The organism is Collinsella aerofaciens, assembly GCF_028206795.1.
Classification (GTDB): Bacteria; Actinomycetota; Coriobacteriia; order Coriobacteriales; family Coriobacteriaceae; genus Collinsella; species Collinsella aerofaciens_AX.
In genome coordinates, this window is sequence record NZ_JAQLFJ010000012.1 from 1 (window position 1) to 57,671 (window position 57,671).

47 protein-coding genes and 1 pseudogene (1 of these 48 running past the window's edge) are annotated in these 57,671 nt (G+C 60.4%); 17 read left to right on the forward strand and 31 right to left on the reverse strand.

Annotation, left to right across the window (positions count from 1 at the left end; translation table 11 throughout):
- Window positions 1-251: hypothetical protein (locus PMX70_RS08255; RefSeq protein ID WP_271743339.1), on the reverse strand; the 251-nt coding region annotated here is incomplete at its 3' end.
- Between the two features lie 307 nt (window positions 252-558).
- Here PMX70_RS08255 and PMX70_RS08260 point away from each other — a divergent pair.
- Window positions 559-1,698, forward strand: a complete 1,140-nt coding sequence (locus PMX70_RS08260) for a DUF389 domain-containing protein (protein ID WP_271743340.1) — start codon at window positions 559-561, stop codon at window positions 1,696-1,698.
- 67 nt (window positions 1,699-1,765) lie between these two features.
- Here the strand turns inward: PMX70_RS08260 and PMX70_RS08265 are convergent, their stop codons facing one another.
- The 11 genes and pseudogenes from PMX70_RS08265 to PMX70_RS08310 all read right to left on the reverse strand — a co-directional run bounded on the left by PMX70_RS08265 (window position 1,766) and on the right by PMX70_RS08310 (window position 14,637).
- Window positions 1,766-1,888 carry a hypothetical protein gene (locus PMX70_RS08265; RefSeq protein WP_271743341.1) on the reverse strand — a complete coding sequence of 41 codons (123 nt, stop codon included), beginning with the start codon at window positions 1,886-1,888 and terminating at the stop codon, window positions 1,766-1,768.
- 23 nt (window positions 1,889-1,911) lie between these two features.
- Window positions 1,912-2,268 (reverse strand): annotated as a pseudogene (locus PMX70_RS10160) (aryl-sulfate sulfotransferase); the annotation flags it as partial.
- An 85-nt stretch (window positions 2,269-2,353) separates the two neighbouring features.
- A complete protein-coding gene (locus tag PMX70_RS08270; RefSeq protein WP_271743342.1) occupies window positions 2,354-7,135 on the reverse strand; it encodes a 2-hydroxyacyl-CoA dehydratase in 4,782 nt (1,593 codons plus the stop codon).
- Between the two features lie 11 nt (window positions 7,136-7,146).
- Window positions 7,147-7,857, reverse strand: coding sequence for a TetR/AcrR family transcriptional regulator (locus tag PMX70_RS08275; protein ID WP_040358972.1), 711 nt, complete (start codon window positions 7,855-7,857; stop codon window positions 7,147-7,149).
- A gap of 121 nt (window positions 7,858-7,978) precedes the next feature.
- Window positions 7,979-8,836: an HAD-IIB family hydrolase gene (locus PMX70_RS08280; protein ID WP_271743343.1), complete on the reverse strand. Its 858-nt coding sequence runs from the start codon at window positions 8,834-8,836 to the stop codon at window positions 7,979-7,981.
- 114 nt (window positions 8,837-8,950) lie between these two features.
- Window positions 8,951-10,213 carry an MFS transporter gene (locus PMX70_RS08285; protein ID WP_138339552.1) on the reverse strand — a complete coding sequence of 421 codons (1,263 nt, stop codon included), beginning with the start codon at window positions 10,211-10,213 and terminating at the stop codon, window positions 8,951-8,953.
- A 101-nt stretch (window positions 10,214-10,314) separates the two neighbouring features.
- A complete protein-coding gene (locus PMX70_RS08290) occupies window positions 10,315-10,977 on the reverse strand; it encodes a TetR/AcrR family transcriptional regulator (protein WP_035137606.1) in 663 nt (220 codons plus the stop codon).
- A 74-nt stretch (window positions 10,978-11,051) separates the two neighbouring features.
- Entirely contained in the window at window positions 11,052-11,390 is a 339-nt protein-coding gene (locus PMX70_RS08295) for a P-II family nitrogen regulator (protein ID WP_271743344.1), read from the reverse strand.
- Window positions 11,391-11,601: 211 nt separating this feature from the next.
- Window positions 11,602-12,879, reverse strand: coding sequence for an ammonium transporter (locus PMX70_RS08300; protein WP_271743345.1), 1,278 nt, complete (start codon window positions 12,877-12,879; stop codon window positions 11,602-11,604).
- Window positions 12,880-13,077: 198 nt separating this feature from the next.
- Window positions 13,078-14,097 (reverse strand): putative ABC transporter permease, encoded by a 1,020-nt coding sequence (locus PMX70_RS08305; protein ID WP_271743346.1) that lies wholly within the window; start codon window positions 14,095-14,097, stop codon window positions 13,078-13,080.
- 3 nt (window positions 14,098-14,100) lie between these two features.
- Window positions 14,101-14,637 (reverse strand): HD domain-containing protein, encoded by a 537-nt coding sequence (locus PMX70_RS08310; RefSeq protein WP_271743347.1) that lies wholly within the window; start codon window positions 14,635-14,637, stop codon window positions 14,101-14,103.
- A 228-nt stretch (window positions 14,638-14,865) separates the two neighbouring features.
- Between PMX70_RS08310 and PMX70_RS08315 the strand changes: the two genes are divergently transcribed.
- From PMX70_RS08315 to PMX70_RS08340, 6 genes are all read left to right on the forward strand, one after another.
- A complete protein-coding gene (locus tag PMX70_RS08315; RefSeq protein ID WP_271743348.1) occupies window positions 14,866-16,647 on the forward strand; it encodes a 1-deoxy-D-xylulose-5-phosphate synthase in 1,782 nt (593 codons plus the stop codon).
- 380 nt (window positions 16,648-17,027) lie between these two features.
- Entirely contained in the window at window positions 17,028-18,023 is a 996-nt protein-coding gene (locus tag PMX70_RS08320; RefSeq protein WP_271743349.1) for a glutamate ABC transporter substrate-binding protein, read from the forward strand.
- A 139-nt stretch (window positions 18,024-18,162) separates the two neighbouring features.
- Window positions 18,163-18,822, forward strand: a complete 660-nt coding sequence (locus tag PMX70_RS08325) for an amino acid ABC transporter permease (RefSeq protein WP_022094657.1) — start codon at window positions 18,163-18,165, stop codon at window positions 18,820-18,822.
- Entirely contained in the window at window positions 18,819-19,652 is an 834-nt protein-coding gene (locus PMX70_RS08330; protein ID WP_271743350.1) for an amino acid ABC transporter permease, read from the forward strand. Before PMX70_RS08325 ends, PMX70_RS08330 begins: the two co-directional genes overlap by 4 nt.
- 36 nt (window positions 19,653-19,688) lie before the next feature.
- Window positions 19,689-20,453 carry an amino acid ABC transporter ATP-binding protein gene (locus tag PMX70_RS08335; RefSeq protein WP_089572310.1) on the forward strand — a complete coding sequence of 255 codons (765 nt, stop codon included), beginning with the start codon at window positions 19,689-19,691 and terminating at the stop codon, window positions 20,451-20,453.
- Between the two features lie 87 nt (window positions 20,454-20,540).
- Entirely contained in the window at window positions 20,541-21,350 is an 810-nt protein-coding gene (locus tag PMX70_RS08340) for a gamma-glutamyl-gamma-aminobutyrate hydrolase family protein (RefSeq protein WP_271743351.1), read from the forward strand.
- A 249-nt stretch (window positions 21,351-21,599) separates the two neighbouring features.
- Here PMX70_RS08340 and PMX70_RS08345 read toward each other — a convergent pair whose 3' ends face one another.
- The 3 genes from PMX70_RS08345 to PMX70_RS08355 form a co-directional block, all read right to left on the reverse strand.
- Window positions 21,600-21,812, reverse strand: coding sequence for a hypothetical protein (locus tag PMX70_RS08345; RefSeq protein ID WP_271743352.1), 213 nt, complete (start codon window positions 21,810-21,812; stop codon window positions 21,600-21,602).
- A 23-nt stretch (window positions 21,813-21,835) separates the two neighbouring features.
- Complete coding sequence (locus tag PMX70_RS08350; RefSeq protein ID WP_271743353.1) at window positions 21,836-23,716, reverse strand: diguanylate cyclase; 1,881 nt, start codon at window positions 23,714-23,716, stop codon at window positions 21,836-21,838.
- A gap of 211 nt (window positions 23,717-23,927) precedes the next feature.
- A complete protein-coding gene (locus PMX70_RS08355) occupies window positions 23,928-24,725 on the reverse strand; it encodes an alpha/beta fold hydrolase (protein ID WP_271743354.1) in 798 nt (265 codons plus the stop codon).
- Window positions 24,726-24,950: 225 nt separating this feature from the next.
- Between PMX70_RS08355 and PMX70_RS08360 the strand changes: the two genes are divergently transcribed.
- From PMX70_RS08360 to PMX70_RS08370, 3 genes are all read left to right on the forward strand, one after another.
- The gene (locus PMX70_RS08360) at window positions 24,951-25,727 is read left to right on the forward strand and encodes a radical SAM protein (protein WP_138339539.1); all 777 of its coding nucleotides are present in this window, start codon (window positions 24,951-24,953) and stop codon (window positions 25,725-25,727) included.
- A gap of 160 nt (window positions 25,728-25,887) precedes the next feature.
- Window positions 25,888-26,775, forward strand: a complete 888-nt coding sequence (gene map / locus PMX70_RS08365; protein WP_138339538.1) for a type I methionyl aminopeptidase — start codon at window positions 25,888-25,890, stop codon at window positions 26,773-26,775.
- Window positions 26,776-26,904: 129 nt separating this feature from the next.
- Window positions 26,905-27,840, forward strand: a complete 936-nt coding sequence (locus PMX70_RS08370) for a D-2-hydroxyacid dehydrogenase (protein WP_271743355.1) — start codon at window positions 26,905-26,907, stop codon at window positions 27,838-27,840.
- A 257-nt stretch (window positions 27,841-28,097) separates the two neighbouring features.
- Here the strand turns inward: PMX70_RS08370 and PMX70_RS08375 are convergent, their stop codons facing one another.
- Window positions 28,098-29,483, reverse strand: a complete 1,386-nt coding sequence (locus tag PMX70_RS08375) for a M18 family aminopeptidase (RefSeq protein ID WP_271743356.1) — start codon at window positions 29,481-29,483, stop codon at window positions 28,098-28,100.
- A 161-nt stretch (window positions 29,484-29,644) separates the two neighbouring features.
- Between PMX70_RS08375 and PMX70_RS08380 the strand changes: the two genes are divergently transcribed.
- Together PMX70_RS08380 and PMX70_RS08385 are read left to right on the forward strand one after the other, a co-directional pair.
- Complete coding sequence (locus PMX70_RS08380; RefSeq protein ID WP_271743357.1) at window positions 29,645-30,730, forward strand: linear amide C-N hydrolase; 1,086 nt, start codon at window positions 29,645-29,647, stop codon at window positions 30,728-30,730.
- A 139-nt stretch (window positions 30,731-30,869) separates the two neighbouring features.
- Window positions 30,870-31,949, forward strand: coding sequence for a 6-phosphofructokinase (locus PMX70_RS08385; protein WP_117736125.1), 1,080 nt, complete (start codon window positions 30,870-30,872; stop codon window positions 31,947-31,949).
- Between the two features lie 686 nt (window positions 31,950-32,635).
- Here PMX70_RS08385 and PMX70_RS08390 read toward each other — a convergent pair.
- The 6 genes from PMX70_RS08390 to PMX70_RS08415 all read right to left on the reverse strand — a co-directional run bounded on the left by PMX70_RS08390 (window position 32,636) and on the right by PMX70_RS08415 (window position 40,569).
- Window positions 32,636-32,956 carry a hypothetical protein gene (locus PMX70_RS08390; protein ID WP_055286844.1) on the reverse strand — a complete coding sequence of 107 codons (321 nt, stop codon included), beginning with the start codon at window positions 32,954-32,956 and terminating at the stop codon, window positions 32,636-32,638.
- Between the two features lie 437 nt (window positions 32,957-33,393).
- A complete protein-coding gene (locus tag PMX70_RS08395) occupies window positions 33,394-34,314 on the reverse strand; it encodes a helix-turn-helix domain-containing protein (RefSeq protein ID WP_271743358.1) in 921 nt (306 codons plus the stop codon).
- Between the two features lie 640 nt (window positions 34,315-34,954).
- Window positions 34,955-37,720: an ABC transporter permease gene (locus PMX70_RS08400; RefSeq protein WP_271743359.1), complete on the reverse strand. Its 2,766-nt coding sequence runs from the start codon at window positions 37,718-37,720 to the stop codon at window positions 34,955-34,957.
- 5 nt (window positions 37,721-37,725) lie between these two features.
- A complete protein-coding gene (locus tag PMX70_RS08405; protein WP_271743360.1) occupies window positions 37,726-38,427 on the reverse strand; it encodes an ABC transporter ATP-binding protein in 702 nt (233 codons plus the stop codon).
- 85 nt (window positions 38,428-38,512) lie between these two features.
- Entirely contained in the window at window positions 38,513-39,892 is a 1,380-nt protein-coding gene (locus tag PMX70_RS08410; protein WP_271743361.1) for a sensor histidine kinase, read from the reverse strand.
- Window positions 39,893-39,894: 2 nt separating this feature from the next.
- Complete coding sequence (locus tag PMX70_RS08415; RefSeq protein ID WP_271743375.1) at window positions 39,895-40,569, reverse strand: response regulator transcription factor; 675 nt, start codon at window positions 40,567-40,569, stop codon at window positions 39,895-39,897.
- Window positions 40,570-40,876: 307 nt separating this feature from the next.
- Between PMX70_RS08415 and PMX70_RS08420 the strand changes: the two genes are divergently transcribed.
- From PMX70_RS08420 to PMX70_RS08430, 3 genes are read left to right on the forward strand one after another with little or no spacing between them, the layout of a single operon-like run.
- Window positions 40,877-41,497 (forward strand): hypothetical protein, encoded by a 621-nt coding sequence (locus PMX70_RS08420; RefSeq protein ID WP_271743362.1) that lies wholly within the window; start codon window positions 40,877-40,879, stop codon window positions 41,495-41,497.
- A 24-nt stretch (window positions 41,498-41,521) separates the two neighbouring features.
- The gene (locus tag PMX70_RS08425; RefSeq protein WP_271743363.1) at window positions 41,522-42,466 is read left to right on the forward strand and encodes a glycosyltransferase; all 945 of its coding nucleotides are present in this window, start codon (window positions 41,522-41,524) and stop codon (window positions 42,464-42,466) included.
- Window positions 42,466-44,613: an ArnT family glycosyltransferase gene (locus PMX70_RS08430; protein WP_271743364.1), complete on the forward strand. Its 2,148-nt coding sequence runs from the start codon at window positions 42,466-42,468 to the stop codon at window positions 44,611-44,613. Before PMX70_RS08425 ends, PMX70_RS08430 begins: the two co-directional genes overlap by 1 nt.
- A gap of 87 nt (window positions 44,614-44,700) precedes the next feature.
- On the opposite strand, the gene PMX70_RS08435 is transcribed toward PMX70_RS08430, so the two are convergent.
- The 3 genes from PMX70_RS08435 to PMX70_RS08445 form a co-directional block, all read right to left on the reverse strand.
- Complete coding sequence (locus tag PMX70_RS08435; RefSeq protein WP_238022593.1) at window positions 44,701-45,279, reverse strand: methylated-DNA--[protein]-cysteine S-methyltransferase; 579 nt, start codon at window positions 45,277-45,279, stop codon at window positions 44,701-44,703.
- Window positions 45,280-45,732: 453 nt separating this feature from the next.
- Window positions 45,733-46,758, reverse strand: a complete 1,026-nt coding sequence (locus tag PMX70_RS08440; protein ID WP_117640200.1) for an aspartate-semialdehyde dehydrogenase — start codon at window positions 46,756-46,758, stop codon at window positions 45,733-45,735.
- 173 nt (window positions 46,759-46,931) lie between these two features.
- Window positions 46,932-48,320: an aspartate kinase gene (locus PMX70_RS08445; protein ID WP_117766542.1), complete on the reverse strand. Its 1,389-nt coding sequence runs from the start codon at window positions 48,318-48,320 to the stop codon at window positions 46,932-46,934.
- Between the two features lie 104 nt (window positions 48,321-48,424).
- Here PMX70_RS08445 and thrC point away from each other — a divergent pair, with 104 nt between their 5' ends.
- Window positions 48,425-49,942: a threonine synthase gene (gene thrC / locus PMX70_RS08450; protein ID WP_271743365.1), complete on the forward strand. Its 1,518-nt coding sequence runs from the start codon at window positions 48,425-48,427 to the stop codon at window positions 49,940-49,942.
- Between the two features lie 203 nt (window positions 49,943-50,145).
- On the forward strand, window positions 50,146-51,027 hold the full coding sequence (gene thrB / locus PMX70_RS08455; protein ID WP_271743366.1) for a homoserine kinase: 882 nt from the start codon (window positions 50,146-50,148) through the stop codon (window positions 51,025-51,027).
- A 256-nt stretch (window positions 51,028-51,283) separates the two neighbouring features.
- On the opposite strand, the gene yihA is transcribed toward thrB, so the two are convergent.
- From yihA to PMX70_RS08485, 6 genes are all read right to left on the reverse strand, one after another.
- Window positions 51,284-51,874, reverse strand: coding sequence for a ribosome biogenesis GTP-binding protein YihA/YsxC (yihA, locus tag PMX70_RS08460; protein ID WP_271743367.1), 591 nt, complete (start codon window positions 51,872-51,874; stop codon window positions 51,284-51,286).
- 39 nt (window positions 51,875-51,913) lie between these two features.
- Window positions 51,914-52,654, reverse strand: a complete 741-nt coding sequence (gene mtnN / locus PMX70_RS08465; RefSeq protein ID WP_117766538.1) for a 5'-methylthioadenosine/S-adenosylhomocysteine nucleosidase — start codon at window positions 52,652-52,654, stop codon at window positions 51,914-51,916.
- A 126-nt stretch (window positions 52,655-52,780) separates the two neighbouring features.
- Window positions 52,781-53,599, reverse strand: a complete 819-nt coding sequence (gene pflA / locus PMX70_RS08470) for a pyruvate formate-lyase-activating protein (protein ID WP_117766536.1) — start codon at window positions 53,597-53,599, stop codon at window positions 52,781-52,783.
- 174 nt (window positions 53,600-53,773) lie between these two features.
- Window positions 53,774-54,628, reverse strand: a complete 855-nt coding sequence (locus tag PMX70_RS08475; RefSeq protein ID WP_271743368.1) for a DegV family protein — start codon at window positions 54,626-54,628, stop codon at window positions 53,774-53,776.
- Between the two features lie 276 nt (window positions 54,629-54,904).
- Window positions 54,905-56,347, reverse strand: a complete 1,443-nt coding sequence (locus PMX70_RS08480; RefSeq protein WP_117766532.1) for a glycoside hydrolase family 32 protein — start codon at window positions 56,345-56,347, stop codon at window positions 54,905-54,907.
- A gap of 101 nt (window positions 56,348-56,448) precedes the next feature.
- Window positions 56,449-57,671 carry the 3' portion of a PTS transporter subunit EIIC gene (locus PMX70_RS08485; protein WP_040358954.1) on the reverse strand. It continues 229 nt past the right edge of the window, so the window shows 1,223 of its 1,452 coding nt (coding positions 230-1,452); its start codon lies off the right edge, out of view — the gene reads right to left on this strand; the stop codon is at window positions 56,449-56,451.

Genomic DNA, 57,671 nt, shown 5'->3' on the forward strand with positions numbered 1-57,671 from the left:
ATGGGCTGGCGCCAGCATGGAGAGAATCTAGGTAGCTCAACGGAGAAAACCGTTGACAAAACTATAGGAACACCCCCCTGAACAGAATCGCCGTTATCGGTTGACGGTGCGGCGATTGCCGCCAGCGGCGACATGAGCGGCTGAGCGATGAGGCCCGCTGTCAAAACGGTTGCGACGGCGCGGTTAGCAACGCCCTTGACGTTGACGGCCTTGGCCCGAGGCTCAAAGTGCTGTGGACTGTAGTTTGCCATGGCTTTCTCCCTTTGACACGGATGTATCCATACGCTTCAAAATGTAGGAGCTGATTTTTGAATTCTGTTGCGCAACATTGGTTACCGGCGGATTTTTTGAAATTTGCACTCTCGTGCTTCACAATTTCGTCACATATATGGGAGCTGGTGCATCATATTCTTGCGGGATCGAATTGAGCCTGTAATTTGCATTTGCTCCCGCGTCATCCGCCCTATCGGATTCCGCATCCAACAGACACCCCGCCCGCCACGGTGTAGAGTTAAGACAACGGGCGCGTTGCGCGGCCCGTGCCAGAACGAGGTGGACATGGAACTCGATAAACAACAGATCAAGCGACTGCGTGAACGCCATCACCGGCGCCACGGCATCCGCCCTGCCCATAGTGAGGCTGCCGAACAGGCTGGTCGTTTTTTAAAGCGCGCATTCAACATTCGCGAGGGTCGCGCGCCCTACCACGTGATTCGCAAGCGCTTTGTAAACGGGGCACGCCTGACCGGCTCTCACCTGTGCATCCTCATCATCGCCATGCTCATCGCAAGCATCGGCCTCGATATCGACTCGGGCATCGCCATCGTGGGCGCCATGCTCATCTGCCCGCTCATGGGCTCGGTCCTTGCCATGGCATATGGCATTGCCACGCTCGACCGCGAGATCACCGTCGAGGCCATTGCCAGCCTCGCACTGCAGATGGTCTTTTGCCTGGTCACGTCCACGCTGTATTTTAAGCTCTCGCCCCTTGGCACCACCACGGCCGCCATTATCGACAACTCGACGCCCACCGTGTGGGACCTTGCCGTCGCGCTCGCGGGCGGCTTTGCGGGTGGCCTGGGCAACTCGCGCGACCAGGAACCCGCCACGCTCATCGCCGGCGTGGCCGTGGCGACCGCGCTCATGCCGCCCCTGTGCGCGGCGGGCTACGGCATTGCCATCGCGAGCGGGTCGCTGTTCCTCTCGGCCCTCTACGAGTTTGGCATCAACGTCGTCTTTATCGCACTGGCGGCCGAAGCCGTGCTGCTTCTTCTGCGCGTGCCGCTCAAGCGCGACCTGAACGGCGACGGCATTGTGACCGCCGAGGAAAATGCCGAGGTCGACGAGCTATCGCGCAAGGTGCGCCGCCGCATTATTTTGGGCACGGCGATCTTTGCCATTCCCTGCATCGTTATGACCGTGGGGTCTATTGGCTCGGCGCAGGCCGGCGTGCAGGACGGCTACGGCGTCACCGAAACTACGCGCGAACTTGCCGCGGTGCTGCCGGGCTTTAAGGATTACACCGTCGCCGTCGAGACCTCGGCTGCCGAGGGCGAGGAAGAGGGCATCGTCGAGCGCGAGGTTGTCGCCCACGTGACGACAAGCGAGGCGCTTGGGGCACACGACCGTCACGTCGCCCGCAAGCTCATTGACCTCAACGTGCCCGAACTCGATCGCGTGGAGTTTGATGTGAAGTGATGCGGGACGCGAGGTGGGCCCGGCACGAGAGCGCAGCCGCGGGGCGCAGGCACAGCCAAGCGCAGCGCTACAGCTCGTACTTGTACACGCGGTAGATGTACTTCTCGGCTTCCATCTCGTAGGTAGCGATGGGTAGACCGTAGCGGTCGTACTCGGTAAAGGTCTTGGCCTGGCCCGATGCCACGAGCATACTATCTGAATCGCCGACGCGCTGCTGACGTAGCCCGAGAACGGCACCGCGATCTGGTCTTCGAGCCCGTAGGTGCGTGCCACCTCGTCCACCGTAAAGATGCGCCCAAACGAATGCGAGCCGCGGCTGTAGTCGGTCACCACCGCGGCGCCCAGCTGGCCCCAGTCGAACTTGGGATAGCTTTCGGCCGCACCAAAATTGTTGTCGTACAACAGCACCTGGTAGCGATCGGTCGTTGCCGTGTCGGAACTTGGCAGATAGGTCACGCTGTGCTGGCCCGCGTTGAGCGAATAATCGCCTTGGGCCTGCAGTAACTTGTCCTCAAAGCCCGAACCGGCCCAAAAATCGGGCAAGCCCATGGAAGGCTGTAGCAAGGTCATTTGCGCAACATATGTCCAGCAAAAACGGGTGGTAGCCGGTACGGCTACCACCCGTTTGTCTCATATCCAGCCCATAGCAGGCCAGTTACTTCTTAATACCACGTCCCAGACGCTTGGCGACCGATGCCACGACCTCCTCGCCGGCCGATCCGCAGCTCACGCAGCCATCGTGGGCACGCATCTGGCCGGTGACCTCGTCCATCGCGAGCGGTGCCACCTTCTCGAGCTTAAAGCCCTTGCCGGCGCGCATGTTCTCCTTGGCCACGCTAATCATGAGCTTAATGCGGTTGAGCTGGTTGACCTCGGATGCACCGGGGTCGTAGTCCACCGCAACAATGTTGCTCTCGGGGTGCTGGCGGCGCAGCTCCTTGATCACGGCCTTACCCACCACGTGGTTGGGCAGGCACGCGAAGGGCTGTGTGCAGATGATGTTAGGCGCGCCGTGGTCGATCAGATCGAGCATCTCGGCCGTGAGCAGCCAGCCCTCGCCCATGTTGTTGCACACCGAAAGCACCGTGCGGGCCTTGTCCGCCATGGTGCCGATGCGCTCGGGCGCCTCAAAGCGGCGGGACTTTTCGAGCATCTCCTCCACCGGCGTACGCATCCAGTCCACGAGCTTGATGAGCGCCTGCATACCAGCGCGCGTGGTAGCAGAGCTTCCCAGCTCGTCCTTCTGCAGCTCGGCGTTGCTCATGGAGTACAGGAAGAAGTCGAGCAGACCCGGCACCACGGCCTCGCAGCCCTCGCGCTCGATCACGTCGACCACGTGGTTGTTGGCCGTGGGATGGAACTTGACCAGGATCTCGCCGACCACGCCCACGCGCGGCTTGGTACCCTCGCCCACGAGCGGCATAGTGTCGAACGCGCGGATGGCCTCGCGGCACAGCTTGGTGTAGTTGTGGCGGTTGAACTTGGGCGCCAGCATGCGGGCGCGCGCCATGTACTCCTCGTAGAGCGCATTGGCGGCACCGGGCGTTGCCTCGTACGGGCGGCAGCGGTAGAGCATCTGCATCATTACGTCACCAAAGAGCACCGCGTAAACTGCCTGCTTAAGCAGCGCCGGCGTAATCTTAAAGCCGGGGTTGTCCTCGCCGAGCGCCACGGCCGAAAGCGAGATCACCGGGATCTCGGGGTGGCCGCTCTCGCGCAGGGCCTTGCGGATGAGTGCGATGTAGTTGGTGGCACGGCAGCCACCGCCGGTCTGGCTGATGACCACAGCTGTCTTGGACAGGTCGTATCGACCGCTCTCGATGGCCTCCATGATCTGGCCCGTCACCAGAATCGACGGATAGCAGATGTCGTTGTTCACGTAGCGCAGGCCGGCCTCGACAGCATCGTGGTCAGTCGAGGGCAACAGCTCCAGGTTGTAGCCAGCACCACGGAACACCTCTTTGACCAGGTCAAAGTGGATCGGCGCCATCTGCGGGCACAGGATGGTGTAGCCCTCGTCGCGCATCTGCTCGGTAAAGGGCACCTTGGGCCACGCGGTCGAAGCACTCTCGCGCTGCGCCTCGAACGTGTACTTGCGGCTCGCGAATGCGGGGGCATCCGTGGAGGGCGCCACCGGCGCGGCATCGCCCTGCTCGTAGGCCTCGCCCGCGGCCGTGGCCTCGGCCAGGCGCTCGGCCTCCTGGTCCTTAAGCGCGGCCATGAGCGAGCGGATGCGGATGCGCGCGGCGCCCAGGTTGGACACCTCGTCGATCTTGAGCACGGTGTAGATCTTGCCGCTGGCCTCCAGGATCTCCTGCACCTGATCGGTGGTCAGGGCATCGAGGCCGCAGCCGAAAGAGTTGAGCTGGATCAGGTCCAGGTCGTTGCGCATCGTCACAAAACGGGCGACGGCGTACAGGCGGCTGTGGTACATCCACTGGTCGACGACGCGGATGGGGCGCTCGGGCTTCACGAGATGCGCGAGCGAATCCTCGGTAAAGACCGCAAAGCCAAAGCTCGAGATAAGCTCGGGCAGGGCGTGGTTGATCTCGGGGTCGTTGTGGTAGGGACGACCGGCGAGCACGATGCCGTGACCGCCGTGGTCCTCGACCCACTTAAGAGCCTCCTCGCCCATGGTCTGGATATCCTCGTGGAAGCGCGCGTCGGCCTCAAAGGCAGCGTTGACGGCGGCATCGACCTCGGAGCGCGTGATCTTGGGACCGCGCACGCGACCGCGACCGGCTTGCGCATCGGCCACGCGGTCGACGGCGAGCACCTGGTACAGACGGCGCTTGAGCTCGGTCTTGTCGTGATAGGGCACAAACGGGTACAGGAACTCGATGTTCTGCTCGCGAATCTCGTCGATGTTGAGTGCCAACGCCGTGGGGTAGCTCATGACGATGGGGCAGTTGTAACAGTTGCCGGCGGTCGGATCCTCCTTGCGCTCCCAGCGCACGCACGGCATCCAGATGAAGTCGACATCGCGGTCGATAAGGTTCATCACGTGGCCGTGGCTCATCTTGGCCGGATAGCACACGCTCTCGGACGGCATGGACTCGATGCCCGCCTGGTAGGTCTTTTTGCTCGACTGGTCGGACAGCTGCACGCTAAAGCCCAGACGCGTAAAGAACGCGTGCCAGAAGGGGTAGTTCTCGTACATGTTGAGCGCGCGCGGGATGCCGACGGTGCCGCGCGGGGCCTCGTCGGGGCTCAGCACCTCGCGGTTAAAGAGCAGCTCGTTTTTCTTTTTGAAGAGGTTGGGGGCCTCGGTCTTCTGCTTTTTGTGGCCGGCGCCCTTCTCGCAGCGGTTGCCGGTGATAAAGCGCCTGCCGCCGCCAAAGTCGTTGACGGTAAGCTGGCAGTTGTTAGAGCAACGGCCGCAGCGGACATGCTTTTGCGTCACGGTGAGGTGTGCGATGTCCTCGGCCGAGAGGATGGTCGAGGTGCCGTCGGCGCCGGCGCGATCGCGGGCGAGCAAGGCCGCGCCGTAGGCGCCCATGCAGCCGGCGATGTCGGGACGCACGGCATGAACGCCGGTGAGCTGCTCAAACGCGCGCAGCGTCGCATCGGACATAAAGGTGCCGCCCTGGACGATCACCTGGCTGCCGATCTCCTTGGGGTCGCGCAGCTTAATGACCTTGAACAGGGCATTCTTGATGACGGAATAGGACAGGCCGGCCGCGATGTCGCCCACCGTGGCGCCCTCCTTTTGCGCCTGCTTGACGCGCGAGTTCATAAAGACCGTGCAGCGGCTGCCCAGGTCGACCGGGGCCTTGGCATGGATGGCGGCATCGGCGAACGCGCGCACGTCCATGTTCATAGAGACGGCGAAGCTCTCGATAAAGCTGCCGCAGCCCGACGAGCAGGCCTCGTTGAGCATGATGTGTTCGATGACGCCGTCCTTGACGCGCAGGCACTTCATGTCCTGGCCGCCGATGTCCAGGATAAACTCGACGCCGGGCAGGAACGCCTTGGCGCCGCGCAGGTGCGCGACGGTCTCGATCTCGCCGGAGTCGGCCTTGAGGGCCTCGATGAGCAGCGCCTCGCCATAGCCCGTGGTGGTCACGTGGCCGATGGTGCAGCCGGCGGGGATGTGGTTGTAGAAATCGGCCATGATGACCTTGGCCGTGCCCAGGATGTCACCGTTGTTGTTGCCGTACCAGGTGTGCAACAGCTGGCCGTCCTCGCCCACGAGTGCGGCTTTCATGGTGGTGGAGCCGGCGTCGATGCCGATGAACACGCGGCCGGCGTAGCCGTCGAGCTTGCCCTTGGGGACGACCTCGGTGTCGTGGCGGGTCTTGAACTCGGCAAAGTCCTCGTCGGTGGCAAAGAGCGGGTCCAGGCGCTCGACCTCGGCACCCTGTGTGTCACCCAGGGCATCAATGGCCTCGATGAGCTGCGGGAACGTGCTGAGCTTGTTGGACTCGTGCGCCATGGCGGCGCCGCTCGCCACAAACAGGTGAGCGTTTTGGGGCACGATACGGTGCTCCTCGTCCAGGCTGAGCGTGAGGTAGAAGCGGTGGCGCAGCTCGGAGAGATACTGCAACGGGCCGCCCAGGAAGGCGACGTTGCCGCTGATCGGACGGCCGCACGCCAGACCCGAGATGGTCTGGGTCACGACGGCCTGGAAGATGGAGGCGGCCACGTCCTCGGGGCGGGCGCCCTCGTTGAGCAGCGGCTGCACGTCGGTCTTGGCAAAGACGCCGCAGCGGCTGGCGATGGGATAGATGGTGGTGGCGTTGGCCGCGAGCTCGTTGAGGCCGCTGGCATCGGTGTGCAGCAGGGTGGCCATCTGATCGATGAACGCGCCCGTGCCGCCGGCGCAGGTGCCGTTCATGCGCTGCTCGATGCCGTTGTCGAAGTAGATGATCTTGGCATCCTCGCCGCCCAGCTCAATGGCGACATCGGTGGCCGGGATGAGGGTCTCGACGGCACGCTTGCTGGCGATGACCTCCTGGACAAACTCCAGGTCGAGCCACTGGGACAGCAGCAGGCCGCCCGAGCCGGTGATGGCGCAGGTCATCTGGGCCGTCGGCAGCACGGTCGCGGCACCCTCGAACAGGTCGCGGGCGCAGGCACGGACGTCGGTGTGGTGGCGCTGGTACTTGGCGTAGACAATCTGGTTGTCGTCGTTGAGCACGGCGAGCTTAACGGTGGTGGAGCCCACGTCGATGCCCAGGTGCAGGTTGCCGTGGGCGGCCTCGGGGTTGAAGATCGCGCCTTCGGGGGCCTGGCCGGCGGCTACGGGCTCAGCGGCGGTGGCGGGCTCGCTAGCGACGGACGTCTCCCCTGCCGCGTTCTTGGCATCGGCAACTGCCTCGGCAACTTTCTCGGCAGCCGCGGTCGCGGCCTTCTGCGCGGCGTCCACCACGGCGGGCGCGGCCTCGCGTGCGGCAGCGACCATGCGGTCCTTGATGCCCTCGACGAGTTTGCTCATTGTCTCTCCTCTTAGTTGTTGGACTCGACGGTTGCGGCGGTGTCGGCCGCGTCCTCGAGCTGCAAGTTCAATAGCTTCATGCCGTATTCCGGCACGTTGATATCGATGGGTTGGCCATACAGGTCACCAGGGCGCACAAAAGCGAGCACCGTCATAATGCGCGCCATGGCCTCGGGCGATTCGGTGAGCCCACGCTCAAACCAGCGCTGAATCATGCCGACCTCGGCACTCACGACGTAGGTAACGTAGTAGTCAAAGAACGTGCCCAGCGCCAGGCCCAAAATGCCCGTCTGTGCACGCGGCACCACAGCCTCGCGCGCGGTGTCGATGATCCTTTTAATGAAGGCCTGGTCGCCGCCCGGACCCAGCAGCGCACCGATTAAGTCGCGGTTGGCCGCAAGATAACGCAGCAGCTCAACCGAACCGGGCGCCGGCTCGAGCTCATCGATGTTGTGATAGAGATCGGGCAGCTGAGCTGCGGTGATGAGCTCAATTCGCTCACGGATCTCGGCCAGCAAGCCGTCCTCGATTTGATTGATAAAGTCGGGGATATCGCGGTAGTGCGAATAGAACGTGCGGCGCGTAAGGCCGGCACGCTCGGTGAGCGACGCGACGTTAATGCGCGAAAGGTCGCCGCTTTCGGCAAGCTCGCTGGCAAGTGCCTGGCGAAGGGCACGCTGCGAGCGAAGGGACCGGCGATCGCATTTCTCGAGCTGGGACAAGCGTCCTCCTTGTTACTCAGCCTGTGCGCTATTGCACAGTGCGAGTATTATTGCACACCGTGTGCATCAACACGTAAAGGCAATATTTGGAATGTGACGAGGGGGCAGTCCCTTTGTCACATTATTCGATGATGGTGCGGGAGCTCTGCTTATGCATGGTGGCGAGCATGTGTTTGGGGACGGCGTGGACCATGCAGCTGCCGATAGTTGCGCTCGCGGCGACCTTGGCTGCATCGCTAGCGTTTTTGGTCGCGTAGCTGTGGCGGAAACGCTTGAGCATGGCGATGTCGTTGCCGCCGTCGCCGTAAACCGCGACCTCATCCTCGGCAATACCGTAGTAGCCCGCCAGCCAGGCCACGCTCTCGCCCTTGTTGCACGCCACGTCCGTGATCTCGAACATCACCGGATCGAACGGCGCGTTGACCACACGGTCCGAACGCTCGGCCAAATACGCCTTAAGGTCGCGCTCCAGCTCGGGCGAGGTCACGCGGCAGTTGATCTTGCACACGTCATGACGCAGGATGTCACCGATCGACTGGTCGAAGTACTGTTCCTCGTGGTACCCGCCACGCGCACGCATGCCGCGCATCACGATGCGCTTGATAGGGCTGTCCTTTTTAAAGCCCGCCTGGTGCATCTCGAACGATCCGCTCGAAAACATGCCGTCGGGCGTGGAGCAGTCAAAACAGATATCCGGAAACTCCTTGAGCAGCTCCTCGGTGATCTGTGGGTCGATAGTCCAGGTCTTGAGCACCTCGCCATGGCTGTCGCGCACGATGGATCCGTTGGAGCAGCAGGCGTCAAGCGCCAGGCCCGTAAAGCCATGCTCGCCAATCGGCAGCGTCGAGCGTCCGGTCGCGGGAACCACATGCAGGCCAGCCTTGGTCAGCTCGCGGATGGCACGGCGGATGGTCCCATCCGCCTCGTGCAGGGCGTTCAGCAGCGTTCCGTCTAAGTCACTCGCAAACATCTTGATCATGGGCACGTCTCTCCTTCGTCTGCACGATATTGTAGACGAGAACGGGCGTGCCCAAACAATGGCGTCCCGGCGCGACGTGCCACTGCCTCCACAAATTCACGGTGCCCCAGTGCCTTAAGACATTCGCCATAAGCGACTTTTCAGCCGATAAAACAGCGCTGTCATCAACGTCAGCACCGCCAACATTCCTGCGAATACAATCGCCGGAGTCCATCGATCATATGCGAGCCCGTAAACCAATTGGCCAATAGGCGTTGCGCAGGAAAGCGCCATGTAAACGAGTGCCAGCACTTTTCCGCAGAGTTCCTTTGGCGCTGACCGCTGAACGAATGAAACGACTTCAACCGATGTAACGCTTGCCCACGCCATGACCCATGCCGAGCCGGCCGCAAGCGCGACAAACGCAAATTCGTTAGGACCGCTCAGTAGCGTGACAATAATCGGTACGACTCCTAAACAGATCATCGCAACATATCGACATATGCCCTTGAAGGAAAAACGATGCGGCCAAATACCGACCAAACCACTGCCGACAAGACCACCTAAGCCCATAGCCACCTCAATAATCCCAACAAAGGATGACTGCATTCCGAGATGCTTTGCAACAATAACGGGAGCACCAATCGTTAACCCAACTAACGCAAGGTTCAAAATAGCCGCAATCAAAAACACAACGAGCAATGATGAGTTTTGAGACAGGTACCGAATCAACTCCCGAAAATCGTTTCGGCGTGTCGTACGAGTCGCGCCGTCCCCCATCGTTTCAGATGAGGCATTTTGCTTGAGTGCGCCCCCGAACAGCAGGGCTGAAATCGTAAACGTCAACGCCGCGGTTTCGCATAGAGTATCGATACCAAAGCACCCATAGACTGCCGTCCCGACTACAGGCCCCAAGATATTGCTCATCATGATTATCTGCGAGACCAACGCAGTGGCACGCTCAACCTTTTCTTGGCCCGTCATGCGCACCGCCTCAATTTGAAGCATCGGTTTCAGCAGCGATTGGATGCCATATTGGACGCAAAGCATTGCTGCCACGACAACCGCAAGAGGCAGCGAACGCTTCATGGGGATAAACAGCAGTGATGCAGCCATCAGAACAATGCCGAGTACCACAAGAACCCCGCGATGTCTTCCCCGATCCGCCAAAATCCCGCCAACCGGAGTCGCGAGCACGCCCGGTATGAACGCTATCGCCGCGACGGCGCCATATAACGTTGAGGAGCCGCTGCAATCGAACAAGTAAAGCGGGCACGCAAAGCACAGTGCCGACAGCATCGAATACGCACACAGCTGTGCAACAAGAAGACCAAATAGCCTGATAGATCGCACTGTTTTTGGCGCCAATGAAACGCTAATTCTTCGCATCCCAGCCATAAGCCTGCCCCCAAATACATACTGTTAGTATGTATTTAATGACTTGAAAAGGGCAGCCGTGGCTACCCTCACAAATCAATTACATACCGTTGGTATCTATATTACCACCCGGCACGGTTCCATACGTCCCAAATCTGGGCCGTTGTCTGGAGCACTTCATTACCCAAATCAAGCCCCACCGCGGCCGCCATCTGCGCCAAACATTGTGCGCGAGCAAGCATTCGCTCCTTGGGCTCGAGCGGACGGAACAATGGCAGCAGCCAAAGATTCGCTAACAACGATACGGCCTCCGCTGCTTCGCGCGGGCATTCGCACGCAATGGAGCCGTCGGCGATGCCCTCCTCGATTACTGGCAAGAGATTGCCATCGGCCGACTCGTCAAACGAACCTTGGTACTGCATCGCCAGCAGCCGCGAGCTTTTTACCGGATCTGCCGCAGGATGCATGCGAGCCCATAGCTCGATTTGCGGAACGACGGACTCGGGCGCATAAAGTCGTTTGAGCTTTTGAGCTCCCGTCATATTGCCAGCACCGAGTGTCGCGCGACGGTGCTCAGCAATCGGAGCCGTTGCCCGATCAAATGCGGCGTTGAAAATCTCCTCTTTGCTCTTAAAGTGATGATAGACAGCACCCTTGGTCATGCCATCGAGGCGGTCGACGATGTCTTGAATGCTCGTCCCCTCATAACCCTGTACGCAGAATAGCTCCAGCGCCGCGTCGAGAATCTTCGCGACAGTCTCCTCGGGATATTTATTACGACCCATAATCCGTCCATCCGCAACGCAAGTCTTGTGCCTCATTGCAGCATTTTAACGTTGCGGATGGCAGGCGGTCGATTCTACACCGCGGCGGGGCCGTGTTCGCCGGTACGGATGCGGATGACTTCCTCGACCGGCTCGACCCAGATCTTGCCATCGCCGACGGCTCCGGTGCGGGCGGCGTTGCAGATGATGTCGACAATGCCATCGACGTGCTCATCGACGCAGATAAGAGTGAACTGCACCTTAGGGATCGTGTTGACAAGCAACTCGTTGCCGCGCACGTATTCCTTCCAGCCATGCTGCGCGCCGCAGCCCTGCACCTGGTTGATGGTCATGCCGCGAACATCGGCAGCAAACAGCGCGTCTTTGAGAACCTCAAGTTTTTCCTGACGGACGATCGCCGTGATCTTCTTCATAGTGAATTCCTCTCTTTAGTAAAGAAATGAATTGTCCTTCACATGGCACGGGTTTTCCAGGTGCCGCAAACCAACCTCAGAGATCAATAAGTTCAACTGACTGGTCTTAGCAGGTTTCCCAAGTGCCGCAGATTGCCGTGAAAGAGGAGCGAAGCGTACTTAAGTACGTGAGCGACGATTGAACGGCAAGGTGCGGTGCTTGGGGAAGCTGCTAATCGAGTCCGGAGAAAGAAGGATAGGCGCTCTCGCCGTGCTGACTCGCATCCAGACCCAGGGCCTCGTCGGCCTCGTCCACGCGCAGGCTGCCGCGGAACAGTGCCTTGACCACCGCGACAATCACCAAATCGAGCACCAGCACAATAGCGACCGTCACCACAATGCCCAGAATCTGCGAAACGAGCAGCGACACGTCGCCCGTGTAGAACAGGCCGCCCTTACCGGTCCACGAGAGCTCCGGCACGCAGAACAGGCCCGTGAGCACGCCGCCCAGGATGCCGCCGATACCATGGCAACCGAACGCGTCGAGTGCGTCGTCGTAGCCAAACTTGGTCTTAAGATGGCTGATGGCCAGATAGCAGACGGGCGAGACGATCAGACCCATGACCAGCGCCGCCCACGGCTCGACAAAGCCCGCACCCGGCGTGACCACCACAAGGCCCGCAACCAGACCGGTGCTGGCGCCCACCAGCGTGGGGCAACCGGTGTGCACGCGCTCAACGGCAAGCCACGAAACCATACCCGCCGCGCTGGCCGTCACGGTGTTGAGGATGGCGAGCGCCGCCACGGCGTCGGCATTAAACTCGCTGCCGCCGTTAAAGCCAAACCAACCAAACCAAAGCAGACCGGCGCCCAGCGCCACAAACGGCACGTTATGCGGACGGTAGCTCACCATGCCAAAGCCGCGACGACGGCCGAGCATTAGGCAGAGGATCAGGCCCGTGAGACCGGACGAAATGTGCACCACGTCGCCGCCCGCAAAGTCGAGCGCGCCGATGATGTCGCCGATAAAAGAGCCCTCGCCGCCCCAAACCATGTGGGCGAGCGGCGCATAGACCACGAGCAGCCAAATGCCTAAGAAGGCCGCCATAGCGCCAAACTTAACGCGACCTGCCAGGCTACCCGTAACGATGGCGGCCGTGATCATGGCAAACGCCATCTGGAAGGCGATGTTAATGATCTGAGGGTAGGCGGCGCCGTCAGTGGCATTGCCCTCGGCCGCCTGCAGCACCTGGTTGAGTACCGGCAGGCACAGCAGCTGGTCAAGGCCTCCAATAAACGGGCTGGAACCGTCGCTGCCGTAGGCCAGCGACCAGCCGGCAACAATCCACAGCACACCAACCAGGCCAATGGCGCCAAAGCACATGAGTATGGTGTTGATGACATTTTTGCGCCTGGACAGGCCGCCATAGAAAAACGCCAGACCCGGTGTCATTAAAAACACAAGCATGGTGCAGATGAGCATAAACGTTGTCGATCCCGTATCGTACATTCGCTCCCCCTTGATCGCATGAACGTTGTCGGCGCCCATAATGCGGCCGAGGGGCAACTGGTGTAGACCAGATACGGCGTTGTTAAACGCTGCGTTGTCGAATGGAAACGGTGCCGCAATCTTAGAAACGGCGCGGCAACGGACGCGAAACGAACGGGAAATACGCGAGCAAGGGAGCCGTGAGCGCGCCCATCCCGGCTAGCGCCGAAACAGCTCGTGGGCGCGGTCGCGGAGATTAGTTGCTCGGATGACGCCCTCGTAGCGATTGATGCGCAAACGCGGGAAGGCATTGAAGAAGCGCAGGTCGCGACGACTGAGCGACACGCTCGGCACCGGACGGCTCATGCGCTTGCCGGCAAGGCGACGACCGAGCGACGGACGCGGCATGCTCGGCGCGGCATCGGCCACGCGGCGGGCGGCAAGCGCCAGGCCGCGAGCACCATCCGCGATAAACGTCGGCATCGAAGCCTTCTCGCGCAGGGCATCGAGCGCGGCGTCACCCAGCTCGGCCAGCCACGCGTTAACGGCACGGCTACGGATGTGCGTCTGTGCCACCGAGTCAATCGTAGAATCGGGAATACGTTCGAGCATTGAGTCCGAGGCATCGGCAAGCGACTCATTGATGCGGTCGGCAAGGTCGGCCCGGACGCGCTCCAGCTGATCAGACAGACGCCGCCAGCTCGCCAACGAGCACACCGCGTCGACCATCATCGCGACCGCGACGATAAAGGCGGACAGCCGCACAATCAGCACCGGCAGATGGCCAAGCAGTCCCAGCAATGTCGGCTCCACTAAACGACAAATGCACAACGCACCCAAGCCAAACGCGCAAGCCCAGTACAGACAGATGCGTCCGTGCAAGTTAAACGGCAGGTGCGAGTAATCCCAAAAGCGAGCGCCCGTTGTTTTTTCCAACAGCACGCCTACGCTGTACTCAATCACGCTGCATACGAGCGCTGCAGCGACAAACTGGCTCAAGGCATCCGAAATCCCGCGCAACAGCAGCCAGCAGGCAATGCCGCCCGCGCCATAGATGGGGCAGCACGGCCCCAGCAAAAAGCCACTGTTGGCAAATCGTCCGTGATTGAGCATGGCGCATACTGTCGACTCCCATGCCCAACCGCAAAACCCGTAAAAGGCAAACGGGAGCACCAGTGCCGAGAGTGGGCAGGCGGCAAGCGTCGCGCCGCCAAACGCCATATTAATCGCGGTCCCCACCGTCTACCCTCTCCTCTTTTCACTCGATTCGCTGCTCACGCCATCGTCCGCCTCGTCCTTGCGCCGCAGGCGTCCGGCGACCGTCTCACGCAGAGCACACCATTTATCCGCCAGGCAAACAATCCACGCCTCGCGACACGTCGGCGGCACCGGCACCAGCGGAAACATATGCCGCACGATAATATTCCGTTCGCGCGGCGTCAGCTCAAAATCTTCCTCCGCACGTGCCAGGGCAAAAAATGGATGCCGAAATCCGTGCAGTCGATGGCTCGGGTCGGGGTCGTGCCAATCGTAGAGAAAGTAATCGTGCAGCAGGGCCCCGCGCAACAACGAAGCACGGTCGACCGAAATGCCAGCACGGCCCAAGCGCTCGGCAAAGGACAGGCTCGCCCGCGCTACCGAAGTCACATGTGCATAGACCGTCACGTCGCCATGCTGGATAAACTCGTGCGTCAGGTCCAAGCGGCCCGCCTGGGCCAGCTGGCGGGCGGCATAGTCGACCTCGTGCGCGATTTTTTCGGCACGAACGGCATCGGACATGCTGCCTCCTTCCAGCGACTCACGGCGACAAGCCACGGCCTGTGCACAATCGATAAAAACATCATGGAACATATCAGTATGGCATCGGACAAAACGTTTTGCCCCACCAGTTGGCGAATTACCGCGCCGCCGTCACATATCAAACGCCAAAATGTGCGAGACTGTCTTGTGCAATTGTGCCGGCCGAGGGAGTGCCGGCGCACGATTCGCATGGAGTAACCCACAACGATGCTGCTTACGCAAACGACAACGCCCGAGGACGTCAAGGCTCTCGACCGCGCCGAGCTTCCGCTGCTCTGCGGCGAGATCCGTCAGGCAATCCTCGAAAGCTCCGCCGCCGTCGGCGGGCACGTTGCCCCCAACTTGGGCGTCGTTGAGCTTACGGTTGCGCTTCATCGCGTATTTAACTCCCCCATCGACAAGATTGTCTTTGACGTTTCGCACCAGACCTACGCCCACAAGGCGCTGACCGGGCGCGCGTACACTTATATCGATCCGGAGCGTTATGGTGAGGCTTCTGGCTTTGCCAATCCCGACGAGTCCGAGCACGACCTGTTCGCCATGGGCCATACCTCCACGTCGGTGAGCCTGGGCTGCGGCTTGGCACACGCCCGCGATCTGGCGGGCGACAGCTACAACGTCATTACCATCATTGGCGACGGTTCGCTTTCGGGCGGTCTGGCGTTTGAGGGCTTTAACAATGCCGCCGAACTCGATAGCAACCTGATCATCATCGTCAACGATAACGACCAGTCCATTGCCGAGAACCATGGCGGCCTGTATCGCAATCTGGCCGAGCTGCGCGCCAGCAACGGCACCTGTGAGCGCAACGTTTTCCGCGCGATGGGGCTCGACTACCGCTACCTGGACGCCGGTAACGACGTGTTGGCCCTCGTCGACGCGTTGCAGGAACTGCGCAATATCGATCATCCCATCGTGCTGCACGTCTCGACCGCCAAGGGCAAGGGCTTTGAGCCAGCCCAGAACGACCCCGAACGCTGGCATCACGTGGGTCCGTTTGACATGGCAACTGGACGCAAGCTCTGCCCGGGCCATCCGAGCGAGCCTGCGCCGCGCACCTATGCCGACATTACGGGCGAGGCGCTCAGCGCCGCCATCGGGCGCGATCCGCAGGTCGTGGGCATCACGGCCGCCACGCCCTACATCATGGGCTTTACACCTGAGCTTCGCGCTGCCGCCGGCAAACAGTTCGTCGATGTGGGCATTGCCGAGGAGCACGCCGTGACCTTTGCCACCGCGCTTGCGCGCTCGGGCGCCAAGCCAGTCTTTGGTGTGTACGGCACGTTTTTGCAGCGCGCCTACGACGAGCTGTGGCACGATCTGTGCCTCAACGACGCCCCCGCAACCATTCTAGTGTTTGGCGCGTCGATCTTTGGCACCACGTCCGAGACGCACCTCTCGTTCTTTGATATTTCCATGCTGGGCGGACTTCCCAACATGCGCTACCTGGCACCGGCCTGCATGGAGGAATATCTGTCCATGCTGAGCTGGTCACTCGACCACCGCGAGCATCCCGTGGCGATCCGCGTGCCCGGCATTGGCCTGGTGAGCCGCCCCGATTTGGCGCCCGCCGAGGACACCGACTACAGCGCCGTTCGCTACAACGTCGTACGTCAGGGCCGCGATGTGGCCGTGCTTGCGCTTGGCGATTTCTTTGAGCTGGGCGAGCGCGTGGCAAACCGCTTGGCTGCCGAGTACGGCATCGAGGCCACGCTCGTCAACCCGCGCTTTGCAACCGAACTCGACCGCGAGTTCCTCGACAGCCTTGCCACCGAGCATCGCGTTGTCGTCACCCTCGAGGACGGCATATTGGACGGCGGCTGGGGCGAGCGTGTCGCGTGCTACTTGGCCTGCACGCCAGTGCGCACACGCACCTTCGGCATCGCCAAGGGCTTCCCCGACCGCTACGACCCCAACGAACTGCTCGCGCAGAACGGCATGACGGTCGAGAACATGGCCGCCGAAACCGTACGTCTGCTGAACGAGTAGAAAAAACCTCCGCAAGGGAAGCACCCCTGCGGAGGTTTTTATTTTCGCGACGCGATTATCTCAATCTGTAACATCTAGGGCCCGAATTCCCGTCTAACTGTTTCAGATTGAGACAAAACAGCAAGGCAGGCCGCCACATCTGCAAGAACCACCACAAAGGTGCCTGTCCCCTTTGTGGTGGATTTCAAAGCACTATCTCAGCTGCAATAATCGACGTTTGCCCAAGTAAAACCTGCCAAAATAAACCTGTCCCTTTTTGGTAGGTAGAATAACCCATAAAGTAAGTATGTTTCTGAGTTATTTCGTGTTGACCCATTTGAGCGCGATAGGGTATAACTCTACTCAACCGCTAGGGATTTTATTGAGAAAGGTGTTCTCCTATGAGCAAGAACCTCTCCCAGCAGGTCGTTCTCGACCGCCGCGGCTTTGTCGCCGCTACCTTCGCAACCGTCGCCGGCCTTGGTCTTGCCGGCTGCTCCGACACCAGCGCCGAGGCCGACAAGGGTTCCGCCGCCGGCTCCTCCAAGAGCTCCGAGGATACCGAGGCTTCCACCACGCTCGACGCTAAGGCATTCGACAAGCTCGTCGACAACGGCCCCAAGGCCGATGACGACGCCATCGCCGCCAGCACCTGGGCCACGGCCGTTAAGGACGCCGGCGTCTTTAAGATCGGTGGCGTTCAGACCTCCACGCTCTTCTCCCTCCTCAACGAGAAAGACGGTCAGACCCGCGGCTTCGATGCCGGTATCGCACAGCTCCTGTCCAACTACATTCTGGGCGAGAACAAGGTCGAGATCACCCAGGTGACCTCGGACACGCGCGAGTCCGTCCTGCAGAACGGCCAGGTCGACGCCGTCTTTGCCACCTACACCATCACTGACGAGCGCAAGAAGCTTGTCTCCTTTGCCGGCCCCTACTACTACACCCAGCAGGCCATCCTGGTGCTCGCCGATAACGACGACATCAAGAGCGTCGACGACCTGGCCGACAAGAACGTCGCTGTCCAGTCCGGCTCCAACGGCCCCGCCATCCTTGAGGAGTTCGCTCCCAAGGCCAGCCAGCAGGAGTTCAAGACCGACGAGGAGGCCCGCCAGGCACTCCAGCAGGGCCGCGTTGACGCCTACGTCATCGATAACAACATGCAGCAAAGCGCCCTGGTCCGCGAGCCCGGTAAGTACAAGATCGCCGGCAAGCCCTTCGGCAGCAAGGAGCCCTACGGCATCGGCCTACCGCTCGATTCCGACGGCGTCGCCTTCGTTAACGACTTCCTTAAGAAGATCGAGGACGATGGCACCTGGACCGAGCTGTGGCAGATCTGCATTGGTGACCGTACGGGCGACACCAATGTTCCCGAGCTCCCCGAGGTCGGCGCCTAAGCTCGCAAGCTGGGCATCAGCCGCTGCGAAACCATACGGAAACGCACGATTCGCTTTATTGCGCTAAACTGTTTCCTCACTGAGTTGTCGGGGCTTCCGTACACACGGGAGCCCCTTTCCTTATCGGCGGGAGGTCCGCATGAGTCTCTCCGAGCTCTGGTCGCTCTATGGCCAGAACTATATCGACGCGCTGCTAGCAACCTGGGGCATGACGCTTGAGTCGTTTGCCATCGCCATGGTGCTGGCCGTCGCCGTCACCGTGATGCGCGTGTCGCCGCTCAAGCCGCTGCGCGTCTTTGGCGACCTGTATGTCCAGGTCTTCCGTAACATCCCCGGCATCGCGCTGCTCATCATCGTCGTCTACGCGCTGCCGCCGCTCAAAGTCGTCCTGCCCTACCGCACCTGCGTTATCGTCGCCACGGTCCTTTTGGGCTCGGCCTTTGGCTCCGAGAACTTTATGAGCGGCATCAACACCGTCGGCGTCGGCCAGGTGGAAGCCGCCCGCTCGCTCGGCATGAGCTTCAGCCGCATCCTCGCCAAGATCGTGATTCCGCAGGCGCTGCGCTCGAGCGTATTGCCCATGACCAACCTCTTTATCGCCGTCATGCTCACCACCGCGCTCGGCAGCCAGGTGCCGCTTAAACCGCAGGAGCTCACCGGCGTGGTGAGCTACATCAACACGCGCTCGCTCGGCGGCGTCGCCGCGTTCTTTATCTCGGCGCTCGGCTACCTGGGCACGGCCTTTGTGGTGAGCCACATTGGCAACTACATCGATAAGAAGGTGAGGATCCTCCGATGAGCAAACATTCCTCCCCTGCACTTACCATGCGCGATGCGCTCTACGAGGCTCCCGGCCCCAAGATGCGCGCCAAGATTCGCATCGGCACCGCCATCTCGCTTGTCGCCGTCGCCGTGCTCGTCGTCCTCGTGCTGCAGCGCTTTTATGTGACCGGTCAGCTTTCAGTCCACTATTGGTATTTCTTTACGCACCTCACCACCTGGAAGTTCCTGCTTGCCGGCTTTGAGGGCACCGTTAAAGTCGCACTCACCGCCGGCGCCATCGCGCTGGTGCTGGGCTTAGCCCTTATGCTCGGCCGCACCAGCGACATTAAGCCGTTGCAGCTGGTTTGCCGCGTGCTCACCGATTTCTTCCGCGGCGTGCCGAGCCTGCTGTTCATCTACTTCTTCTTTTTGGTGCTGCCCCAGTACAAAATCGCGCTGCCGTCGTTTTGGATGCTCACGCTTCCCGTCGCGCTCGCTGCCGCCGGTGTACTTGCCGAGATCTTCCGTGCCGGCGTCAACGCCGTGCCGCGCGGCCAGGTCGAAGCCGCCCAGGCACTCGGTCTCTCCAAAGCTAAAATCACCTTTAAAATCGTGTTACCGCAAGCCATTCGGTTTATCATTCCGTCGTTGATTTCGCAGCTTGTGGTCGTAGTCAAAGACACCACCGTCGCCTATGTGGTGAGCTACCCCGACCTCATGCAAAACGCCCGCGTGCTCATTACCAACTACGACGCGCTCGTGTCGGTCTACCTGGTAATCGCGGTCATCTATATCCTCATCAACGTCGCGATCAACAAGGCCGCTGTCTACGTCTCGCACAAGACCGGCGCGACCATCATCCGCTAACGCTTTACCATTTCGAGTCATAAGGAGCCGAGCACCATGGCACAGAGCACCTCTTCTACCGGCAATCAGCCGCTGATTGAGCTCAAGCACGTCGATAAGCACTATGGCGATCTGCACGTCCTCAACGACATCAATCTCTCGGTCGACCGCGGCGAGGTCGTCGTGGTGATCGGTCCCTCGGGCTCGGGCAAGTCGACCATGTGCCGCACCATCAACCGCCTGGAAACCATCGACTCGGGCGAGATTCTCATCGAGGGCGAGCCCCTGCCGCAAGAAGGCAAGGATCTTGCCCGCATGCGCGCCGAGCTGGGCATGGTTTTCCAACAGTTCAACCTGTTTGCACATATGACGGTGCTGCAGAACGTCATGCTGGGACCGGTCGACGTGCTGGGCGTGTCCAAAGAGGAGGCTCGTGAGCGCGCCATGGACCTGCTGAGCCGCGTGGGCGTGGCCGAGCAGGCCGACAAGGTACCCGCACAGCTTTCGGGCGGCCAGCAGCAGCGCGTGGCCATCGCCCGCTCGCTCGCCATGCAGCCCAAGGCCATGCTTTTTGACGAGCCCACGAGTGCCCTTGACCCCGAAATGATCAACGAGGTGCTCGAGGTCATGGTCCGTCTAGCCCAGCAGGGCATGACGATGATCGTCATCACGCACGAGATGAACTTCGCCCGCCGCGTGGCCGACCGCGTCGTGTTTATGGCCGACGGCCAGATCGTGGAAACCGGCACGCCCGACGAGTTCTTCGACCACCCCCAGACCAAGCGCGCCCAGGACTTCCTCAACTCCATCAAGGGCCACTAACCCAATTGCCACGCGGGCAAATTCATCAGTAACGTTTGCCCCGCGCCACCCCTGTGCCATGTCCACCCGGATTCGAAAGCCGCAACCATGATCGGAACCCGCACCTCATCGTCCTACACCCCGCATGTCGACGTCGCCCCCGCCGACCGTCCGCTCATCCTCGTCGCGCCGCGCTGGGAAGAGGCAAAGCCGTTTTTGAGCGAGACGCTCTCCCCCAACGAGGAAATCGCAAGTGTCTTTGTCGATGCCATCCTTGCCGCCGGCGGCCTGCCGCTGCAGATGTCCATCACCGAGGACATTGAGGTCATCCGTCATTACGTCGATATCGCCGACGGCGTCGCCATTCCCGGCGGCCCCGATGTCAATCCCAAACGTTGGGGCGATGATCGGCCCTACGACCCCACCCTCTGCTGCGAGATCCGCGATAGCTTTGAGTTTAAGCTGGTCGACGAGGTACTCCGCGCCAAAAAGCCGCTCTTTACCACCTGCCGCGGCACGCAGCTGCTCAATGTCGCCACCGGCGGCACCCTGTGCATGGACGTGCCGAGCCTGGGCGCGCGCGAGGGTCGCACGCAGTGGCGCCACACCCACGTGCTCAACGACCCCGTGCACCCTGTCGAGGTCATGCCGGGCTCGCTGCTGGAGCGCGCGGTTGGCGGGCACAGGCTGATCCAGACCAACTCGGCACATCACTGCTGCGTCGATCGTCTGGGTAAGAGCACGCGCTTGGTCGCCAAGGCAACCGACGGCGTTCCCGAGTGCATCGAGGTCGAGGGGCAACCCTTCTGCCTAGGCGTGCAATGGCACCCTGAGTACACGTGGAAGACGCTCGAGACCGACTTTAACCTGTGGAAGTCGTTTGTCGAGGCAGCGGCAAAGGTTAAGCAGGCGCGCTAGCTCGCGAACCGCATAACAGATAAGGGCGCCCCGCCGGCCACATGGTCCGGCGGGGCGCCCTTTTGCCTATACGCGGCAGGCACACAGCCCAAGGCTCACAACCTCTTACTCGCCCGCCTCGCGCAGGGCCGACATCGTAGCCGCATATTGCTGCTGCAACGCATGCATTCCCTCGCGAGCGCCGTCAACGAAATCGGCGCCGCGCAGCGCCTCGGTCACCACGACCGCCGGCTCGTACAGATTATCGAATCACAGATTCTGACTCACGCCCTTGAGCGTGTGCGCTGCCATAAACGCACCTTCGGCGTCTCCTGCCGCCATGGCGGCCTCCAGCTTGTCCATGCTCTCGTCATCCAAAAACTTGAGGGCAAAGCGGGTGAGCATTTCCTCGCCCATCAGCCGAGCGCAAGCGTCATCATAATTGGCGCCGATCTTCTCATACGTCTCGCGCATGGAAATCATGGATTAAAACTCCTTTGGTCAAACTAAATCGTGGGAAACTGAACGACATCGGCAGGGCGTGCCAATGTTTCGGCAATGCGGTCTTGCACCTCAAGCAAGCACTCGATAAGCAGCGGATTAAACGTGCCGCACTTACCGTCCAGAATCATCTGAATCGCCTGCTCGTGTGGAATGGCATCCTTGTACACGCGCACGCTCGTCAGCGCATCGTATACGTCGGCCACCGAAACCACCTGCGCGGCGATGGGGATCTCATCGCCCTTAAGGCCATCGGGATAGCCCTTGCCGTCCCAGCGCTCGTGGTGCCAGCGCGCAATCTGGTACGCGTATTCCATAAGCGCATTGCCGGCGTGATGGCTACCCAGCTCACGCAGCATGTCGGCGCCGATCGTGGTATGCGTCTTCATAATCTCGAACTCCTCGGGCGTAAGGCGTCCGGGCTTGTTGAGAATCGCATCGTCAATCGACATCTTGCCGATATCGTGCAGCGCCGAAGCCAGGGCGATCGTGGAGCGTTCCTCATTGTCGAGGGAGATCGTGCCGCTACGCTGGACCAGACAGCCAAGCAGCAGCTCGGTCAGCTTCTCGATGTTCGTAACGTGCCTGCCGCTCTCGCCGTTGCGAAGCTCCATGACGCCGGCCATGATATCGATGAGCATGCGACTGTTCTTGACGCGCTCGTTGTACTGCTGGGACAGCAGGTTCGTCAGGCGGCGCTGTTTGGCGTATAGGCGGATGGTGTTGCTTACACGGCGGCGCACGACACGGGAGTCAAACGGGCGGTTGATATAGTCCGAGGCGCCCAGCTCGTACGCGCGCAGAACCATATCATCGGAATCTTCGCTCGAAATCATGATGACAGGTAGATTGTCGATACCCGATCGGCGCGACAGATCGGCCAGTACCTCAAAGCCGCTTATGCCCGGCATGACAATATCCAGCAGCACGAGCGACAATTCATCGCCATAGCGGTCGACCATGTCGAGCGCCGCGCGACCGTTATCGGCCTCGAGGATGCAATACTCGTCCTTGAGCATCTCGCTGAGAATGGCTCGGTTCATCTCGGAGTCATCGACAATAAGCACCAAGGGCTTTTCGCTTTGGAAGGCCTCGATGGAATCGGCATCGGTCACGACCGTACCGGCTTTTGCCTTAGCGCGGCTCAATAACTGGACAGCGCGGCCAACGCCCTCATCGACCGTCTCGCCATGAATGCGAACGCCACCAACACATGCCGTCAAGCTCACGTACTCATGGCCCGGAATAATCGTGGAATGAACGGCATCGGATACCTGGCGCAGGCGACGGGCGAAGTCATCGGAGGGAATATCGGGCATGACGGCCACAAACTTGTCGCAGCCATAGCGCACAAGCTCGTCAGTCGAACGAATACCGCTGCGTATGGCTGTCGCCACAGCACCGAGCGCAAGGTCGCCGGCATGACGGCCACACGTATCGTTGAAGACCCTAAAATCATCAAGGTCGATCATCGCAACACCGGCCTTCATGCGGGCGCCACGGAGCTTTTCCTCGTAATATCGACGATTGCACACGCCCGTCAGCACGTCGGTGTAGACAAGGTCCTCTTCTGTGGCCTCTTGCTCATCAATCGGACGTACCATCAGCAAGACGTGAGGCTCGCCCTCGACCTTTAGAGGACGCAGACGGGCGCGGTACTCAACACCATCGTTGAGCAGTTGCTCCGACACCTCATCGGAGTCTGCCAAGGCCTCAAGGCTCGACTGACGCAGACAAGGGCACCGATTGCCGGCGAGCAGGCAGTTAGGCTCGCTCTTAATCTGATCGGCCGACAGCAAACGCACCACGGGGTAGGTCTTCGCGACGCGGGCGACCTCGGCGGCAGCCTCCTCGTCGGTTAGATTGACCTCGTGATTATTGAGCATATGGGGCCCTTTCGATAGTTTCGCATGGTAGCGGTGGGTTCCAAATGTTACAAGGTTAACACCTTGCCGATGCAGGTAAGCACGTGAATGCTGTTACATTTTTATGAGTTGGCAGACGGCGCGATTGAAGCCGCAGACGTGAGGTCTTGAGCACATTTGTTGACACGGCCGAAACGTTTGCGAGTGAAGCCTGTTTTGTTTTTTGCAGCTGTTAGAACCCCAGGATGCCACGGACAGTCTGGGCAGCCGCTGTCGGGCGATCGCGCAGGCCGTTGTGCGCGCCGGGAACCATTACGAGTGGACAGCCCAAAAGCTCAGCCGCCACCCTCGTACCAGCCTCGCGAGGTGTATCGACCGAAAGCTCGCCCAAAAACACGGCCGACACCGCCTTTGACGCGCGGGCGCGCTCCCAGTCGGGAGCATATGTCATATTTGTTCCGTATTCATTGGCCATAAAGCAACGACCATTGCGCAGGGCATGTTTGGCTTCCGCTTCGGTCGTCCCGGGAGCCTCGGGGTCCAAGTCGCCGAGGGCTCCCAAGAAAAGCCGGAGCGCCCTTGAAACCTTTCCAGCCGCAATCATATCGAGCAAAACCGGAGCTGCGCCCATGCCGACGCCTTCGGCCGACACAGCCGGCTCATGCAGAATCGCACGGGCGACGAGATGGGGTTCGGTGCGAAGAAGCTCCAGCGCCACCAACGTACCGGCGCTATGCGCAAGCACATTTGCCGGAGCGCCAACGTGTTCGATCACGGCTTGCAGGTCGGCGGCCTGAGCGGCAAGATCATAGCCGCCGTCTGCCGCATCACTGCTGCCACCGCAGCCGCGGCGGTCGTAGGCAATTACGCGGTAGTTGCGACTGAGCTCACAAGCGATACCGTCGAAAAATGTGCCGTCGACACAAGCGCCGTGCACGCACACCAAGGCAGGAGTATCAGGCGACACATCTGGGCCGGCATATTCGCGACAGGCAATCGTGGTGCCCGCATTCTCGACCGTAAAATCCATGTTGTGCCCCCATCACCAACGCTCATCCGGTTGCACGTCAGTGCGGTTGGATGGACCCGTATTGCCTTACGCCTTGTTAACAGATTAACTGTACCCGACCCGAGGCTTTTCATGGCACCGCATAATGAGCGACGTGAAAAAACGAAACTTGTAAAGCAAGAGCCCGCACCTTGCTTTGGAGCCGATGCTATGCTTAGGCACAATTGTCTTGAGGAGCATATGCCTATGTCTACGTTTTTGAATGCCAGCCCCATCTTTGGGCCCGTTCGCAGCCGTCGCCTTGGTCTCTCGCTCGGCGTCAACATGATGCCGGCCAGCGGCAAAATCTGCACGTTCGACTGCATTTACTGCGAAAACGGCCTCAACGCCGAGCGCCCCTGCCATGAGCCGTACAACACGGCTGCCGTGGTACTCGACGCGCTCGAGGCAAAGCTGCGCGAGATGGCAGCCGAGGGCGAGCTCCCCGATGTGATCACCTTCGCAGGCAACGGCGAGCCCACCGCCGCACCGGAGTTTCCGCAGGCCATCGCCGGCGCCGTCGCGCTGCGCGACGAGCTTGCCCCAAACTCCAAGATCGCCGTGCTCTCCAACGGCACGCGCGCCGACCGCCCCCAGGTGCACGACGCGCTCATGATGGTCGACGACAACATCCTCAAGCTCGATACCGTCGACCCGACGTTTATCCAGCTGCTCGACCAGCCTGTTGGCCCCTACGACGTCGAGCACCAGATCGAAACGTTCGCAAGCTTTGACGGTCACGTTATTATCCAGACGATCTTTTTGACCGGCGAGTATCAGGGCAAGCTCATCGACAACACCGGCGAGGAGTACGTTGCCCCCTGGCTCGCGGCGCTTGAGCGCATTCGCCCACAAGAAGCGACCATCTACACGGTAGCGCGCGAGACACCGGTCGCCGGCCTTGCCAAAGCGGCGCCCGAGGTGCTCGACGCCATTGCTGCGCGCGTGCGCGTCCTCGGCATCCCTTGCCAGGTGAGCTACTAGCAAAACCACGCAGCAGCTAGTGCCCGCCATCCCGCTCCATCAGTTGCGGTGATATAGTTCCTATTTATGCTGTTAAACCGCTTAAATCGGAACTATATCACCGCAACTTTTATGGACGCGTGGGTGGGCTATACTAGCTGCGGATGAAAGGAAGTTAGCCATGTATGACAAAGGACCCGTGCCTGGCCGCAACGACGCTTGCTGGTGCGGCAGCGGCAAGAAATACAAGAAATGCCATAGCGCCTTTGATGAGCGCCTCGAGCGCTTGTGGGAAGAGGGCTGGGAGGTTCTGCCTCGCACGCTCTACAAGACACCCGCCGATATCGAGGGCATCAAGCGCTCGGCCGCTATCAACGTGGGCGTGCTCGATTACGTAGGCGAACACATCGCCGCGGGCATGACCACCAACCAGATCGACCAGATGATCTACGACTACACCGTTGAGCACGGCGGCACGCCGGCCGACCTCAACTACGAGGGCTATCCCAAGAGCGTGTGCACCTCGATCAACGACGTCGTCTGCCACGGTATCCCCTGCGATGCGGATGTGCTGCACGAGGGCGACATCATCAACGTGGACTGCTCCACGATCCTGGACGGTTACTTTAGCGACTCGAGCCGCATGTTCTGTATCGGCGAGGTCTCGGCCGAGCGCCAGCGCCTGGTCGACGTCACCCGCGCCAGCGTGGAGGCGGGCCTGACAGCCGTCAAGCCATGGCTGCCGTTGTCCGTGATGGCCGAGGCCGTGCAAAAGACGGTCGAGGACGCCGGCTTTAGCGTGGTGCGCGAGTACGGTGGACACGGCATCGGTAAGGAGTTCCACGAGGACCCGTTTGTGGGCTTTACCACCGAGGCGCCCGATGTGGACACCATCATGGCTCCGGGCATGGTCTTTACCATCGAGCCCATGGTCAACGCCGGAGCGCCCGACATCAAGATCAGCAAGGGCGACGGTTGGTGCGTGCGTACCAAGGACGGCAGCGATTCGGCCCAGTGCGAGGTACAACTCGTGGTGACCGAGGATGGTTACGAGCTGCTGAGCTGGTAGCCGTGGATACGCCGGATGCTGACGGGCACGCTCGTCTTGCATCAGGCGTTTTATTTAAACGTTTTGCCTGATAAAACCTGCCAAAATAAACCTGTCCCTTTTTGGCAAGTCGAGCGGAGAGGACCGCTAGTGAACATCCTGGTTTTGCTGCCCGTCAATGACCGCCATCGCGCAATTCTTGAGTCGAGTGCTCCGGGCGAGGACTTTATCTACACGAGCGCCGACGCCGCCACGCACGAGCAGGTCGCCGATGCCGACGTGATCTTGGGCAACATAGACCCTGCCTTGCTTACCGCATGCGAGCATCTCCAGCTGTTGCAATTGCAGACCGCCGGCTATGACGATTACTTGGCCGCCGGCACCGTGCCGGCTGAAGCCAAGCTGTCTTGCTCGATCGGCGCCTACGGTCAGGCCGTGAGCGAGCACATGTTTGCCATGGTCCTTTCCATGATGAAGCGCCTGCCCGGCTACCAGGACCTGCAGCGCGAGCATCGCTGGGAGGATTTGGGGCCGGTCACCTCGCTCAAAAACGCCAATGTGCTGGTGCTGGGCGCGGGCGACATTGGCGGCCACTTTGCCACGCTCTGCCGCAACATGGGTGCGCACGTCCGCGGCATCAAGCGCCACCCGCTCGTCTACCCCATTGTGTTTGAGGACATGGACAGTATGGATGCCCTGTCCGAGCGCCTGGCCGAGGCTGACATCGTCGCATCCTTTATGCCCAGCACACCCGAGACCCGCGGCCTGGCGAACGCCGAGTTCTTCGCCGCGATGAAACCGGGCGCCTTCTTTGCCAACGGCGGCCGCGGCGACCTTGTGGTCGCCGACGACTTGGTTGCCGCCCTGGAGTCGGGACATCTCGCCGGCGCCGCGGTCGACGTCACCGACCCCGAACCGTTGCCTGAAACAAGCCCACTGTGGGATGCGCCCAACATGCTCATCACGCCACACGTCTCCGGCTGGTTCCACCTAGCCGCCACGCTCAACAACGTTGTCGACATCGCCGCAGAGAACCTGCGTCACCTGCAAGCCGGCGAAACTTTACGTTGTTGGATCGAGCACTAATCTTGTTCCGCCGTTCTAACGAACGGCGGACCGGTCGACGCTGCGCGCCGCCCAGAGCGACAATTTGCCATTCAAAAGGCGAGGCACGACCAGAAGGTCAATGCCTCGCCTTTTTCATGCCGACTTGTTCGCTCTGGACATCGCTCGCTGACGTTTGCCCAACCTGCGGTGTCATAACAATTCTGTCCAGCTGTTGGCATTGAGGCATTTTCCCAGATAAAACCTGCCAAAATGAACCTGTCCCTTTTTGGTAGGTTTTAGAGCTCCACGCTTTCGGCGCCGTTGATGGTTAGGTTTCGCTCGTAGAAGGCGGTGAGGGCGCGGATGGCGTACATCACGTCGCGCACGCCGCCGGTCTCGTAGCTCGAGTGCATGGCCAGCTGCGGCAGGCCCACGTCCACGGCATGCATGCTCGCCTGCATGTTCGACAGGTTGCCGAGCGTGGAGCCACCCGCCATATCACTCTTGTTGGCGAAGGCCTGCGTGGGTACGTCGGCGTCATCGCAAATAGCCTGGAACACCGCGCGGCTAAAGGCATCGGTGCAGTAGTGCTGGTTGGCGGCCTCCTTGATGACAATACCGCCGTTGAGCATCACCTGGTTGCGGGCGTCACACTTCTCGGCGTGGTTGGGGTGCACGGCATGCGCGTTGTCGCAGCTCACGAGCATCGAGGCGGCAAGTGCGCGATGGTACGACTCGTCGTCAAAGCCCAGCGATCCGTTGATGCGGCGCAGCGCGTCGGCCAAGAACGTCGACATGGCGCCCTGCTTGGTCTCGGAGCCAACCTCCTCGTTATCAAAGCAGCAGAAGACCGAGACGTCATGCGCGTTCTCGGCACCCAAAAATGCCTGCAGCGAGGTGTAGGCGCAGGCAAGGTCGTCGAGCTTGGGCGTCGAGATAAACTCGTCGGCCCAGCCCCAAATGCGCGCATCCTGACGATTGACCAGGAACAGATCGCGGCCCAGAATTTGCTCGGGCTCAACATCCAGCTCGTCGGCGATCAGGGCGTCAAAGTCGCCCTGCTTAAGGTCGCCAGCGCTGATGAGCGGGCACAGGTCAACGGCTCGGTTGGGAGCAAAGCCCTCGTTGACGCCGCGGTTCATATGGATGGCAAGGCTCGGAATAATAGCGACCTCGCGCTCGGTAGCGAGCAGACGGCTCTCGATGCGGTCGCCCTCGCGCACCAACACGCGGCCCGCGAGTGCCAACGGACGGTCGAACCAGGTGTAGTCGATCATGCCGCCGTAGGCCTCGGTGTTCAGGCGCAGCGTCTCGCCCGCGCCATCGAGCTCGGGCACGGCCTTGACCTTAAACGTCGGAGAATCGCTGTGCGACGCCGTGAGCTGGAAATGATAGTCGCCGGCAACGCCGTCCTCGCCCCACGTCGCGGCAAGGTCCTCGCCCACCTTAAAGGCAACAACGCTCGAGGTGTTGCGCTGCGTGTAATAGCGACCGCCCGGCTCGATGTCCCACGCCGCGTTCTCGGGCAGGTAGGTAAAGCCCGCCTCGTCGAGCTCGGCCATAATGGTCGCTGCCGTATGGAACATGCTGGGGCATGCCTCGATAAAGTCGATAAGGTCGTTGGCGGCCTCGATATCGTCGGCCGTCACATGCGCGTGCTCGGGCGTTTCCTGATCCGTCATGCTCTCCCCTTTCGCTGGGTTGATGGTCCCCTCCAGCATACCCCGCCACGCCAGTGCCGCACTCTTCATTCCGTGCTTAATTCCGCGCCGCTCACCAAGTTGAGCCATCATGCCCGCGCTCCCTTTGCGACAATTGCGCTAACAGGACGAGAGGAGCCGTCATGAAGCCACGTAACATTGCCATCGCCTGCGGTGTCGCGGGAGTCGCCGTCGGCCTTGCCGCTGCCACCGGTATCGTTTATCACAAGCAAATCAAGTCCGCCGCGTCGCTCAAACGCTTGACTGGCTACGCAGACGGCTATGACCTGTACGCAATCGACATCGCCTACGACTACAACCTTGACCGCATCATCGCAGCCGATGTGCGCGACGACCAGGCCTACATTGATGCCGTAGTGGCTCAGGTGCTGCCCGGTGTGCCGGCACATGTCCAGGCGCCCCAGTTTGCCTGCAGCGCTTTTGTCGCCGTAGATGCCGAAGGCCGCGTGCGCACCGGTCGCAATTACGACTTTAAGGACGACACCTCGGCGCTGCTGGTGCGCAATCACCCACGAGGTGGCTATACCTCCATCGGGTTTGCCGCCCTTAACAACCTGGGCGATAACACTCCGCTTGACTCCGTCGCCGGACGTGCCGCCGCACTCATGGGCCCGTTTGCCCAGCTCGACGGTGTTAACGAATGTGGCGTGTCCATTGCCGTGCTCACCCTGGATTCCAAACCCTGTGACCAGGACACGCAGCGCCCCGTCATCAACACTTCGCTCACCATCCGCCTTGTGCTCGACCGCGCGGCTACCACGCAGGAGGCCGTAGACCTGCTTTCTGCCTACGACATGCACGCCATGGCAGGACGCGATTACCACTTCTTTATCAACGACGCCTCCGGTGACGCGCGCGTAGTAGAGTGGGACCCGCGCGATCCGGACCGCGCTTTCAAAGCGACTCCTGTACGCCAGGTTACGAACTTCTATGCCTGCTATGGCGACGAAGTGCTGCCCAACCAAAAGAATGGCGAGCTGGGCCATGGTAAAGAGCGCGCCGTCGCAATCGCCGATGTCCTTGACGCCCACGCCGGCGCCCAAGACGAGACAGTCGCTTGGAAGGCCCTACGCGCTGCGGCGCAAGAGCCCAATCCGGAAGACATCACCAGCAACACGCAATGGTCGGTCGTCTTTGACAATACCGAACCCGCTGCCGCTATTACGCTGCGCCGCCACTGGGGCAACGTCGATGCCTTCGCACTGTAAGGAACCAGGCCCGTCGACCTTACGTTCCCTGACGTTGCTTACATTTCCATACGCTTGAGCTAACACGTTTTACCCCCGTATCAACAGTGTGCGGGGGTAAACTTATTCGCATGTTATAACTTGCCCGGAAGGATTCATCATGCTTAGGATCGGTCTTCTTACCAGTGGCGGCGACTGCCAGGCGCTCAACGCCACTATGCGCGGCATCGTCAAAACGCTTATGACCAATAGCGAAGAGCCTATCGAGATCTATGGTTTTGAGGACGGCTACCAGGGCCTTATCTACAGCAGATTCCGCGTCATGACGCCCGCCGATTTTAGCGGCATCCTTACTCGTGGCGGCACCATCCTGGGCACGAGCCGTACGCCGTTCAAGCGCCTGGACATTCCCGAGGCCGACGGCGTCGAAAAGGTGCCGGCGATGGTCCACACCTATCATAAGCTGCAGCTCGACTGCCTGTTTATGCTGGGCGGCAACGGTTCCACCAAGACCGCCAACCGCCTGCGCGAAGAGGGCCTCAACGTTATCGCCCTGCCCAAAACTATCGATAACGACACCTGGGGCACCGAGTTGACGTTTGGCTTTACGAGCGCCATCGACGTCGCCACCAAGTGCATCGACGACATCCACACCACCGCCTCGAGTCACGGCCGCGTGTTTGTCATCGAGATCATGGGCCACAAGGTTGGCTGGATTCCGCTGTACGCCGGCGTCGCGGGCGGCGCGGACGTCATTCTGATCCCCGAGATCCCCTACGACATGGATAACGTCATCAAGACCATCGAGCATCGTATGGAGACCGGCAGCCGCTTTACGATCGTAGCCGTCGCCGAGGGCGCTATCTCCAAGGAGGACGCGGCGCTGTCCAAGAAGGAGTACAAGAAAAAGCTCGCCGAGCGCACGAGTCCGTCGATTGTCTACGACATCGCCAAGGAGATCGAAGCCAAGACCGGTCGCGAGACCCGCGTCGCCATCCCCGGCCACACGCAGCGCGGCGGCCAACCCGACGCCCAGGACCGCATCTTTGCGACCCAGTGCGGCGTCGAGGCAGCACTGGGATGCCTGCGCGGCGAGTTTGGCTACATGATTGCCCTGCGTGACGGCAAGATGTGCCACATGCCGCTCGAGGATGTCGCCGGCAAGCTCAAGTATGTCGATCCCCAGAGCGACCTGGTACGCGAGGCCAAGGCGCTGGGCATCAGCTTCGGCGACGAATAGCCCCGGCTGGAACCGCCCCCATCGGAGGCCCCAGGGCTTACCTCCCAAATCGTCCTCGGACATGTCAGGACCCCGCCGTGCGCTTCGCGCGGCGGGGTCCTTCCGTCCTGCGGAAAGATTTGGGAGGTAAGCCTTGGGACCTCCTGCGGTAACCGGGGAGGCCGAGGCTATTCGTCTTCTTGCTGCAAGTGCCTGGGGTAGGATGCGGCGTGCATTTTTGGGAGTATTCAGCAGCCGAGGGTGCCTGCATACTGGATTTTGGGCGAGAGACAGGCGCCGCGGGCCGCATTCTGCAAAAAAATGAGCGGTCCTCGAGGCGCCGGAGCTCAAAGTCAGGCTTTCAATGCGCTTTTGTGCGCCCGCTCCCACACCCGCGGACTCCGGGATGCTGAATTCTCCGGAATTTGCACGCCGCCCCCTGGGTTACCCGTAGGCAAAAAGCAACCGCCCCGCCGAAATATGCAATCGGCAGGACGGTTTATGCAATTTAGTGGCTGTGGGCGCGTCGGTGGCTCGCTACAGCTTGAATCCCAGAACGGGTTACTCGGCGCTCTTAAAAGCGCCGAGTAACCCGCCAAAAAGGGACAGGTTCATCTTTGGCAGGTTAATCTGGGCAAACGCCGGACAACCATTAGGTGGCCCGGCGTTTGCCCCGCTTTGCTGGGGATGTCTGTCGTTCAGTGCTCTTACTGGCCAGTCCAGTGTTGCGCATAGCTTTTAATGTCTTCGGTAAAACCGTCAAGATCGTCGAGGGTAATCACGCTGTCGATAAGCAAATTGGCTATCTCGCGGTGCATTGTACTGCGGCGAAGGTCGTTCACCAGCACTCCTGAGGACAGCTTATCCCTATTGATACGCTCTTCTAGCGCCCAAAATCTACTGGACGCTTCGCTGTCGCCGTTCAGCATCTCAACGTACCGGCCGATGAGCTTTTCCATATAACGTTCTTGCCATTGAGGAAGCATTTTCTTAAACAGCTTCCAGTCGCTTTCGGCTACGTCGCGCATATGTTCTCCGCTCGTCAAACGGGCTTTCCATTTGCCTTTCATTCTATTTGGTTTTCGCTCGCAGGCGTGGATGAGAGGCTCTCTTCAGCCTTCGAGATTGAGCTTGAATGATCCGTTGCCACAAAATGGACCTATCTACTACGTTTGCTACCACACCCTCGACCATGACAAAGATTGTAAAAATAAAACCGCAGGTAGAAAGCTTGCCAGTTTTCGAAAAAGGCGGGTATGGTCGGCCCCTTCGGGCTAAACGTAGTAAATAGGCCCTTTTCTTGGCGCGCGGTCAGCTCAATGCTTATCTCCGTGCCGGAACTGACCCAATTGTTTGTTAGTTGCGGTGATATAGGGACTGTTTGGCGCTTTGGAGCCTCAAAACAGTCCCTATATCACCGCAACTTGGAAGGGACGGGCGGTGTCGGATGAGTGGCGCTGGCGGTTTAGGCCTGTTTGCGGTGCTTCCATTGTTTGCGGCACCAGTGCATAAGCGCTTTTACGATGGGAATCGTGATGAGGATGACCCATGCGGGATGGGGCTGTCCCAGGCAGAGCCACATGTAGAGGAACCAAGTTATGGCAGCTGCCGGGTAGACGGCGTCGACAAGCTTTGACAGATGACGTCGGTCGATGAAATCGCCAAGCGCGTAGTAGACGGGAATCAAAAAGACGAGGAAAAGTCCCGTAGTCCACACGCCGCAAATAATGCCGAGTGCCAGATAGGCGAGGGCGACAAGCACGGGAAAGGGGAACTTATTCCACGCGCGACCGAGCTTGGTGTGGAAATGCTTGCCATGATGGTCGAGCTTGTCGCGTGCCTCTTTCCAGCTGGAGAATTGTTCGCCGTCGATAACCACGGTGCCATCGGCATTGGTGTGCACGCTGTGCCCGTCGTCCTCTAGCGTGTCAATATGTACGCCGCCCGGCCCCACGTGCACCTCTTCACCCTTGCGGTCGTTGGTCACATGGATGCCGCTCCAGCCAACATGTACTTCCTCGCCTTTATTGGGATCAATGACGTGGATACCGCGCGCGAGGGAAATATCGACAAGTGGCTTGTCGCCGCAATCGGCGTGCTCGGCAGAATCCTCAGCCTCGTCAGCCACATCCGCTGTCTCGGTGTCGGCACTGCCGTCCTCAAGGTCGTCGGCATCGCTAGCCGCTTCCCCATACAACAGCTCGTCCAACGACACGCCATACAGTACGGCGAGCGCAATAAGGTTATCGGTATCGGGTGAGGATTCGCTGCGTTCCCATTTGCTGACAGCCTGGCGACTTACGCCAAGCTGAGCAGCAAGCGCCTCTTGGGAAAGACCGGCAGCTTTGCGGCGATCGACGAGGCGCTGTGCCATCGCAAGATCCATGACAGTTCCTTTCATGTGGCGACCGTAATCGAATGAGCCGAGTATGCCGAGAACAACCGGTAGCGACCACCATTTCTAGTTAGAATCTGCCCCAACCCTACCGCAACTACGAGTAGCAACCCCTAATGGCCTGCCATTTCATGACAAATGTCAGTACGCACAACAGCCAAGAACCCTCTCAATATGTTGCGGTGGAATAGTTCCTGTTTGGCATAGCAGAGCCATAAAACAGGAACTATTCCACCGCAACTTACTATCAGGCCACGCACCCGCAGAGTAGCTACGGGTGCCTAGGGTAGGATGCGGCGTGCATTTTTGGGAGTATTCAGCAGCCAAGGGTGCCTGCATACTGGATTTTGAGCGAAAGGCAGGCACCATGGGCCGCATCCTGTAAAAAACGAGCGGCTCTAGAGGCGTTGGGGCTCAGAATCGGGGCTTTCAGCGCAGTTTTGCACTCCCGCCCCCCGCGCCCGCGGACCCCGGGATGCTGAATACTCCGGAATTTGCACGCCGCCCCCTTGGGGTACCTGTGGACAAGTAGCAACCGCCCCGCCGGAATATGCATTCGACGGGGCGGTTTATGCAATAATGCGGATGTGGGTGCGTCGGTAGCTCGCTACAGCTTGAATCCCAGGACAGGTTACTCGGCACTCTTGAGGGCGCCGACCATGTCGATCTTATTGAGGGTACGATTGGTGGCGAGGTTGACGATAAACGTAAAGCCAAAGGAAAGCACCACGGCGAGCACGTAGCTTAGCGGCTCGACCTCAACATCAAAGTACAGCGACGGCATCTGCAAAATGTACGTAAAACTCTCGGCCAGCAAGCCGCCCAGTGGCACGCCCAGCGCGGCGCCAATTGCCGTGAGGATCAACGTCTCCTTGTTGACGTAGTGGTGCACCTCGCCACGGCGGAAGCCCAGCACCTTAATGGTCGCCAGCTCGCGCTCGCGCTCCGAAATGTTGGTGTTGGACAGCGTAAACACCACCACAAACGACAGGCACGCCGCCATAAAGGTCACGAGCACCACGACAGAATTGATAATCGTAAAGTTCGCCTCGTAGTTCTGCCAATGTTCGGCCGTGCTCGAGATGGTGAGCCAACCGTCGCTCTTAATCTTCTTGCTAAACGCAATCTGGTCAGAAGATGAGCCCTTAAGCAGCACAAAGACGCCGTTAAGGCGCACGCTTCGACCGAACGCGCGCTCATAGGTGCCCTGCGTCATATAAAGCGTATTGCCCAGATAGTTGAGCGAGATGTCGCTAACCTTGACCTTAGCGACGTTGAGTGACGAATCCTGGACGTGCGCCGTGTCGCCCGGCTTGATTCCCAGCACCAGCTGCGAGCTCTTGCTTAAATACACGTCCCCGTCACGCAGGGCGAGCGGTTCTTTGGACTCATCCTCCAGGCGCACGTAATCGCCCAAGTCACCCGTGCGGTCATCGGGCACCACGATCAGCTGCACGGTCTCGCTCTTGCCGCCAAATGTAAAGGTGACGTTGTCGGTCATAATCGGCAGCGTCGAAGTCACGGTCACGCTGGAATCATTGGCCGCGCTGCGCTCATCCAATGCCGCGCACGTCTGCGAAAAATCGTCGGGATTGGCGACCGCCAGCAGATCGTAGCGTGTGATGTGGCCGTACTGCTTGGGCGAAAGCGCGACCGACGTGTCGCGAATACCCATGCCGCAGATCACAAGCGCGGTGCAACCCGCGATGCCGAAGATGGTCATAAAGGCGCGCTTTTTGTAGCGGAACAGGTTACGCGCCGCCACCTTGTTCAAAAAGCCCATGCGGCGCCAGATAAAGCCGATGCGCTCGAGCAAGATGCGCGAGCCAGCGCGCGGGGCCTTGGGGCGCATGAGCGAGGCAGGGGTCTCGACCATCTCGTGGCGGCAGGCGATAATCGTGGCGCCCACCACGCCCACGGCAAACAGCGCCACCGAAACGATCGAGGACACGATGTCGTACGAAAGCAGCATCTGGGGCAGCGAGTACATGTCGTCGAACACCGTAAACAGGAACAGCGGCAGGCCCACAAATCCGATGATGTTACCGAGCACGCCGCCGATCAGACAAGCCCACAGCGCGTAGTCCACGTATTTGGACAGGATGCGCCCGCGCGAATAACCGAGCGCCTTATACAAGCCGATGAGTGTGCGCTCCTCCTCGACCATACGCGTGGCGGTGGTAAGGCTGATGAGCACGGCGACGATAAAGAAGATGAACGGGAACACCGTGGCGATAGCCTCAATTGACGAGCTATCGCTCTCCACGCTCGAGTAGCTTGCGATATTGCCGCGGTCCTGGATGTACCAGGTGCATTCGCCCAGATCGGAAAGCTCGGCGCGGGCATCGGCAAACTGCTGGTCGGCGGCGGCGCGACGCTGATCCAGGTCGGTCTGCGCTTGCACGCGCTCCTCACTGCCCTCTGCCATGCGGTTGATGTTATCCTGCTCGATCCCAAAGACCATATGCGCCTGACGCTCAGCCGCGTCCAAGCTCGCCGGCGTGTCGACTGTCAGCTCCTGAGCGCGCGCCTTCTCACGCTCCTCGCGAATCTTCTCGATATTGCCCTTGACCTTGTTGATCTTTACCGCGTAGGCATCCGAATAGGAGTTGAGGCTCTTGGCTCCCTCGACGATCACGTGGACCGCAGAGTAGGAAGAAGATGTCGCGGCGTCCTCGCTCACATAGAACTTATAGTCCGCCGCCGAAGCAGCGCGAAAGGCGTTGACTGTCGAGTCGGAGCTCACATCAGTGGGATCGAGGACCTCGGCCGTAATGGTGTAATCGCCCGCGGCAAACTGATCCTTGGCGCTTTGGTTCGACGAACTCGCGTCATTGGCGGCAAAACTCACCGTATCGCCGAGCTTTTTGTCCGAAGCCTTCAGGAACTTCGAAGTCACCGCGACTTCATCGGCGCTCTCGGGCAAATCGCCGTTCACGAGCACCGGCTGATCGATGTTCTCCTTGGAAAGACTTTGCACGACCACGCGCTCGCGCGTTGTGCCCACGGCGGTGTAGGCGGTCTCGGTGTAGATGCCCTCGGCCGTTTCGACGCCATCGACCTCTTGGATGGCGTCGAGATCATCGTCGGTCAGGCCATAGGTCGACTGCACGTTAATGTCATAGACATTTTGCTGGTCGAAGTAGGCATCAACCGAATCGCACAGGTCCTCGCAACCCGCCTTAAGGCCGCACATCACGCTCACGCCAAGCGCGGTGATGACCACGATTGACAAGAAGCGCTTAAGACTGCCTCGGATTGTGCGGTAGATGCCACGGCGAAAAACCGTCGGCACCATATCGTTTGAGCTTTGGGCAGTGCGGTAGGTCGTAAAATCCTGCTCGCGCTCCGTGTTCTGTGCGTCGCGGCGTAGGCTGTTTTGGCGGTCCTGGTCCATGGGCGCTACCACTCGATCGTCTCGATAGGCACGGGATTTTGCTGGACCGTCTCGCTCTCCACACGACCACTCTTAAAGCGAATCAGGCGATCGGCCATGGGCGCGAGCGCGGAGTTGTGCGTGATGATGATGACCGTAATGCCCTGCTTGCGGCAGGTATCCTGCAGCAGCTGCAAGATCTGCTTACCGGTTTTATAGTCGAGCGCGCCCGTGGGCTCGTCGCACAGGAGCAGCTTGGGGTTCTTTGCCAGTGCGCGGGCAATGGACACGCGCTGCTGCTCGCCGCCCGAAAGTTGCGCGGGGAAGTTGGCGAGGCGCTCGCCCAGGCCAACCTGACGAAGCGTTTGCTCGGCATCGAGCGAATCGGGGCAAATCTGTGCCGCGAGCTCGACGTTTTCGAGCGCCGTCAGGTTGGGGACCAGATTGTAGAACTGGAAGACAAAGCCAACGTCGGCGCGGCGGTATTCCACGAGCTGCACCTCGTTAGCGGAGCTCACATCGCGCCCGTCCACCGTCACGGTGCCGGAAGTTGCCGTGTCCATGCCGCCCAAGATGTTGAGCGCCGTCGTTTTACCGGCACCCGAAGCGCCCAAGATAATGGCGAGCTCACCGCGCTCGACCGTAAAGCTCGCGCCGTCGAGCGCGTGGATGCGAGCGTCTCCCTCACCGTATGCTTTGATGACGTCTTTGAATTCGATATAGGCCATCGATTGGTTCCCATCTGGTCGGATAACTCTTTAGTATTACCCATTTCGCACCGACCAAAAAGGGACAGGTTCATTTTGGCAGGTTTTAGAGGTGAACGGTGAAGGTGATCTGGTTGCCGTGGCCGCAGACAGAAGCGCTCCCGTCATGGGCCTCGGCGATGGCTCGCACCACGGACAGGCCCACACCCGAGCCGCCTGTCTTGGAGCTACGCGAGACGTCTGCACGGTAGAAGCGGTCGAACAGCCGGTCCAGGTCGCCCTCGGGCAGCTCATCAACAGCATTCGATACGACAAGCTCGGCCGAGCCTTTGCCTGCACCGCGCGAAACGGCGCGCAGGCTCAGCTCGATCACGCTGTCCTCGCTTGCGTAGCGTGTGGCGTTGTCCAGCAGCAGCTCAACAACCTGCGCCACTGCCGCGGCATCGGCATGGGCCCGCACGCCACTCGCAATCGACGTCGACAGACGCTTGCCGCGCGAAACCGCCACCGACTCAAACGGCGCCGCCGCCTTGTCCACAGTCTCCGAAAGATCGATCGATGTCATAGTAAAGCCCGCCGAGCCCTCGTCCATGCGAGCCAAAAATACCAGACGCTCCGTGAGCGCCGTCAACCGTGCAACCTGTTCGTGAATGCTCTGCGTCCACTCGCTCTCGCCGCTCTCAATTTCCTGTACCTCGTTAGCGGCGTCGATCACGGCCAACGGCGTCTTGATCTCGTGGCTTGCATCGGTAATAAAGCGCTTTTGCTTGCTGTAGCTCTCGACCATCGGTCGAATCACCGCGCCCGAGGCACCCGCCACAATTGCCAGCACCGCCAGCCAGCCAATGCAACTGATTGCCACGCTCGCGCTCAAAAACGAATGAAAGCTTGCAAGCTCACGCGAGCAGTCCACGAACACATAGGTGGTCTCGTCGCCCTGAACCGTAACCGTATAGCGGTAGTTACCAGAAAAGCCCGAGGTCCAACCCTTGGAATATAGTCCTGCAGCGATGCGTGCAGCACGCTTGGCGCCCACCGCGGCAATGCGGGCCGTGTTGACATCGGTCACCCGTCCGGCGGCAATCGTCACCGTAAAGTAGCGCGTGTCGAAGGGAGACTCCGCCGTCATGCCTTCAAAATGCCCGTCGCGAATGGCCGCCCGGTTACCGGTAGCAACCTTGCCGGCAACCGCATCCTGACCGGGACCGGTCTTAGGCTCGTCCTCCCCATCAATGCCATCCTTGCCTGCCAAGATATAGTCCAGGCGAGCATCGGCCATCTTGCAGATATGCGAGTAGTTGACGACGTTGATGCCGACAATAATGAGCGTAAGCACGACGGTCACGGCACCCATGGCAACCAAGATGAACTTGCGACGCAGGCGGCGACCCATTGCACTGGCAGCATCGGCGCGCTCCGGATTGCCCGAGTCCGCGCCCATGCCGAACTTTGCCGCCATGCGCTTCCACCACGCGCTCGCGCTCACGCTTATTCGCCTTCCTCGACAACCTCGAGCGAATAGCCCTGGTTGCGCGATGCGCGAATGGCCACGTCGGCACCAAGCGCCGTCAGCTTTTTACGCAGGTATGAGATGTAGACCCACACCACGTTGGCACCTTCGGGCGCGTCCTCGCCCCAAACCTCGAGCATCAGACGCTCGGTGGGCATGCGCGTCCCGGCGTTACGCATAAAGAGCTCCATAAGCTGAAACTCACGATTGGCTAGGTGTTCCTCGCCCAAGGGACCCACAAGCGTGCAAGCCGCCGTGTCGAGGCGCACGTTGCCCACGCTGAGCGTCGTGGCGTCAATTGCCGTCGCGGCACGCGTCATGGCACGGATGCGCGCGAGCAGCTCCTTGGCGGCAAACGGCTTAGTCAGATAGTCGTTGGCGCCGGCATCCAGGCCCTCGACCTTATCGGACACCTCGCTTTTTGCCGTGAGCATGATGATGGGCAGGCGTTTACCGGCTTCACGCGCGCGTTTGAGCACCTCGATGCCATCCATGCCGGGCATCATGATATCTAGGATTGCGGCGTCATAGTCGTTGGCGAGCAGATATTCGAGCGCCGTCAGACCATCGAGCGCGGTGTCGACCTCGTAGTCGCTATGTTGAAGAATCGCGGTAAGGGCGCGGGAGAGGCCGGGTTCGTCCTCGGCAAGCATCAGCTTCACAGTTGCTCCTTTGGCGCATGGAAATACAGGTTTCGATACTGCCGATGATAGCGCACCGAAAGCTGCCTTAGCGCAGCCTTAGCCGCTCAACCTGCATGTTTTTAAAAACGCTGGATAAGGCTTAGCCAAACTTAAGGCGCACATGCCGAGCGCCCGGACGCATACCGCCCGCGGTAGAACAGCTTTGTCACGAGGACAGCCATACCACCTCGCGACGGCATGTCGAGACCATGCCATCCCCTTTGATGCGGGAGCCGCCAACGCGGGCGGCTCCGCGCCTATCCGATTGGAGAACACTATGGGCAGCTTGTTCAACCGCAATACCGACGGTGTCACCGGCAGCGAGAGCGCCGAGCCCAATACGGCATCCCAACACGCAGCGAGCGATGTGCCTGCCACGGTCGTCAATCCGCTCTATGCGGGAGAGTCTGCTGGAGAGCACGCCATGTCCGCCGGCACGTCGGCGCCCGCTCCCGATACCCGCGCATATGTCGCCGAACCCGCCCCACAGCAGACGGTCTCCACCAAAGAGCACGACGACAAACAGCTCAGTCGCGCCGCCAACCTGCTCCTAGTCGCAACGCTTGCCGCCGTTTGTGGTCTCGCTGGCGGGCTTGCAGGTGGTGCCATCATGAGCACCGCGACCGGCGGATCGGCTCAGGCCGCACAGGGTGGCATGGGTGGCGGCCAGGGCGGCATGCAGAGCGGCGGGGCACCGAGCGCGGATGGCGTTACAAATAGCAGCGGCGATGGTGCCTCGGATGGTAGCGCTCCGAGTGGGCAGGAGCCCACGGGCACACCCGACGCGAGCGGTTCTGTCGATGGCTCGACCGATAGCAGCTCAACCGACGCCCCGGGCGATGCGCCTGCGGGCACGAGTGCCGACGACGGCACCTCGCAGACTTCCCTTTCCGCCTAGCCGCCTGAACAGAAAGGCACGATTATGACTAAGCCCGACATCATCGCGCAGGACACCCGCACCGTACCTGTAACTACGCAAAACCGCCCCGCGCCCGCAACCGCTCAACCACATGCTTCAGCGGCAACGGCACAGACCATCCAAAGCGAGCCCTCCCCTTCATCCATCCTCACCTGCGGCGAGCCGCGCGAAGTCGACTGCGACTTTGTCATCCCCGTCTTTAACGAGCAGGCCGAGCTCGGCTCCTCAATCATGCTGCTGATGGATCAGCTGCGCCAGATTTCGCTTCATGCCAAGTCGTTTACCTGGCAGATTGTGATTGCCGACAACGCCAGCAGCGACAAGACTTGGGAACTCGCCCGCATCCTCGCCTGCAAGTTTCCCTTTACACTCCGTGCCATCCGCATTCCCCAAAAGGGTCGCGGTCGTGCGCTCAAAATCGCATGGAGCACGTCCAAGGCCCGCGTGCGCGCCTATATGGATGTCGACCTCTCCACCGATATTCGGCAGATTCCCGAGCTTGTCGGCCCCATTCTGGACGGACGCGCCGACGTTTGCTTTGGCTCACGCCTGCTGCCAGCGTCGCGTGTGGAACGCTGTGTCAAACGCGAGCTTATCTCACGCTCGTATAACCGCATGCTGCAGAGCTACCTGAGCGTGCATTTTCACGATGCACAGTGCGGATTTAAGGCGATTTCTGCCGAGGCCGCAGACACACTGCTGCCGCTCATCCAGGACAACGAATGGTTCTTCGATACCGAGCTTTTGGTCCTGGCCGAACGCATGGGCATCGCATCGTGCGAGTTTGCCGTGCGCTGGAAGGAGGACCCTGGCACGACCGTGCATATCGTCGACACGGTGCGCAAGGACCTTGCCGGCATGAAGCGACTTAAGGCGAGCGAGGGACAGACGTGCCCCTCGCAGCCCGACGCATATCGTTATCCCCTCAAGCAGGCGGCGGATGCCTGATGAGCTTTGATACCCTTCGCCGATCAGCACATGTCTCGCAGGGGGCGCGCTCTCTTCGCCGCGAGCTGTGCGCGTCCTCGGCTCCATCGCTCGCCCCCGCCCGCGGCCCGATCGACTGGATCGCCGTTGCGCTGCTCATGCTTGCAGCCACATTCGTCTTCTTTTGGAACCTGACTGCCTCGGGCTATGCCAACGAGTTTTACAGCGCCGCGGCGCAGGCGGGCTCCAAGAACTGGGAGGCTTTCCTGTGGGGCAGCTTGGATGCCGGCAACGCCATCACCGTCGATAAACCACCCGCATCCATCTGGCTCATGGCGCTTTCGGTGCGCCTGCTGGGCTTGAGCTCGTTTGCGATCCTGCTGCCGCAGGCGCTCATGGGCGTGGTATGCACTTATCTGTTGTATGCCACCGTGCGCCGCGTGTGGGGCAACGCCGCGGGCATCGTGGCAGGCATCGTGTTTATCACCACGCCCGTCGCGGCCCTCATGTTTCGCTTTAACAACCCCGATGCCCTGCTTATCTTGCTTATGCTGGGTGCCGCCGTCTGCGTATTACGTGGGCTCGAACTGCCGGCGGACCGCCATGGCAACCGCGTACGCACCCGTTGGTACGCCGTGGCCGGGCTGTTGATCGGCTTAGGCCTTTTGACCAAACAGTTCCAAGTGCTTTTGGTGCTCCCCAGCTTTGGCCTGGCGATGTTGCTGCTTTCGCCCACGACCTGGCCGCGCCGCCTGCTTGACGCTGTCGTGGCACTCGGTGCCATGGTTGTCGGCGCCGGCTGGTGGGTAGCGCTCACCGTGCTAGTGCCGAGCGGCTCGCGCCCCTACTTTGGCGGCTCACAAACCGACTCGTTTATCGAACTTACCTTTAGCTACAACGGCCTGGGGCGCCTGACCGGCAACGAAACCGGTTCGGTCATCCCCGGAGCGTCCGAGGCGCTCAACGGCGCCAGCCAGGGCGGCATGTGGGGCGAAACTGGCCTGTTCCGTCTGTGGACGAGCGACTTTGGCGACCAGATCACCTGGCTCGCCCCCATCGCCTTCGCTGCCATTATTCTCGGCCTTATCGCCGCCACGCCCGCCAAAAAGGGACAGGTTTATTTTGGCAGGTTTTATCTGGACAAACGTGGGGGTGAGGCCGGTCTGGACACCGTTGCACGCATCCGCCGCGCTCAGGTTGTCATCTTTGGCGCCTGGCTTGTCGTGACATGGCTCGTTTTTAGCTTTATGGCCGGCATCTTCCACGCCTACTACACCGTGGCGCTCTCCCCCGCCATCGCGGTACTGGTCGCCATATGCGGCGCCAGCCTGCTTGCGCTGCACGACCGCCCCTGGATGCCGGGTGTCGCAGGATTCTTGATTGCCGTGACAAGCGCTTGGGACATGGCGCTGATATTACGCTCCGGCAGCTTTGCCTGTCTGGGCGTCTGCATCGGCGTGATTGGCGTGGTGGCAGGACTTGCACTCTGCATCATCGGCTTTTGGATACAGGATCGCTTGCCCGCGACATGGCCTTTGGCTCTGAAACACGGCGCCCGCGGCGTTGCGGCGATTGGCATCGTTGCCCTCTTAGCTGGGCCGATTGTTTGGACCGCCTGCACGATTTCGACCGGGCACACTGGCTCAATCGTCACGGCAGGACCCGGCGGCAGCATGGGCGGTGGCCCCGGCGGTGGTGGCCCCGGCGGCAACAGAGCGCAGGATGACGCCGACGGAACCGCGGCCGACGGTTCGTCCAGCGAAAGAGTCCCGGGCGGCGGCAACGGAGCTATGCCCGACGGCGGGTCTGGCCTGATCGGCGGCACGTCCGCCAACGACAGCCTGGTCGAGCTGCTCACACAAAATGCCAGTGGTTACCGCTGGGCAGCAGCGACCACGGGATCGCAAAACGCTGCGAGCTACCAGCTGGCAAGCGAGCTTCCCGTCATGGCCATCGGTGGCTTTAACGGATCGGATCCCGCGCCCACGCTCGATGAGTTCAAGGTCTACGTTGCCCAAGGCCTCATCCGCTACTACATCGCAAGCGGCGGCATGGGTGACGGTATGGGCGGCTCGAGCGCTGCAAGCGAGATCGCCGAATGGGTCGCTCAAAACTACACGGCCCAGACCATCGGCAACACAACCGTCTACGACCTGCAAGAGCAATAGGGGTTTCCTGCCGTTAAACAAAAGGCGCCGCGAAAGGACAGCGACTCGTCCCTTCGCGGCGCCTTCGTCATGCAAAGTGCCCTGGCGCTATTCCTCGTACGCGCCCTCGAGCCGAAGCAGCCACTCCTTGCGGTCAAGCCCGCCGGCATATCCGTTAAGCGAGCCGTCGGCGGCAACCACGCGATGGCACGGCACAATGATCGAAATAGGATTCCGCGCGACCGCGGCCCCCACGGCACGGGGAGACACAACAGGTGCTTCGTTTCCCGGTACACGATGTCGAGCCGCAACACGCTGGGCGATCTCACCATACGTAGCGACCTCGCCACGCGGGATAGAAAGCAGCTCAAACCAAACCTCACGCTGAAACGCCGTGCCAATCATATGCAACGGCGGCGTAAACCGAGGCTCCTGCCCCGCAAAATAAGCATTCAGCCAAGCCCAAGAACGCTCAAGCACCGAAGAAGCCGCGCCATTTGCCGGACTCACCGAAGACATCCCACCGGTACCAGAAACCGCATCGGCGCCTTCAACATGTTCGGGATCTTCTTTGAGAAGCGTGGAGCCAAAGTGCTCCTGCCCCTCAAACCAAAGCCCCGTCAAACCGCGGCCATCAGCGGCAAGCAGGATTTCGCCCAAAGGCGAAGCAAACGTCGTCGTGACCACCAGCGGCTCCTTTCAAAACTCCGCAACATAATACCGCGAATTGTGCAGACAACCCCAATCGGCCCCAAAGTCACCCAAGGCAGCAGGCGCGCAGCGCCGCAGCTGCCGCACGACCCCAAAGTCCCCGCAGGCAGCAGGCGCAACGCGCCGCAGCTGCCGGCCGCGCCCCACAGTCCCCAAAGGCGGCAGGCGCGAAGCGCCGAGGCCGCCGCCGGGACCAGAGCCCGCAACGACCACGTGCCCTCACATCAGCCTAGCGGCCCCAACCAACAACAGCCCCATCGCAGGCCGCTCGCAACAGCATCACCGCAGGCGGGGGCCGGGCTTAGTTTTCAGAACACTCCGCAGACCAGTGTGGCGCCTTGTCCGCGGCTCCGAAGGAGCAGGACAAGGCGCCACACATGGTCGAGGACGTTCTGAAAACTAAGCCCGGCCCCCGCCGGACAGGTCACACTACTCGCAGAGCAGCTTAGCGATCTGGACGGCGTTGGTTGCCGCGCCCTTACGGATTTGGTCGCCGCAGCACCAGAAGGTGATGCCACGCGCGGCCTCGGGGTTCGAGATGTCGCGACGCACGCGACCGACCCAGATCAGGTCTTGGTCGGACGTATCCATCGGCATGGGGAAGCGATCGTGCGCATCCTCAGCGCTCATGTCGTCAACCAGTTTCACGCCCGGCGCGGCAGCCAGCGCAGCACGGGCCTCCTCGACCGTAATGTCGCGCTCGAACTCGAGCGTAATGCTCTCGGAGTGCGAGCGCAGCACGGGCACGCGCACGCAGGTGCAGTTCACGCGCAGCTCGGGCAGGTGCATGATCTTGCGGCCCTCGTTTTGCAGCTTCATCTCCTCGGAGGTAAAGCCCTCCTCCTTGACGCCGCCAATCTGCGGAATCAGGTTACTCGCGAGCTGGGCGGCAAATGCGCGCGGCTCGGGAATCTCCTCGCCACGGCCCAGAGCGGCCAGCTGAGCCTCGAGCTCGGCCATACCGGGAGCGCCAGCACCCGAAGCCGCCTGGTACGTCGAGACGATCATGCGCTTCACGCCGGCGAGCTGATGCAGCGGCCACGTGGGAACCAGGCCGATAATGGTCGCGCAGTTGGGGTTGGCGATCAGGCCGTGGTGCCACTTGATGTCGTCGGCATTGATCTCGGGCACGACCAGCGGTACCTCGGGATCCATACGGAAGGCATGGCTGTTGTCGACCACGACGGCGCCGCGCTTGACGGCCTCGGGCAGTAGCTCCTTCGCGATGTCGTCGCCGGCGGCTCCAAGCACAATGTCACAGCCCTCAAAGGCCTCGGGACAAGCCTCTTCGATCACGATCTGCTCGCCGCGGAACTCGACGGTCTTGCCCGCGGAGCGTGCACTTGCCAGCAGCTTGAGCTTGCCAACCGGGAACTCCTGCTCGTTGAGGCACTCGAGCATCTGGGTGCCCACGGCTCCCGTCGCGCCCAAAATAGCAACCGTGTACTGTTTCATGCTTCCCCCTTTAAAGGTTGTGGCTTTTGCCCGCACGCCAAGCAGGCCGATTATTGTTGCCAGTGTATACAAGAACGGGGCGGGCACGAAACCCGCCCCGTCGAAACGAAACCGAAACGAAACGCCCCGCCATAGATTTTTGAGGCAAGTCCAAAAATCTACTGGGATAGCAGCTACTTGTGGAGCGCGACCAGAGCGGGATCGACCGGCGCGGGAGCCTCCAGATCGGAGACCTTCACAATGCCGTTCTCGTCGGAGAAGGCGCGGTAAATGGTCTGAATCGCCAGATCAAAGTCCTTCTCCTCCACACCGATGATGATATTGATCTCGTCGCAGCTCTGCGAAATCATACGCACGCTCACGCCAGCCTGGCCAAGCATGCCAAACAGGTGGCCCGAGATGCCGGCACGACCGCGCAGGTTACGGCCGACGGTCGCGATGAGCGCCAGACCCTCGACAACCTCGATCTCGAGCGGCTCGACCTCCTGCTGGATGTCGCCCACGAGTGAGTACAGCGAATCGTGCACATCCTGCTCCTGCACCACGGCGCCAAAGCGGTCGACGCCGGTGGGCATATGCTCGACGGAAACGTCATAGCGCTCGAAGACCGAAAGTGCACGGCGCATAAAGCCAACGCGGGGCTTGGTGCGGTCGCGGGCAACGTTGATGGCGACAAAGCCGCGCTTGCCGGTCACGCCGGTAATGATGGGCTCCGCCTCGCCCTCATCAGCCGTCTCGCTAATGATGGTACCGGGGTCCTGCGGCGCATTGGTGTTCTTGATGACCAGCGGAATACCCGCCTCGCGCACGGGGAACACGGCCTCCTCGTGCAGGACGCTTGCGCCCATGTACGAAAGCTCGCGCAGCTCCTCGTAGGTAACGCGCGCAATGGGCTGAGCCTCGGGAACAATACGCGGATCGGCAGAATAGAAGCCCGAGACGTCGGTCCAGTTCTCGTACAGGTCGGCGCCCAGGCACTTGGCCAAGATCGAGCCGGAAATATCGCCGCCGCCACGATCGAGCAGCTTGATCTGGCCCTCACGCGTCGCGCCGTAGAAACCGGGCATAACAAAGCCGCCCTGCTGACCGTACTCCTGCACCAGCTCAGAGGTGCGATTCATGCTGAGCGTACCGTCGTGATGGAACGCCACAACCGTCGCGGCGTCCAGGAACGGTAGGCCCAGGTACTCAGCCATCAGGCGAGCGGTAAAGTACTCGCCACGGCTCACAAGCTCCTCGGTGGAGTAGCCGCCCGAGCGGGCGCGCTCGGCAAAGGCCGCGAACTCCTCACGGATGGGATAGGTGAGCTCCAACTCATCAGCGATATCAAAATAGCGCTGGCCGATGTCCTCGAGCAGCTCCTCACACGACACGTGGTACTTAACGTGCGCATTGACCAGATAGAGCAGGTCGGTCACCTTGGTGTCACCCTTAAAACGGCGACCGCAGGCGGAAACCACCACAAAACGGCGAGCCGGGTCGGCATCGACGATGGCCTTGATCTTCTTGAAGTGTTCGGCGTCGGCGACCGACGAGCCACCAAACTTGGCAATCTTAATCATGGGCTGGAGGTTACCTTTCTAAAAAGCCTCTGCGAACCTATTTTGCACGCTCTGATACCATGGTTTCACCGATTGGGACCAAGGCATCCGAGGAGCAGTGTTATATGGGAACTTATCATAGTACACGAGGACGCACTTTATCGTGCTCAAGTAAGGTGGCAATCCGTACCGGCATCGCTCCCGACGGGGGTTTGTTTGTCTCGGACGAGCTCGGCACCCAGCAGGTCGATATCAGCTCGCTTGCAGATAAATCGTACTTTGAAATCGCTCAAGATGTGTTGGGAATGTTACTGAATGATTACACGGCCGAAGAAATTTCGGCGTGTGTCGACGAGGCATACCGCGGCACGTTCGCGAGTGAAGAGGTTACGCCGCTCGTCAAACTCGACGCTGCGCCGGGCGCTGACGTCCCTCAGACCTATGTGATGGAGCTCTTTGGCGGCCCCACAAGCGCCTTCAAAGACGTCGCCCTGCAGATGCTCCCCCGTCTGATGGCCCGCACTTCCGCCAAGGACGGCGGCGCCGAGCGCATCATGATCGTCACCGCCACGTCGGGCGACACGGGCAAGGCCGCACTCGCCGGTTTTGCCGACGCTCCGGGCACGGGCATCACCGTCTTTTATCCCGAGGGCAAAGTCAGCCGCGTGCAGAATCTGCAGATGTCCACGCAGGAGGGCGATAACGTCGCCGTCTGCGGCATCCGCGGCAACTTCGACGATGCCCAGAGTGCCGTCAAGCGCATCTTTGCCGATAAGAAGCTTGCCGAGCGTCTTGAGGCCGCCGGCACGGTGCTTTCGAGCGCCAACTCCATCAACGTCGGCCGCCTGGTGCCGCAGGTCGTCTACTACTTTGCCGCCTATGCGCAGCTGCTGCGCGCCGGCGCCATCGAGACCGGCGATGCCGTGGAGTTCTGCGTGCCAACCGGCAACTTTGGCGATATCCTGGCCGGCTACTACGCCAAGCGCATGGGTCTGCCCGTCGCCAAGTTCATCGTCGCGAGCGACAAGAACAACGTGCTTGCCGACTTCCTGACCACCGGCGTCTACGACCGCAACCGTCCGTTCTTCACGACCATCTCGCCGTCGATGGACATCCTTATTAGCTCCAACTTGGAGCGCATGCTCTACTTCCTGTCCGATGGCGACTGCGAGCTCGTTGCCGACCTTATGGAGCAGCTCGCCCGGACCGGTCGCTACGAGGTGCCCGCCGAGCTGCTGACCAAGATCCAGAGCGTGTTTGGCTGCGGCTGGGCTAGCGAGGACGAGGTCCGCGCCGCTATCAAGAACTGCTGGGACGCCAACGGCTACGTGATCGACCCGCACACCGCCTGCGGCTATCACGTCTTTGAGCAGGTCGCCCCCGCCGAGGGCGCTAAGGCTCGCGTGCTGCTTTCGACCGCCAGCCCCTACAAGTTCCCGCGCGCCTGCTGCGACGCCCTGGGCCTCGATGTTCCCGAGGATGATTTTGAGGCTATGCGTGTGCTCGAGCAGGCAACCAACACGGTTGCCCCGGTCCAGCTAGCCGAGCTCGAGTCCAAGCCCGTCCGCTTCGAAGACGTCTGCGACGTAGCCGACATGGCCAACTACGTAGAGCAGGCTGCAAAAAAGATGGCTACCAACTAAACCCCTTATAAGGCGCCGGCGAAAGCCGGCGCACCTTCTTTTATCAGATACCTACCGGGATGATGACGAACGTGCATAGCGTGCCTGGCTGTTTAGTTCGTCGCGAGTTCCGCACGCAAAGGAAAGCACTTAATGTGCTTTCCTTCTTGCGCAGGACTGCCCGAGCAGCGAACTAAACAGCCAGGCACGCCAGGAGGACTCACATGATCAAGATCACCGTCCCAGCAACAAGCGCCAACCTAGGCATTGGCTACGACACCCTCGGCATGGCCGTCAGCCTCTACTCGCACTTCACCTTCGAGCGCGCCGACAAACTCACCATCACGGGCTGCCCCGAGGAGTTCCAAAACGAGAATAACCTGGTCTATGCGAGCTTTGTCGATGCACTGGCCGCCTGGGGCGAGCCGGCTTTTCCCGTTGCCATCGACATTCAGACCGACGTGCCCGTCGCCCGCGGCCTGGGTTCCAGCTCCACCTGCGTCGTCGCCGGCATCATGGCTGCCGCCGCGTTGACGGGCCATACCGTCGACCGCGCCGAGCTCGTCCGCATTGCCACCGAGGTCGAGGGCCATCCCGATAACGTCGCCCCCGCTATCCTGGGCGGCGCCGTCTGCTCCTTTACACCGACTGATTCGCTCCCCCAGTGTCTGCGCTACGAGGTGAGCGATCGCTTACGTTTTATTACCGTGATTCCACCCTACGAGGTACATACGAGCGAGGCGCGCAAGGTCGTGCCGCAGGAGATTCCACTCTCCACCGCCGTATGGCAAATGGGCCGCATCGCCGGCATGACGCGCGGCCTGGAGACCGGCGACCTTGACCTGATTGCCGCCGCTAATGACGACCGCATTCAGGAGCCCTATCGTCGCCGCCTGATTCCCGACTACAACGCCGTGCGCGACACCTGCCTTAACGGCGGCGCTAAAACCATCTGGATTAGCGGCTCGGGCTCGACCCTCATGGCTGTGACCGACGACACCATCGTGGCAAAGTTCCTGCAGGTCAAGCTGCGCGAGCAGTTCCCCAAGTGCGACACGCATATCCTCACGTGCGACACGGAAGGCGCTCAAATCGAGTACCTGTAGACATCCTCCTCATATACCTGTCCGGGACGGTCGGGATATTCCCTCAAAATCGTCCTCGCGCATGAAGGCCCCTTGTCCTGCTCCTACGGAGCGACGGACAAGGGGCCTTCGCGCTGCGGAATGATTTTGAGGGAATATCCCGACCGTCCCTGCGCCTACCTTGCTGAGGATGTCTACAGGGACCCACGCTTTGAAGGGGCGCCAGGCTGATAGTTGATTTTTATTGGCAGGGGCTCTTGCTGGTAAGGGGCACTCACTAGAGGCAGGCCTCGGCGATGCGGCGCTTGAGTTCGTCGATGCCGGTACCGGTTTGGGAGCTTGTGATGATCACGTTCTCGGCAGGGACGTTGAGCTGCTTTTTGATGGCTGCTGCTTGGCGGGCCTGCTGGGTACGGCTGAGTTTGTCGGCCTTGGTGAGGCAGACGATAAAGTTGAACTCGTTGCCCTGCAGGTAATCGATCATGTCATGGTCGAGCTTACTGGGGTCGTGACGAATATCCACCAGCGATACGACCAGGTTAAAGCTGCGCTCGGAGTCGAAGAAGTCGCCGATAAGCTCAGCCCAGCGGTCGCGCTCGGCCTTGGAACGACGGGCGAAACCGTAGCCCGGCAGGTCCACAAAGTGCACGTCGTCGGCCTCGAAGAAATTGATGTTGCTCGTCTTGCCCGGCGTACTCGAAACCTTGACCAGGTTCTTGCGGCCAAAGAGTTTGTTCATGATAGACGACTTGCCCACATTGGAGCGGCCCACAAAGCTCACCTCGGGACAGGTGGGCTCGGGGATCTGCGAAACCTTGCCGTAGCTGGCAACAAACTTGGCAAGCTGATAGTTAATGGAATCGGCCATGGACACTCCTTGGTCGTAGGTTCTTACAAAACGGGCGTGCTATTGCGCGGCGGCGATACGACGAACGATGTCAAGCGTGATGCCGCTCGCGGTGCGAGCGTACTCGTCCAGATCGAACTCGCGCTCGCAAAACGCGTCATATGCCTCGTCACAATTATCGCTGATAGCGCGCAGTACCAGGCAATCGACACCATTCTTGGCCGCGATGTGCGCAATTGCCGCGCCCTCCATCTCGACGCAATCGGCATGCGTGGCCTCAATCGCAGCGTTACGCATGGCGTCACCCGTAACAAAGCGATCACCCGTGGCGATAGTGCCACACAGGAACTGCTTGGGGTCCTTCTCCGCAGAAGTCTCATCCGCCGAGGCATCCACAAATCCATGCTCGGCAAGCACGGCGGCGGCAACATCAGCCAACGCCGGTGTCGAGACAAACTCCTCGAGCCCCGGCGCCGACTCGGCGATGAGTGCCGTATCGGTATCCAGATAGCGCAGGCACTTGCCTATAACCACGTCGTTAATATGGAGTTTAGGGTTTAGGCCGCCCGCAATGCCCGAAAACACAACGGCCTGCGGGGCGTATTTGCTGATGAGATGCTGCGTTGCGGCAGCGGCGTTCACGGTCCCCATGCCTGCCGTCGTGGCGACTACTGTCAGACCCGAAAGCCCACCGTTCACAACAGTCAAGCCCGCCTCCTGCGACTCATGCGTGCCACTCAGCTCTTCCTTAATCTGCGCAACCTCTTTTTCGAGTGCGCCTATGATCGCGATGGTTGCCATGCCATCCCCCAAATCCGTGCAAATTGCTTATCCACGGTATGGTACCAGCATTTTGGCTCAACCGTGTCAGCACCAAGCCGTTAGGCCAGTACAGCTCGGGTATCATAAAGGGGCAAAAATGGCTTGTTAGCCGATGGCCGACCTGAGCTCCGCACGGCGCTTTTTCATACCGGCCATAACGGCATTGCGCAGCTCGGGCATGCGCGCGGTATCCATCTGAGGTACGCCCTCAAGCTTATAGGGAATGCCCAGTTGCTCGTACTTGACGACACCCATCGTGTGATACGGCAGCATTTCCAGGCCCACCACGTTGTGCCATGGAGCGATGAGGCGACCGAGCTTCTCGCACTCCTCCACCGTGTCGGTAATGCCCGGCACCACCACGTGGCGGATAACGACCTTGATCTTGCGACGTGCAAGTTCATCGCCGAACGCCAAGATGCGTGCGGGATCGCAACCGGTCAGCTTTTTATGCTCGACCGGGTCGGCATGCTTAATATCGAGCAGTACCATGTCGGTCTCGTTGAGCACGGCATCGAACTTCTCGGGGTGGTTGGGGTCAAATGCATAGCCACAGCTATCTAGGCAGGTATGTACACGGCCATCGGGGTTGTTATGCATAGCACGAAACAGATCGGCCAAAAACTCGGGCTGCAGGAGCGGCTCGCCGCCGGACACCGTAATGCCACCGCTGCGATAGAACTCGTGGTTACTCTGGAACTCATCCATCAGGTGTTCGACGGTCACCATGGTGCCGCCGTTGACCGACCAGGTATCGGGATTGTGGCAATACGCGCAGCGCATGGGACAGCCCTGAACAAACACCACAAAGCGGATGCCGGGTCCGTCGACCGTTCCCATCGTCTCGATCGAATGCACGCGGCCAAGGGCAAACGCAGAGTCCTCGGGACGAGCGTCCACACCCTCAAGCGTCATTTCTGCCATTCGCGCTACCTTGCCTCTCCTTGGATGCAACCAATTAAAATGCCAGAGTCATTCTAGCCCATGCGTTTGCGTTTAAACGTCTCGGACTAGAACGGCACGTTTTAATCTATCCCCCATCACCATGGCTGGGGGCTACGTCGAGATGTCAGGCTGAAGAACGCTCGCCTGCGGCCTTTACGCCTTAAGCGTGAGCACCGCACCGAAGGCGGTCGGGCCGCAATGGCTCGAGATGACGCCGCCGACCTGAGTCCAGGTAACGTCCTTAAAGCCCAGATCATGCGCATAGACCTCCATGTCATCGCGCAGCTCCTGGGAAAGGCCCACCGAATACGCCAGGCCAATGTGCGAGTAGTCAATCTCGCCCTTCGCAACCATGTGGTCAATAAAGGCGCGGGCGCACTTGAGCATAGAGCCGCGGAACTTCTTGGTCGCCACGAACTTGCCGCCCGTCACCTCAATGCAGGGCTTAATCTTGAGCAGATGGGCGCCAAGGAATGCGACGTTGGACAAGCGACCGCCCGCCTTAAGAAAGGCAAGATCGGTAGGAACAAAGCCCAGCAGCACGCGGTCCATGACGGAATTCGTAAATGCAAAGATCTCGTCGACGGTGGCATCGGGGTGAGCCTCGATGTATTTGGCGGTCTCGACGACAACGAGCGACTGGCCTACCGAGACAAAGCGCGTGTCCATAGAGAACACGTAGTCGCGACCCTTGGCGGCGATCTTCGATGATTGATGCGAGCAGGTCGTGGCCTCGGAATACGCGAGATGCAGAATAGTCGCATCGGGCTGCTCAGCGTGAATGCGGTCGTACACGTGAGCAAAATCCGCAGGCGCGCAGCCGCTGGTCTTGGGCATCACGCTAAACTCGTTGCAGCGCGAATAAATCTCGAGCGGATCGATCGAGCCGTCCTCGACGGTCTCGTCACCAATCGTGACATGCATGGGCACGCGCACGATGCCGTAGCGCTCGCAGAGCTCCGGCGTCACATCCGACCCAGACTCAACCACGATTACGTACTTGCCCATTATTATCACGACCCATCTCGACATTGGCTTTTCAATACATGGCACGCGCCGCCGCACTGTTGCACAACGGCGTCCAAGCGCCAAAGAGACGCCGCCCCTTGCACACAACAAAGGACAGCGTCTCCCTGGAAAACTCCGTGCTTATCTAGGATTCCACACGGTTTATTAAGGAGGGTTACTTATTCCACAAACGGTCGCTATATGCGGTAAGCGGTAGTTGGCCGCGACAACTGCGACACATTCCGTCCAGCAAATCCAATCGTGCTCCACGCACGGTTAATGCACGAGGCGGTAGAAATTCATCGATGCCGCACCCTCGGCGTGCAGCTCCATCGCCGGAACCGCCGGCGAATAGGTACGGCTCGTAAGTGCCGCCTCGCCGCCATTTGCAAAAATCTCGACCATCGTAGTGTCCGAAAGCACGCGCAGGTCGCGAAGCTCGCTGAGCTCGATCAACCTCTGGTCGCGCCCATAGCCTTCGTCACCCATGTCGAGGGTAAGCATCCCGTCTGCATAGCGCACAAAGACACCCTTGCGGATTTCGAGCTCGATCACCTGGGCGCCCTCACAGGAAACCACAAGATCAAACAGGCGGCCCGGCTCCTCAACGGTTTCACCGCCTGTCGCGCAAACGCAGTCGCCGCGCATCCTCTCAATCTCGTGCACCGGCTGCTGACAGAGCTTACCATCGCGCATGCTCAGTTTTCTCGGCACCGTCAACGCGCACTGCCACCCGCGTGCCACCGTCGGGCTTTTTGCCGTCGCATCGGGGCAACCCGACCACCCGATCATCAAACGCCGACCCGCAGCATCCTCAAAAGACTGCGGTGCGTAGAAATCAAAGCCGGCATCGACCATCGGGGGCATGCCCTGCCCGGCGATCTTAAAACTCGGCGCCTCCCAATCGGCCTCGATGGGAAACCACACGCACTGGTGCGGATTGCGGTAACGCCATCCATCGGCGGACACACCCTGCGGACAGCAAACGAGAATAAGCTCACCATCGAGCTCAAACAGATCGGGGCACTCCCACATAAAGCCAAACTTCTCGCCCAACTCAATGCGCGTCGCATAGCTCCAGTCCTCTAGATTGCTCGAGGTATAGACAAGCACGCAGCCGCGGTCGTCTTTCGTACGAGCGCCCAGAACCATGTAGTAGATACCATCGTGTTCAAGGATTTTGGGATCACGCACGTGCGTACCGATATCGTCGGGGTAATCGACCGGCCCAACAGCTATGCGCTTCTCGCCCAATTCGTCGGGGTTCTCGGCAACCACATGAATCTGGTTTTGCTCACGGCCCGTCAACACGTAGTCGTAATCATCGCGGTCAAAATGCTTGACGTTGCCGGTATAGAAGTAGTGAATCTTGCCGTCGTGTACAAAGGCAGAACCAGAATACGCTCCGCTCGAATCCAAATCGGAATCGGGGAACAGCACAGGGCCGCGATTCTCGTACGTCACAAAATCCTTTGTTGTCAGATGATTCCAAAGCACTGGACCGCCATGCGCAGCATCGAATGGATCGTATTGGTGATAGATGTGATACGTATCACCGATCTGCACCAAACCGTTGGGGTCGTTGAGCCAGCCAAGCTCAGGCTCCACATGGAACAGGAGCCTATCGGGGTCGGACGCGATGCGACCCGCCGTCTCATCCTGTCCGGCACGCCACTGCTCATAGTCCGCGCGTGTCACCTTATTTTTTTGATTAAACATCGCCGTTGACTTTCTCGTCTATGGGGAAGGACGCTCGACTCACACGAGTCGAACGCCCTTCCCCAAATGGACTTATCCTCAGATTACGCTGAACGGCTCAACTAGAAGCTGACATCAAAGCCAGCACCAGCGCCCTCTTCATCAGTGGTCGGCACGCCCTTTGCCTTGTTGTAGGCAAAGATCAAGACGATCGGCACGATAAAGGCGATGAGATTGCCAGCCACATACCACACGAGCGTCTCGGGCGTGACGATGAGCAGGCCAAGCACGCCGGTCAGACCCTGACCGATGGCGCGCACCTCAAAGAGCTTCACGAAGGCACCGCCGCAGCCTGCACCGATGCAAGCGCAGATGAACGGGATGATCGAGTAGCGCATGTTTGCAGCAAAGATTGCGGGCTCGGAGATACCGACCAGCGTCGGGATAAAGGACGACATGCAGATGTTGCGCTCTTTGGAATGCTTCTTGTGAATGAGGTACATGCCGATGGCGCCGCCGCCCTGGGCGATGATGGAAACCGACCAGATGGCCTGGATGTAGTTGAAGCCAGTCGTGGCAACGAGGTTTGCCTCGATACCCTGGATGAACTGATGCGTACCGGTAACGACGAGCGGCTGCAGGAATGCGGCAAAGACAAAGGCACCGAAGACGCCCATCCTGTTGTACAGGATATCGATTACGCCGGCGAGGACGTCGCCGATCAGGTTGCCGAGCGGGCCGAACACGGTGAACAGGGCGACGTTAGCAAGAATCAGGGTAACGGTCGGGACAAAGACGAACGAAACGACCTCGGGGATGTACTTCTGGGCAATCTTCTCGACCTTGGCCATAAACCAGGCAGTCAGGATTGCAGGGAACACGCCGCCCTGGAAAGCAACCATGGGAATGGAGAGCGGACCGAAGTTCCAGTACTCAGCACCCGTCGGGTCCATAACGAACGTGTTACGGTTCATAAGGCTCGGGTGAACCATGACGATACCGACGAGGATGCCCAGGATCGGGTTACCGCCAAAACGCTTGACCGCGCTGTACATAACCAGGACAGGTAGGTAGTCGAAGGTGGTGGCGATAATGGCAAAGAAGCTTGCGAGGTTCTTGAGGAACTCGCTGTGATCGGCGAGGCTGCCCTCCATGCCAAAGAGGCCGTTGGCAACGATCAGCGACTTAAGGCCGATGATGATAGCAGCGCCGACGAAAGCGGGAATGATGGGGATAAAGATGTCCGAGAATACCTTGAGGACCGAGAAGAACTTGCCCTTCTTGTCCGCCTCGGCGCCCTTGACCTCGGAAGCGCTGATCTCCTTAACGCCCGTCAGAGCCATAA

Excerpts from the sequence above, each read along its gene's own strand:
- PMX70_RS08440 (WP_117640200.1), bottom strand. The coding sequence starts at position 46,758 with ATGAAACAGTACACGGTTGCTATTTTGGGCGCGACGGGAGCCGTGGGC.
- PMX70_RS08330 (WP_271743350.1), top strand. The coding sequence starts at position 18,819 with ATGAGCAAACATTCCTCCCCTGCACTTACCATGCGCGATGCGCTCTAC.
- PMX70_RS08260 (WP_271743340.1), top strand. The coding sequence starts at position 559 with ATGGAACTCGATAAACAACAGATCAAGCGACTGCGTGAACGCCATCAC.
- map (WP_138339538.1), top strand. The coding sequence starts at position 25,888 with ATGTATGACAAAGGACCCGTGCCTGGCCGCAACGACGCTTGCTGGTGC.
- PMX70_RS08425 (WP_271743363.1), top strand. The coding sequence starts at position 41,522 with ATGACTAAGCCCGACATCATCGCGCAGGACACCCGCACCGTACCTGTA.
- PMX70_RS08350 (WP_271743353.1), bottom strand. The coding sequence starts at position 23,716 with ATGCTCAATAATCACGAGGTCAATCTAACCGACGAGGAGGCTGCCGCC.
- PMX70_RS08265 (WP_271743341.1), bottom strand. The coding sequence starts at position 1,888 with ATGCTCGTGGCATCGGGCCAGGCCAAGACCTTTACCGAGTACGACCGC.
- PMX70_RS08325 (WP_022094657.1), top strand. The coding sequence starts at position 18,163 with ATGAGTCTCTCCGAGCTCTGGTCGCTCTATGGCCAGAACTATATCGAC.
- PMX70_RS08395 (WP_271743358.1), bottom strand. The coding sequence starts at position 34,314 with ATGGATCTTGCGATGGCACAGCGCCTCGTCGATCGCCGCAAAGCTGCC.
- PMX70_RS08415 (WP_271743375.1), bottom strand. The coding sequence starts at position 40,569 with ATGCTTGCCGAGGACGAACCCGGCCTCTCCCGCGCCCTTACCGCGATT.
- PMX70_RS08380 (WP_271743357.1), top strand. The coding sequence starts at position 29,645 with ATGAAGCCACGTAACATTGCCATCGCCTGCGGTGTCGCGGGAGTCGCC.
- thrB (WP_271743366.1), top strand. The coding sequence starts at position 50,146 with ATGATCAAGATCACCGTCCCAGCAACAAGCGCCAACCTAGGCATTGGC.
- pflA (WP_117766536.1), bottom strand. The coding sequence starts at position 53,599 with ATGGCAGAAATGACGCTTGAGGGTGTGGACGCTCGTCCCGAGGACTCT.
- PMX70_RS08390 (WP_055286844.1), bottom strand. The coding sequence starts at position 32,956 with ATGCGCGACGTAGCCGAAAGCGACTGGAAGCTGTTTAAGAAAATGCTT.
- PMX70_RS08315 (WP_271743348.1), top strand. The coding sequence starts at position 14,866 with ATGCTGCTTACGCAAACGACAACGCCCGAGGACGTCAAGGCTCTCGAC.
- mtnN (WP_117766538.1), bottom strand. The coding sequence starts at position 52,654 with ATGGCAACCATCGCGATCATAGGCGCACTCGAAAAAGAGGTTGCGCAG.
- PMX70_RS08335 (WP_089572310.1), top strand. The coding sequence starts at position 19,689 with ATGGCACAGAGCACCTCTTCTACCGGCAATCAGCCGCTGATTGAGCTC.
- PMX70_RS08285 (WP_138339552.1), bottom strand. The coding sequence starts at position 10,213 with ATGGCTGGGATGCGAAGAATTAGCGTTTCATTGGCGCCAAAAACAGTG.
- PMX70_RS08295 (WP_271743344.1), bottom strand. The coding sequence starts at position 11,390 with ATGAAGAAGATCACGGCGATCGTCCGTCAGGAAAAACTTGAGGTTCTC.
- PMX70_RS08430 (WP_271743364.1), top strand. The coding sequence starts at position 42,466 with ATGAGCTTTGATACCCTTCGCCGATCAGCACATGTCTCGCAGGGGGCG.
- PMX70_RS08320 (WP_271743349.1), top strand. The coding sequence starts at position 17,028 with ATGAGCAAGAACCTCTCCCAGCAGGTCGTTCTCGACCGCCGCGGCTTT.
- PMX70_RS08300 (WP_271743345.1), bottom strand. The coding sequence starts at position 12,879 with ATGTACGATACGGGATCGACAACGTTTATGCTCATCTGCACCATGCTT.
- PMX70_RS08360 (WP_138339539.1), top strand. The coding sequence starts at position 24,951 with ATGTCTACGTTTTTGAATGCCAGCCCCATCTTTGGGCCCGTTCGCAGC.
- PMX70_RS08270 (WP_271743342.1), bottom strand. The coding sequence starts at position 7,135 with ATGAGCAAACTCGTCGAGGGCATCAAGGACCGCATGGTCGCTGCCGCA.
- PMX70_RS08405 (WP_271743360.1), bottom strand. The coding sequence starts at position 38,427 with ATGGCCTATATCGAATTCAAAGACGTCATCAAAGCATACGGTGAGGGA.
- PMX70_RS08345 (WP_271743352.1), bottom strand. The coding sequence starts at position 21,812 with ATGATTTCCATGCGCGAGACGTATGAGAAGATCGGCGCCAATTATGAT.
- PMX70_RS08400 (WP_271743359.1), bottom strand. The coding sequence starts at position 37,720 with ATGGACCAGGACCGCCAAAACAGCCTACGCCGCGACGCACAGAACACG.
- PMX70_RS08385 (WP_117736125.1), top strand. The coding sequence starts at position 30,870 with ATGCTTAGGATCGGTCTTCTTACCAGTGGCGGCGACTGCCAGGCGCTC.
- PMX70_RS08475 (WP_271743368.1), bottom strand. The coding sequence starts at position 54,628 with ATGGGCAAGTACGTAATCGTGGTTGAGTCTGGGTCGGATGTGACGCCG.
- PMX70_RS08375 (WP_271743356.1), bottom strand. The coding sequence starts at position 29,483 with ATGACGGATCAGGAAACGCCCGAGCACGCGCATGTGACGGCCGACGAT.
- PMX70_RS08480 (WP_117766532.1), bottom strand. The coding sequence starts at position 56,347 with ATGTTTAATCAAAAAAATAAGGTGACACGCGCGGACTATGAGCAGTGG.
- PMX70_RS08280 (WP_271743343.1), bottom strand. The coding sequence starts at position 8,836 with ATGATCAAGATGTTTGCGAGTGACTTAGACGGAACGCTGCTGAACGCC.
- PMX70_RS08290 (WP_035137606.1), bottom strand. The coding sequence starts at position 10,977 with ATGGGTCGTAATAAATATCCCGAGGAGACTGTCGCGAAGATTCTCGAC.
- PMX70_RS08445 (WP_117766542.1), bottom strand. The coding sequence starts at position 48,320 with ATGATTAAGATTGCCAAGTTTGGTGGCTCGTCGGTCGCCGACGCCGAA.
- PMX70_RS08355 (WP_271743354.1), bottom strand. The coding sequence starts at position 24,725 with ATGGATTTTACGGTCGAGAATGCGGGCACCACGATTGCCTGTCGCGAA.
- PMX70_RS08420 (WP_271743362.1), top strand. The coding sequence starts at position 40,877 with ATGGGCAGCTTGTTCAACCGCAATACCGACGGTGTCACCGGCAGCGAG.
- thrC (WP_271743365.1), top strand. The coding sequence starts at position 48,425 with ATGGGAACTTATCATAGTACACGAGGACGCACTTTATCGTGCTCAAGT.
- PMX70_RS08340 (WP_271743351.1), top strand. The coding sequence starts at position 20,541 with ATGATCGGAACCCGCACCTCATCGTCCTACACCCCGCATGTCGACGTC.
- yihA (WP_271743367.1), bottom strand. The coding sequence starts at position 51,874 with ATGGCCGATTCCATTAACTATCAGCTTGCCAAGTTTGTTGCCAGCTAC.
- PMX70_RS08310 (WP_271743347.1), bottom strand. The coding sequence starts at position 14,637 with ATGTCCGATGCCGTTCGTGCCGAAAAAATCGCGCACGAGGTCGACTAT.